The 47,681-nt window shown below is 32.7% G+C and carries 37 protein-coding genes and 1 riboswitch (1 of these 38 only partly in view); of the genes, 27 read left to right on the forward strand and 10 right to left on the reverse strand.

All coding sequences use genetic code 11. The features are described from left to right. The 3 genes from COE53_RS04550 to COE53_RS04560 all read right to left on the reverse strand — a co-directional run. A protein-coding gene (locus tag COE53_RS04550; RefSeq protein ID WP_069032905.1) for a dienelactone hydrolase family protein crosses the window boundary here: on the reverse strand, positions 1-167 show its start. 460 nt of this gene lie to the left of the window's left edge; only the first 167 of its 627 coding nucleotides appear in the window; it begins with the start codon at positions 165-167; the stop codon falls past the left edge of the window. A 73-nt stretch (positions 168-240) separates the two neighbouring features. After that, positions 241-1,497, reverse strand: a complete 1,257-nt coding sequence (locus tag COE53_RS04555) for a cytochrome P450 (protein WP_084006796.1) — start codon at positions 1,495-1,497, stop codon at positions 241-243. A gap of 14 nt (positions 1,498-1,511) precedes the next feature. Further along, on the reverse strand, positions 1,512-2,744 hold the full coding sequence (locus COE53_RS04560; RefSeq protein WP_069032906.1) for an HD domain-containing protein: 1,233 nt from the start codon (positions 2,742-2,744) through the stop codon (positions 1,512-1,514). Between the two features lie 270 nt (positions 2,745-3,014). Then, a riboswitch (purine riboswitch) is annotated at positions 3,015-3,116 on the reverse strand. Between the two features lie 371 nt (positions 3,117-3,487). Between COE53_RS04560 and COE53_RS04565 the strand changes: the two genes are divergently transcribed. The 3 genes from COE53_RS04565 (at position 3,488) to COE53_RS04575 (ending at position 7,079) form a co-directional block, all read left to right on the forward strand. After that, a complete protein-coding gene (locus COE53_RS04565) occupies positions 3,488-5,467 on the forward strand; it encodes an acetoacetate--CoA ligase (protein WP_069032907.1) in 1,980 nt (659 codons plus the stop codon). Between the two features lie 175 nt (positions 5,468-5,642). Further along, complete coding sequence (locus COE53_RS04570) at positions 5,643-5,873, forward strand: hypothetical protein (protein ID WP_069032908.1); 231 nt, start codon at positions 5,643-5,645, stop codon at positions 5,871-5,873. A 207-nt stretch (positions 5,874-6,080) separates the two neighbouring features. Next, positions 6,081-7,079, forward strand: coding sequence for a DNA/RNA non-specific endonuclease (locus tag COE53_RS04575; protein WP_254664557.1), 999 nt, complete (start codon positions 6,081-6,083; stop codon positions 7,077-7,079). 174 nt (positions 7,080-7,253) lie between these two features. Here COE53_RS04575 and COE53_RS04580 read toward each other — a convergent pair whose 3' ends face one another. Next, on the reverse strand, positions 7,254-7,466 hold the full coding sequence (locus tag COE53_RS04580) for a hypothetical protein (RefSeq protein ID WP_069032910.1): 213 nt from the start codon (positions 7,464-7,466) through the stop codon (positions 7,254-7,256). A 195-nt stretch (positions 7,467-7,661) separates the two neighbouring features. Between COE53_RS04580 and COE53_RS04585 the strand changes: the two genes are divergently transcribed. Then, on the forward strand, positions 7,662-7,943 hold the full coding sequence (locus COE53_RS04585; RefSeq protein ID WP_069032911.1) for a DUF3892 domain-containing protein: 282 nt from the start codon (positions 7,662-7,664) through the stop codon (positions 7,941-7,943). Positions 7,944-8,062: 119 nt separating this feature from the next. After that, entirely contained in the window at positions 8,063-9,076 is a 1,014-nt protein-coding gene (locus COE53_RS04590; protein WP_069032912.1) for an alpha/beta hydrolase, read from the forward strand. A gap of 43 nt (positions 9,077-9,119) precedes the next feature. Here the strand turns inward: COE53_RS04590 and COE53_RS04595 are convergent, their stop codons facing one another. After that, positions 9,120-10,580 carry a BglG family transcription antiterminator gene (locus COE53_RS04595; protein WP_069032913.1) on the reverse strand — a complete coding sequence of 487 codons (1,461 nt, stop codon included), beginning with the start codon at positions 10,578-10,580 and terminating at the stop codon, positions 9,120-9,122. Between the two features lie 253 nt (positions 10,581-10,833). Between COE53_RS04595 and COE53_RS04600 the strand changes: the two genes are divergently transcribed. Together COE53_RS04600 and COE53_RS04605 are read left to right on the forward strand one after the other, a co-directional pair. Then, positions 10,834-11,547, forward strand: a complete 714-nt coding sequence (locus tag COE53_RS04600; RefSeq protein ID WP_069032914.1) for a WxL domain-containing protein — start codon at positions 10,834-10,836, stop codon at positions 11,545-11,547. Between the two features lie 126 nt (positions 11,548-11,673). Next, positions 11,674-12,714 carry a WxLIP family cell surface protein gene (locus COE53_RS04605; protein WP_069032915.1) on the forward strand — a complete coding sequence of 347 codons (1,041 nt, stop codon included), beginning with the start codon at positions 11,674-11,676 and terminating at the stop codon, positions 12,712-12,714. A gap of 116 nt (positions 12,715-12,830) precedes the next feature. Here the strand turns inward: COE53_RS04605 and COE53_RS04610 are convergent, their stop codons facing one another. Next, entirely contained in the window at positions 12,831-13,733 is a 903-nt protein-coding gene (locus COE53_RS04610) for a LysR family transcriptional regulator (RefSeq protein ID WP_069032916.1), read from the reverse strand. 322 nt (positions 13,734-14,055) lie between these two features. Between COE53_RS04610 and COE53_RS04615 the strand changes: the two genes are divergently transcribed. The 4 genes from COE53_RS04615 to COE53_RS04630 all read left to right on the forward strand — a co-directional run bounded on the left by COE53_RS04615 (position 14,056) and on the right by COE53_RS04630 (position 28,919). After that, positions 14,056-15,312 carry a helix-turn-helix domain-containing protein gene (locus COE53_RS04615; RefSeq protein ID WP_069032917.1) on the forward strand — a complete coding sequence of 419 codons (1,257 nt, stop codon included), beginning with the start codon at positions 14,056-14,058 and terminating at the stop codon, positions 15,310-15,312. Between the two features lie 335 nt (positions 15,313-15,647). Then, the gene (locus COE53_RS04620; RefSeq protein ID WP_098947509.1) at positions 15,648-19,814 is read left to right on the forward strand and encodes a S8 family serine peptidase; all 4,167 of its coding nucleotides are present in this window, start codon (positions 15,648-15,650) and stop codon (positions 19,812-19,814) included. A gap of 416 nt (positions 19,815-20,230) precedes the next feature. After that, complete coding sequence (locus tag COE53_RS04625) at positions 20,231-24,364, forward strand: S8 family serine peptidase (protein WP_098947510.1); 4,134 nt, start codon at positions 20,231-20,233, stop codon at positions 24,362-24,364. 415 nt (positions 24,365-24,779) lie between these two features. Further along, a complete protein-coding gene (locus COE53_RS04630) occupies positions 24,780-28,919 on the forward strand; it encodes a S8 family serine peptidase (RefSeq protein WP_069032920.1) in 4,140 nt (1,379 codons plus the stop codon). 205 nt (positions 28,920-29,124) lie between these two features. Here COE53_RS04630 and COE53_RS04635 read toward each other — a convergent pair whose 3' ends face one another. Then, entirely contained in the window at positions 29,125-29,439 is a 315-nt protein-coding gene (locus COE53_RS04635; RefSeq protein ID WP_025671317.1) for a winged helix-turn-helix transcriptional regulator, read from the reverse strand. A gap of 177 nt (positions 29,440-29,616) precedes the next feature. Between COE53_RS04635 and COE53_RS04640 the strand changes: the two genes are divergently transcribed. The 4 genes from COE53_RS04640 to COE53_RS04655 all read left to right on the forward strand — a co-directional run bounded on the left by COE53_RS04640 (position 29,617) and on the right by COE53_RS04655 (position 33,236). After that, complete coding sequence (locus COE53_RS04640) at positions 29,617-30,711, forward strand: FAD-dependent monooxygenase (RefSeq protein ID WP_069032921.1); 1,095 nt, start codon at positions 29,617-29,619, stop codon at positions 30,709-30,711. A gap of 91 nt (positions 30,712-30,802) precedes the next feature. Beyond that, positions 30,803-31,564 (forward strand): GTP cyclohydrolase II, encoded by a 762-nt coding sequence (locus tag COE53_RS04645; protein ID WP_069032922.1) that lies wholly within the window; start codon positions 30,803-30,805, stop codon positions 31,562-31,564. Then, complete coding sequence (gene ribD, locus COE53_RS04650; RefSeq protein WP_091024237.1) at positions 31,557-32,654, forward strand: bifunctional diaminohydroxyphosphoribosylaminopyrimidine deaminase/5-amino-6-(5-phosphoribosylamino)uracil reductase RibD; 1,098 nt, start codon at positions 31,557-31,559, stop codon at positions 32,652-32,654. Before COE53_RS04645 ends, ribD begins: the two co-directional genes overlap by 8 nt. Positions 32,655-32,669: 15 nt before the next feature. Then, on the forward strand, positions 32,670-33,236 hold the full coding sequence (locus COE53_RS04655) for a 5' nucleotidase, NT5C type (RefSeq protein WP_091024239.1): 567 nt from the start codon (positions 32,670-32,672) through the stop codon (positions 33,234-33,236). Between the two features lie 335 nt (positions 33,237-33,571). On the opposite strand, the gene COE53_RS04660 is transcribed toward COE53_RS04655, so the two are convergent. Then, positions 33,572-34,867: a C40 family peptidase gene (locus COE53_RS04660; RefSeq protein WP_098947511.1), complete on the reverse strand. Its 1,296-nt coding sequence runs from the start codon at positions 34,865-34,867 to the stop codon at positions 33,572-33,574. 417 nt (positions 34,868-35,284) lie between these two features. Between COE53_RS04660 and COE53_RS04665 the strand changes: the two genes are divergently transcribed. The 7 genes from COE53_RS04665 (at position 35,285) to COE53_RS04695 (ending at position 41,284) form a co-directional block, all read left to right on the forward strand. Next, positions 35,285-35,578, forward strand: coding sequence for a hypothetical protein (locus COE53_RS04665; protein WP_069033348.1), 294 nt, complete (start codon positions 35,285-35,287; stop codon positions 35,576-35,578). Between the two features lie 182 nt (positions 35,579-35,760). After that, complete coding sequence (locus COE53_RS04670; protein WP_069033347.1) at positions 35,761-36,063, forward strand: hypothetical protein; 303 nt, start codon at positions 35,761-35,763, stop codon at positions 36,061-36,063. Positions 36,064-36,265: 202 nt separating this feature from the next. Continuing rightward, the gene (locus tag COE53_RS04675; RefSeq protein ID WP_069033346.1) at positions 36,266-36,766 is read left to right on the forward strand and encodes a GNAT family N-acetyltransferase; all 501 of its coding nucleotides are present in this window, start codon (positions 36,266-36,268) and stop codon (positions 36,764-36,766) included. Between the two features lie 21 nt (positions 36,767-36,787). After that, a complete protein-coding gene (locus tag COE53_RS04680; protein ID WP_069033345.1) occupies positions 36,788-37,333 on the forward strand; it encodes a 2'-5' RNA ligase family protein in 546 nt (181 codons plus the stop codon). A 304-nt stretch (positions 37,334-37,637) separates the two neighbouring features. Then, a complete protein-coding gene (locus tag COE53_RS04685) occupies positions 37,638-38,723 on the forward strand; it encodes an aromatic ring-hydroxylating oxygenase subunit alpha (RefSeq protein WP_069033344.1) in 1,086 nt (361 codons plus the stop codon). Continuing rightward, positions 38,723-40,165, forward strand: coding sequence for an aldehyde dehydrogenase family protein (locus tag COE53_RS04690; protein ID WP_069033343.1), 1,443 nt, complete (start codon positions 38,723-38,725; stop codon positions 40,163-40,165). Before COE53_RS04685 ends, COE53_RS04690 begins: the two co-directional genes overlap by 1 nt. A 24-nt stretch (positions 40,166-40,189) precedes the next feature. Then, a complete protein-coding gene (locus COE53_RS04695; RefSeq protein WP_069033342.1) occupies positions 40,190-41,284 on the forward strand; it encodes a tartrate dehydrogenase in 1,095 nt (364 codons plus the stop codon). Between the two features lie 217 nt (positions 41,285-41,501). Here the strand turns inward: COE53_RS04695 and COE53_RS04700 are convergent, their stop codons facing one another. After that, complete coding sequence (locus COE53_RS04700; protein WP_069033341.1) at positions 41,502-42,863, reverse strand: sigma-54 interaction domain-containing protein; 1,362 nt, start codon at positions 42,861-42,863, stop codon at positions 41,502-41,504. Positions 42,864-42,998: 135 nt separating this feature from the next. Between COE53_RS04700 and COE53_RS04705 the strand changes: the two genes are divergently transcribed. From COE53_RS04705 to COE53_RS04715, 3 genes are read left to right on the forward strand one after another with little or no spacing between them, the layout of a single operon-like run. Then, positions 42,999-43,187 carry a DUF3311 domain-containing protein gene (locus COE53_RS04705; RefSeq protein WP_069033340.1) on the forward strand — a complete coding sequence of 63 codons (189 nt, stop codon included), beginning with the start codon at positions 42,999-43,001 and terminating at the stop codon, positions 43,185-43,187. After that, on the forward strand, positions 43,184-44,659 hold the full coding sequence (locus tag COE53_RS04710; RefSeq protein WP_069033339.1) for a sodium:solute symporter family protein: 1,476 nt from the start codon (positions 43,184-43,186) through the stop codon (positions 44,657-44,659). The genes COE53_RS04705 and COE53_RS04710 overlap by 4 nt, the downstream gene beginning before the upstream one ends. Positions 44,660-44,663: 4 nt before the next feature. Continuing rightward, positions 44,664-45,248, forward strand: coding sequence for a GDSL-type esterase/lipase family protein (locus tag COE53_RS04715; protein WP_069033338.1), 585 nt, complete (start codon positions 44,664-44,666; stop codon positions 45,246-45,248). A gap of 285 nt (positions 45,249-45,533) precedes the next feature. Here the strand turns inward: COE53_RS04715 and COE53_RS04720 are convergent, their stop codons facing one another. Further along, a complete protein-coding gene (locus tag COE53_RS04720) occupies positions 45,534-45,776 on the reverse strand; it encodes a DUF2584 family protein (protein WP_069033337.1) in 243 nt (80 codons plus the stop codon). A 140-nt stretch (positions 45,777-45,916) separates the two neighbouring features. On the opposite strand from COE53_RS04720, the gene COE53_RS04725 reads away from it, so the two are divergent. Then, on the forward strand, positions 45,917-46,822 hold the full coding sequence (locus tag COE53_RS04725; protein WP_098947512.1) for a phosphotransferase enzyme family protein: 906 nt from the start codon (positions 45,917-45,919) through the stop codon (positions 46,820-46,822). 214 nt (positions 46,823-47,036) lie between these two features. Then, positions 47,037-47,231 carry a hypothetical protein gene (locus tag COE53_RS04730; RefSeq protein ID WP_069033336.1) on the forward strand — a complete coding sequence of 65 codons (195 nt, stop codon included), beginning with the start codon at positions 47,037-47,039 and terminating at the stop codon, positions 47,229-47,231. The last annotated feature ends 450 nt before the right edge of the window (positions 47,232-47,681 follow it).

Below are 47,681 nucleotides of genomic sequence, written 5' to 3' on the forward strand. Positions count from 1 at the left end.
TTTTCATCCCTATAGCAATAGTTCTCTATATTACCTAATAAATTTGGACAGACAACTGTAAATCCCAACTTATTTAAACTGTCGCAAATATCTTTTATATGTTTGTTAATTCCATAAATTTCGTGAACAACTAAAATGGTGGTATTATGAAACTCACAATTATTCAATTTTTAATCACCTCTAACTTAGAAAAAATAGGAATAGAATTTTGTTCTATTCCTATCAAATAACCTAGTAATACTAGATTTTTACTTGCATCTGAATCATTCCAGTGAAAGTAGGGTTTGCAGTCCATTCTGGATTTTCTAAATCATATAATGAATCGATTGTAGGAAAACGTGTTATTACTTCCTTAAGAATCTCCATAATCTCTACACGAGCAAAAGCAGCAGCTATACAAGTATGATAACCTCCACCGAAAGCTACATGACGGAAACCTGTTCTACTTATATCCATTTTGTCAGGATTTGCAAATACTCGCTCATCTCGACCAGCAGAAGCTAAGAAGAAATAAACAGAATCATTTTTCTTGATTTGCTGTCCATGTAACTCAATATCATTTGAAGCATGTCTAACAATATATTGGATTGGCCCTTCTAGTCTCATTGTTTCATCTAATACTTTTGGAAGAAGAGACATATCTTTTTTAAGCATTTCTAGAACATCTTGATTCTTAAATAGAAGATGTAATGTATTACTTAACACAAATTGAGGAATTTTATGTCCACCGAAAATTAAGTGCATTGTTTGAGCAATTAATTGATCATCAGTAAGTTCACCATCTGCACCAGGAGTCTCAGAGATTAATCTACTTAATAAATCATTTTTCTTTTCTTTTCGTCTTTCCGCAATTGCATCTGAAAGGTATGCCCAAATTTCTCTTACACTTCCTCTAACTTGTTCACTAATTTCTTTACTAGGAACATGAGACACAACGAAATCTTGCATAAATAATGCGATATCATCAGACCACTTAATGAATCTGTCAACTTCTTCACCAGGAATTCCTAACATTTTACAAAGTACCATCGCAGGAATAGGGTGTGCGATCTCTTTTACAAAGTCAAATGAACTTATGTTTTTTTCAAGTACTTTATCAACGATTGTAGAAACAATTTTCTGAATTTCAGGAGCAATAAGTTCGATTTCATTAACTAAAAAGGCTCTGTTCATATAACCTTTTAATTGTGAATGAACTGGGCGATCATTATAAACCATCCAAGTCTTAATGATATCGATTATATCTTTAAAATGTTGATCTTCTCCTTCAGCGAGATTACTCATTTTATTCGGAATTACATTACTTGAAATAAATTTATCTCCTAGTAAATTCTTGGACACATCCTCGTACCTAGTTATAAACCAAGATTGCATTTCTTCATGCCAAAAAACAGGTGCATCATTTCGTAATCGTTCATATAATTCGTATCTGTTTTCATAATACTCTTTACTATTTAAACTGAACTGCTCGACAGATTGTTTTACATTTATACTCATGTTATTTCCTCCTGTTATACTACAATTATTTTTTTACTAGATTTACTTACAAAATCTACAATCTCCATATCACTTAAATGACATATTACGTCACAAACAAAACGTGCTCGCTCAGTATGGCTAGACATATTGATTAATTTTTGTAAGATTTCCTTATCTAATTTCAACAAAGAATCCTCACTAATTAAGTTAAAAAGATAATCGTAGGTGAGCTGTATATTATGAGTAATCTTTTTATCTATTTCTCTATTAACACTTCTTTCTAAGAAACATTTCTTTGTAATTTGATTTAATAGAAAAAGTTTTAATTCATTTTCTATTGGAAGATTCAATTTACTATACATTGGTTGTGCATAGTTTATCTTGATCACTAATGAATCTATAAAATCATGAATAATAGATTGTAGTGGATCCGATGTGAACTTACAGTAATTTTGTAAAATTTCCCCAAGTATATTATTTTTAATGTCTTCCATAATCTTTGGAATGAAATAAAGTAATTCAGATCTACTAACTTCAGGGAAAAAAAGGATTGTCTCCTCTAACATCGCGCCTTCAGTAATATATTTGTTAAGTAATTGAGCAAATCTATTTTCTCCATAAAATAGAATTAAATCTTTTAGATCTGAAAGGGAATAAGATAACGTATCTGCTATGTCTACAATCGATTGCTCAATGACATTTTCTTGATATGTCAAAAATAAAGGTTCTAAATAGTCTGTCATATACCCGTAATAGCCTTTGATTAAACCGTTATATTCTTCTCTAATTAAAGGAATATTGGTTTTATATTTCATTAAGGCTGTAATGGTTCTGAATTTAAAATTATCGGAACTAGTTACTAAAATTTTAATGCTCTGTGCATTTGATTCAAATCCACCCATTTTTTTCATCATTTCATCTAGCGCTCGTTCACCGGTATGTCCAAATGGTGGATGACCAATATCATGAGCTAGACTAATAGCCTTTACTAAATCTTTATTTATGGGTGTAATGTTATTCTCTTGAAAATAGTTATTAAGATGTTCCACGATTAAGCCTGAAACATGGCATACGTCAATAGTATGAAACAAACGATTATGGCAATGCTCTGAGTTGGGAATTAACTGTGTTTTTTTTGCTAGTTTTTTTAAATGGGGGGATTCTAAAACTGCATTAAAGTCATGTAAGAACGCAATATTAGCTTCTTGCGTTTGCTTGTCAGATAATCTTAGGTGGTCAAAAGTATGATACATGGCCTTATACATATCAATAAACCCCTTCTATAAACAATAATTTAAGAAAACATTTAAATGACGTAAAAAAACCAAGATAAAGTAGGACGTATTCTCCACTAAAGAGATAAGTCCTACTTTATCTTGGTTCGCAAAAAAGTTGAAATTTTTAAAGGTATATAATGTCCTTCAAATAGGTGAAGAAGAGCGCACTTTTAAATAGTCTAAGGTTATTAGAGTATTTAAAAGGATCTATTCAAAGTGACATAGTTATCCCTTATTAAATTCAGCTTTTTTTACTAAATAAAGTAAAAATTACCTCGTAGTCTAATTCTTAACGGGAATTAGGTAGAGACTCCCAGACCATATCTCTGGGTATATACGAGCTAAAATACATTTATGGTAAATAGTGGTAAAAATGGAAATAATAACCTGCAGGATTATCATTTAATATATTACATTCAATCAAATTAAATATCAACACTATCCCTATGAGGATATAGTATGAAGTTTTTTTGGTTAATTACAGATATTAATAGTTAAATATACCGAATTAAACTGGGCTTTTAGTGAACGATGATTCATTTTCGATATTGACAGTAAATTTAGTGTGTAATAGTATAATAATTAATTTTTAAATATTAAGTATTTTTAGAAAAAAAGATTTAGTTAATACATAATGGAAAGATGATAGTAAGATTTCATCCAAAGGTTTGAGTTATGTGTAGTTACTGTGTCCTTAAAATGAATAGATTGCTAATTTAGGAGGAGTAATAATGAAAGCGATTACTGAAGGTGCTTTATTATGGGAGCCAACTAGGCAGCAAATTGAAAATGCTGGAGTTAGCCATTTTATGAACTGGCTCGAAAATGAAAAAAATCTATTTTTCAATACACAAAGTGAGTTATGGAAATGGTCTGTCGATGAATTAGAGTCCTTTTGGGAAAGCGTTTGGAAATATTGTAATGTAATTTCCCATGCACCATACGATCAAGTTCTTGAAGAGCGAAAAATGCCAGGCGCAAAATGGTTTACCGGCTCTAAAATTAATTATGCAGAACATGTATTTCGAAATGATAAGGGAGACCAACCTGCATTAATTTTTCAATCAGAAATTACTCCAAAAACAGAAATAAGTTGGAAAGAGCTTAAGGAAAAAACAGGTTTGGTCGCAAATTCTTTAAGAAAATTAGGTGTTAAATCTGGGGATAGGGTTGTAGCATATATGCCTAATGTCCCTGAAACGATCATTGCCTTTTTAGCTTGTGCAAGCATTGGAGCGATTTGGTCTAGCTGTTCACCAGATTTTGGAACGAGTAGTGTAATTGACCGATTTAAACAAATCGAACCAACTATTTTATTTGCGGTGGATGGTTATTCTTATAATGGAAAAGTTCAAAATAGGTTATCAAGTGTTGAAGAACTACAGTCTGAATTACCTACATTAAAGAAGACAATTTTAGTACCATATGCGAATTTTGATGAATATAAAATAGAAAACGAAATAGTTTTTTGGAATGAATTATTAGTGGGAAGTAGTGAACTTACTTTTGAAAGTGTTCCTTTTGATCATCCATTATGGATACTATTTTCATCGGGAACAACAGGATTGCCTAAACCAATTGTACAAAGTCAAGGTGGAATATTAGTTGAGCAACTTAAGACCTTAGTAGTCGAACAAGGAATAAATCAAGATGATGTGATTTTTTGGTTTACTACTACTGGTTGGATGATGTGGAATCAATTAGTTGGAGGATTGTTATCTGGCAGTAGGATATTATTGTTTGATGGAAGCCCTTCTTATCCTAGTCTACATGTTTTGTGGGACCTTGCAGAAGAAGTAGGTGTAACATTCTTTGGGACAAGTGCAGGATTCTTAAGTGTGTGTGAGAAGCACGCAATCAAGCTAAAAGATAGACATAGTTTTTCTAAATTAAAGTCTATTTGTTCAACAGGATCCCCACTATCAGTCGAAGGATTTTCTTGGGTATATGAAAATATAAAAGATGACATCTGGCTTGTTTCAACTAGTGGAGGTACTGATGTTTGCACAGCGTTTGTTGGAGGTTCACCGATTCTTCCTGTTTATGCTGGAGAGATTCAAGCTCGTTCATTAGGGGCTCATGTACAATCTTTTGATGATGAGGGAAAATCAGTAATTAATGAAGTGGGGGAATTAGTGATTACATCTCCTATGCCGTCCATGCCGCTTTATTTCTGGGGTGATTCGAATAATGAACGTTATCTAGAAAGTTATTTTGAAGTTTATCCAGGTATTTGGAGGCATGGAGATTGGATTAAAATTGATGAAAAAGGTAGTTGTGTCATTTATGGGAGATCAGATTCAACCATAAATAGACATGGAGTGCGTCTAGGTACAAGCGAAATCTATCGAGTTGTTGAGTCAATTGATGAGATAATGGAAGGTTTAGTGATCGATCTAGAACTACTTGGCCGTCAGTCATTTATGCCATTATTTGTTGTACTTAAACATGGTGTTGTTTTGACAAATGAATTAAAGAGAAAAATAAAAGAAGAAATTAAATATAAAGTTTCACCACGATTTGTCCCTAATGAAATTTATGAAGTTGATCAAATTCCAAAAACATTGAGTGGAAAGAAATTAGAAGTTCCAATTCGTAAAATATTATTAGGTTTTTCTCCTGAAAAAGTAGTCAACCAAGGTTCGATGGCTAATCCAGATTCATTAAAGTTTTTTATCGGGTTGGCACAGGTTTTAAATGGACAAATTTGAAATTAATCTAGAACGTTATCTTCATTATGAGATAGCGTTTTTTTATGCTCTGTTAAGGTAGATTGTTGATTTTCTTATTCAACTAACTGGCAGTTTAGTTGAACAAGGTCTTATTGATTTTTCGGCGAATATTAGTTATGAAGAGTATATAATTGAAGACAACAGGGTGGTTATTTTGAAACAAAAAACTAATTACACAGCATTTTATCTTCTTTTAGCATCAATTATTGTTGGTGCACAATTTAGAGAAGATTTTAAAGGAATTCCAGAAATAATATCATTTGTAAGTTTTACTTTAATTTATCTTTATATCTTTTTTCTAAATCGCAAGACTTTAACACTGTTAATTTTGTGTGTTGTTTCATACATAGCTTTTGCTACTAATTATACATTTTTCCATTTTTGAGTTTCAAAACCTTATACAACTAAAGCATGCTTTAGTTGAACAACTTGATCGGCTGAAAAAGTCGATTTTTTTTATGGAACTAACTGGCAGGATAATTTCATAATGATTCAGAACCAACGATAGATAAATTCCAACAATAGATCAAAATATGTTATCGTTTAAATATGATTTTTCTAGAGTAGAAAAATGAGAAAGGTGTGCAGAAGTGTGAACAAAAGAATATTTTTGAATTTATTTACTGTGACTTTACTATTTGTATTTGTGGGTTGCGGAAAAATCACTGAACAGACTTCGTCAGAAAAAGTGCAATCGAAAGCGAGCACGGCTTCTAAGACTGTTGAAACCAATAAGAGTACATCTGACGGAGACACAGAAAAACCAACGAGTGATAGTGAACCTAACAAAAGTGTTCCTGCATCTAGCACTTCAAAGGCAACAGGTACAACGGGTGGATTTGATTACAGCAAATATACCCTAATTGTAGTAAACGGTGGGGATATGTCAGGAGATAGACAGCCGAATGTTAAAGTAGATGTTGGATTTGGAGAGCGAGAATATTGGGCGTATACAAATGAATACGGTCAGCTAATACGTGTTGAAGCGAAAAAGATAACACTTCAAAATTCGAATACTGATCATGTTTTGTCATCAGGTAGATACTACGCTGATGAAGCAAATGTTCCTGGTACAGAGAGTCCGACCTTGGATAAAGGGCATGTGATTGCTGACTCACTTGGGGGAGTCTCAAACGCATATAACATTACACCTCAGAACAGTAATCTCAATAGGCACGGTGATCAAGCTTACATGGAAAAAGTGATTCGAGATGCAAGAGGTTGTACTGATTTCGTAGCAGTAATTCGATATCCAAATACTAAGACGCAAATTCCTAGCCATTATAAATTCACATACAAAATTCAGGGTAGATACATTACAGATGAATTTGACAATGTAAACCCAGATGAAGTGAACAAAAATTTAAGGAAAACGACAGGTAAGAGCAGTACTCCACCGAAGACAGTCAATGTACCTGCAAACAACACGAAAAATAGTAATGAAGATATTAGTAAAGTGGATACCAATCATAACGGAAGTGTTACGATTGCTGAAGCCAAAGCTGCTGGCTTTAAAATGCCAATTACGCGCGATTCTTGGCTCTATAAATATATGGATGATCGAGATGGAGACGGCTTAGTAGGCGAATAAATGGCGTCAATAATAAGCGTTATCAATTCTATTATGCCATTTGCATAAACAAATGATTCACAAAAGAATGTATCAAAAACATAGTTGCCTCATTAAAACAATACCCCTTTAAGTATGCTTAGTTATGTCAGATTTTATTTAAAGGGGTATTATTCCAACCAATGAAAGTTAAAGTTAACATTCTTGATTGATAATTTTACCTTGTTCAGTCAGTTTAACAAGAGCCGCATATCCGGTCCCTTTTTTTATGACAGTCGCCATCCCTTCACTAACAAGTATATTTAATGTTTTTAGGTCGTCTTTGTTTAATTTTGTATATCGGTAATAACCATCGCCAATTTTGTGAATTAATCTTCCTTCTCTTGTCATTCCTAAAACAGTAGTCATATTTTTCCCTTCTTTCGAAAGTGTTTGGATTTAATGATTACATAATTATCGTATATTGTTTGTGTAAATTTGTCTGTGTATAATTTGTGAAATATCTAACAATCTTATTTAGGATTATTTGTAATAATTGGAAGGATAAACATATTTTCATCTCGACATACTATTTTTGTGTCTAATAAATGGAGGTGTGTTGGTATGTCGTTTCAAAATCGTGGTATCGGACATCCTGAACATCAAGATGATCCAAATAAATTACATATCGTCGCAGTACGAAAAAATGGCGATGGTGATATTACAGATGTAAAATTTCAAAATGGTGAAATAGTCGGGATTGAGCAAGCAATTGCGATGGCAGAACTTGAACAAATTGAAGATGTGAACACAGGTCTAACTCGTGGAGATAATCCACATAAAACACTTCGTTCTTATCCTGATGGTGATCCTACAAATAATTTAAGTAACTTACCTACTTTTTAAAGTCCATACACTAAAAAGGTGCACAAGTCTGTGCACCTTTTTTATTTCTGAGTAATTCATGAGAAAATGGAAAATTTAATATTAGAATACATAAAATACCAGTAAAGTAGGGAGCTAATTTGAAAAAACCTTTTTTATTTCTTTCACTAGTGACTTGTTTGTTAATCGGAAATTATTTAGTTGCTTCAAAAAATACTGTGAAAAGTGAAAGTAATTCTTCCCTTATCTATCAAAATGAGAAACCCGATAAAGCCTCAGAAGCTCTTAGAGCATTAAATATAAAAAAAGCAAAAGAAGGAAGAACGACATCATTAGAGCAAAAACGAATCGAAATTGAAAAACAAATAGTCCCAACTCCTTCAAATATTAAAATTAAGGGAGATAATATTGAAGGAACAAAAGTGGAATGGTTAATTCCGGATGGATCTTCAGAAGATAAGATTGTTTTTTATGTACATGGCGGAGGTTGGTCTAGAGGTGGGCTAGGTTTTTCAAGGAATTTAGGAACAATCTTAGCTAGAGAGACAGGTTTTAGGGTACTAACGATACAGTATAGACTTTCACCTGAAAATCCATATCCAGCAGCTTTAACCGATGTTGAAAAAGTTTATAATTATTTAGGAAAAAATTATGGTCCCAATTCTAAAGTTGTTATCGTTGGGGATAGTGCTGGTGGTAATTTAGCATTTGCTTTGTTAAATAAAATAAAATCTTCAAATGGAAACGATCCAACAGCTGTTGTAGGGATTTCTCCAGCGACTGACTTAACGAAAGAAAGCCAATTATACACTTCAGATTTTGATAGTATTCATGCAAGTTATCATGGAAATGATATCAATATTGTTGATACATACGTAGGGAATAATAATCGGAAAAATCCTTTAATCTCACCACTTTATGGTGATTTAAAAGGTTTACCTCCAATGCTTATTCATGTCGGGGCAAGGGAAGAGTTAATCGATGATATTTTAGCATATGCGGCTAAAGCAAATTCTCAAGGCGTAGAGGTTACATGTAAAGTTTGGAGAGGAATGTTTCATGATTTTCAGTTAATGGACAAGGCTTCGAGTATCAGTAAGCAAGCGAACGCTGAAATTGCACAGTTTATTAAACGATACTTGGGGAATAGATAGTGAAAATACAAAAAAAGTAAGGTTTACTTTGGCCTTACTTTTTTTATGTCGAGTTTGAATTTAAGAAATTTGAAATTTGATCAATATCTCTTTGTGTAAGAACAGGGTCAATTGTAATGATTGGGTGAATGATTTCCCCTTCAAGCAAGAAATCAGAAATAATAAATTCAATGTTTAGTTCATTTATAATTGTTGATTCAAACTCACCTAATTTAGGAAGAATAAAATCAATTTTATGTCCAAAAGCAGTAACCAATTTCGTTTCAATATAACGATGAACCCCTGGACCATTACTTGTTAATAATAAAACCTTCTTCCTTGATGATGAGAACTTGATTTTAGAAGCTTGAACATTTAATGCAACTTTCGCAATTTTATCTCTAGTAATTTCAGGGTGTGAAAATTTTTTCGTCCAGATTTGTAAGGCTTTTGATACATTTTTAAATAGGTCTGAATACTGATTTTTAACATAACGGTCCATTGAATAGGATGGTTCTTTTTTATCGATTGAGTATAAAATGAACGAGTATCTTTGGAATTGGTCATGTAATGTGTAAAGAAACTCCTCGTCTTCATCTAACGATATACCTGTTTTTTCCTTCAATAGTTCTACTAAGTGATAGAGTTCCTTAAAATACCTTGTTTCTTGATTTTGATATAAATAAAGAAATTCATTTTTTTCCATGTTGTCAAAACTATAATATGGAAGGGTTGATATTAATAATGAAAACGCAATTCGTTCATTCATACAAATATGTTGTATATATTGATGTTCTAAATGATTACAAATTTCATTAGCAATTTTAAAAAAATTTGATTCTAAAATCTTGTTGATTGATTGATCAGTTAATTCAAGTTGCATTTTTTTATCGATTCTATATAACATCGTTCCAAGTAAATAGACGTACTTATTGGCAGTAGAAGGATATAGAAATAATTTAAACTTTTCAGTTGTGTCCAGTACAACTTTTTTTATATCTTGAAATGAGAATGCTTCAAATGGCCATTCTTGATCATCCGAATAAGCCGATAAAGCATCTAGTATATCACCACACAATAGCCGAATTTCAAATTCTCTTCCTACAATTTCTAGCGGGCCACGTTTTAAAGTTAAATGGTAGGCACCCAATAATTCCTCAACTCGATCAAGTACTGAATAGACAGCTGGTTGCTGTGTATAAAGCGCATTTGCTAATTCTGCAATACTTTTAATTTGAGTAAATTGTATTAGCATAATAGCTTGAAAACTCAATGAATTTTTTACGTAAAGTGAACGAATTTCATTAATCGATGAAGAAATCGGTTTATTAATATAAATTCCTTTACCTTTTATTGTTTCAATTTGCCATCCTTTTGGTAGATGTGTGTTAATTGCCTGTAAATCATTTCGAATTGTTTTTTCAGTACAAAGTAACTCATTTGCTAATTCTTCTGTTTTAAACCACTTATCTTGTTTACTTAAAATATTAATTATTTGTAATTTCCGTTTAGTTGATTTATCCATTCAAAATCTCCAAAATTTTGTCCAATTTATTACTATTATTGCTTTTAATGTTCCGTCTTAATTCAGAAAGTTTATTTCATCTATTGGAAAACACCTTTTAATGCGATTTTTAGAGTTAAATGTGAATTTTTATTGAAGACAGGATATTATTTTTACCTAAATCAAAGGTAAAAAACATCATGGGAAACACTTTGCTCCAGCGATATAATGACATTGTTGAAACAAAAAAATAATTTTTAAGGAGTAAAGTGAAATGAAATTTACAAAAGTCGCGCTTTTTAGTGTAATAGGGATGTCATCATTAGTTGGAGCTGCTCACTCAACTTTTGCGGAGGTATCGTCCGTTGGTAATTCAAAAGGGTCGATTACATTTGTTGCTGGAACAGGCCCAGTTACACCTGTTGATCCTACAAACCCAATTGAACCATTAGAACCATCAGGTCCTACTGATCCAACAGATCCACCAACTGGAAATGCTGGTTCATTAACATTAGATTATGTTTCATCCGTTGATTTCGGAGTAAATGAGATTTCAAATAAAACAGAAGTTTATTCAGCTAAATCCAAAAAGCCATTTATTCAAGTTTCGGATCGCCGTGGTACTGGTGCTGGATGGTCTGTAACTGCTAAAGCAAGTAAATTTACAAATGGAACAGCAGATTCTCTACCTGGTGCAATCATTACATTTAAAAATGGTTCCGTTATATCTTTAAGTACAAGTGGATCTCCGGTAGCAACTGAAACAATTGCCTTAAATACAGACGGAAGTACAGCATCACCTGTTGTTTCCGCAACTCCAGGTAATGGTTTTGGTACATGGGTAACTCGTTGGCTTGGGCCAAATCCAGAAGTGAATGATGGGGCATTAAATGATAATGTCACTTTGACGATACCAGCAGGATCAGCAACGATTGGTAATCATGAGGCAACTATTACATGGACATTAACGGATGCTCCGGGTTTATAGTAGTTAAATTGAAAAATAACAATTAATGGAATGAATTTTATATTTTTTGAATCTATCAGATGAAACTTTTTTATATGTCTTATAGTGAAAAGATATAAAGTTTCTATTCTAAAGGGGGAAGACAAAATGGATCATTTACGGCAAAAATTATTGCTAATTTTTTCTGCTATTCTGTTAACTTTATCGTTCATCCCTCTAGCTGTAAAAGCAGAAAATACTATCGATTTTTCTGTAAAAGCAATCATTCCAACAAATCAAATTGATCATCTGAAATCATATTTTGATTTAAAAATGTCTCCAGGACAAAAACAGGATCTTAAAATTGAGGTCTTTAATAATAGTAAAAAAGAAGAAACAATCCAAGGGAATATTACTTTTGCAACGACAAATGATAATGGACTGATTGATTACTCTGAATCGAATAGTAAGGATGCAGATAAAACTTTAAAGTATCCATTAACTAGCTTAATAAAAGAACCTCAAAAAGAAGTTGTTATTCCACCAGGTAAATCAAAGGTAGTGTCATTTTCGATTACAATGCCGAAATATGAATATAATGGAGTTATTTTAGGAGCAGCCCACTTTAAGAAAAAGATCGATGAAACTGAAAAAAGTTCTAAAAGTGAGAGCATTAATATAAAAAATGAGTACGCATATGTGGTTGGAATAAAATTATCGGAAAACACAAAGGAAGTCGAGCCTGATCTACATTTACTTGATATTAAACCTAAATTAGTAAATTATCGTACAACAATTGCCCCAACAATCCAAAACAGCGAATCCTCCATTGTGAAGGATATGAGCATAGATGCGCAAATCTTTAAAAAAGGTTCCAATAAAGTTTTATATAGTTCGAAAAAAACTAAGATGAGCATGGCCCCTAATTCAAATTTTGATTACGCAATCGATTTAGAAAATAATCCAATTGAACCCGGAACTTACCGATTAAAGATGAAAGCGATCATCGGAACTCAAGTATGGGAATGGGATGAGTTATTCACGATTGGAAAAGAAGCAACAGATTTGAATAATAAAGCAGTTGAAATAAAAAATAATCATTATTGGTTTTATATCGGAGGCGGATTATTACTTTTAATAGGGATCATTTGTTTAATTGTTTTTCTAAAAAGAAAGAAGGAAAAGGTCCCATCGAATAATAATGAATGATTTTTTGAAATAGTAAATTGTATTAATCCGATGCCTTAAGAGATTACTCTTAAAGTGATTGATATATTGATAAATTAAAAAGGCTCATTTCTACATTGAAATGTTGCCTTTTTTTATTAATATGAAATGATTTCATTTCTCAAGAAATTGATAAATTGTTTTTCAACCTTTGATAATATTTTCTTTTTTGAAGTGATTACTCCAAGTTCTGAGTTTATCGGTTCATAATTAATGATATCGATTTCAACAAGTTCGCCATTTAATACATATGGATGGTTTTTTATAGAAAAATTTGGTCCCCAAGTTATAGCACTACCATTTAAAATTACTCGTAATAACTCTTCTAGATGGTTGGAAGAAAATAAAATATCTAATTTTCCTATATTATGTTGGAAGTTATTTGTAAACCATCTTATATAATCACCGTTATATAGGACGAATTTTTGCTGAAGTATTTCTTCAGGTGTTATTTTTTTAGAAATGGCAAAAGGAGAATCTTTTTTTGCATATACTTTCATCTTTCCATTTACTAATTCTTCGTAATGAAACTCTTCTAATTCTTTCGCAATGCCTTCATAAAGGCAGATGATTCCTATATCTATTTGATTTTTTTTAACGATTTCAATTGTACGTTCAGTAGTGCTTTCTAAAATGTTTATATGCAAATTTGAATGTTGGCTTTTAAATTCCACTAACGGCGTTAATAAGTAATTAATAAATGCAGGCACCATTGAAACGCTAAGTTCACTAATCTGGGTATCCTTACTTTTCTGTGCTATTTCTTTTATTTCTGTATATTTTAAGAGGATTTCTTGTGATTTTTCTACTATTTTTACCCCGTCTTCTGTTAAGCTAGCTCCTAATCTAGAGCGAGTGAAGATTTTTATTCCTAGCTCTTCTTCTATTTTGGTGATCGCTTGACTGATACCTGACTGACTTACATGAAGATTTTCTGCGGCGATTGAAATCGAACCTGTTTTAGCGACTTCTACTAAAATCTCTAGTTTTTCTAGATGCATTATATTGACCACCTTTATCTTTCATTCAAGAAACAAAACTATTTCAATATAGGGTTTTTATTTCGGTTTTTATATTACAAATCGTGAAGATATATTTAAAAAATGTAAATTTACTTAATCATTTTGCAATTATAGAATTGGGTTTAACTAAAAGTATAATCTAATTTTTCAACTTGAGTCTAATTTAATTGAAAAATAATACTTTCTAATGTTGAAGCAAAACATACAATTTTTCAAGCGCTTTCTAAAATTTAGAAAAATTTACATTAAATGATACATTTTTGTTCAATTTGAACGTTACCTAATATAGAGGAGGCTGATCATGCTAGTAGGGGAAATCATCAAATATTATCGAGAGAAAAAGGGAATTAGTCAATCTACATTAGGTGAAGGAATTTGTGGTAAAGCGTATATTAGTAGGTTTGAAAGTGGAAAAGTTACATTGTCTCCTGAAATTATCTACAAATTAGCTAATAAGTTAGAAATTGATATAAATAAAGAAATTGAATCTTTATATCTTATTGAAAAGCACTTAAATGATTGGAATCAGGCAATCATTATGCAAAGAACAACACAAATTGAAGGAATTAAAATAGAGTTAGATCAAAATCCGTTTATTATGGCTTCTAAACATGCGGCAAACTATATGCTATTAACTGGGAGGTATTATCTTTACAAAAATTTGTTTAAAGAAGCAAAAAATATAATTGAGAATGTAGAAAAAGAGTTTCAAACGTTATCTAATTATGAAAAAAACCTTCTTCTACACATTAAAGGAATATACTGTATCAGTACATTTAGAACTGCCCAAGGTGAAGACAGTCAAACTGCTGTGAATTTATTAAAACAAATTAATATAGCAGAGTATAATAATGAGGAATATTACTACCACTTAGCGCTAGCATACCATCATGTAAAGGCAAAAGTATCTGCTTTTACATATGCCAAAAAAGCTCTTCAATTTTTTAATCGAACATATAATCATGTGAGTGCTATGAATGCTCAAATTTTAATGCTAATGCAATTCGATAGTAAAAGTGATATTGATTTTTTAGACCTAGTTGAAAACTATAAGAATTTAATACACAATTGCTCGATATTAGGTGCTCAAGAAAGTAAAAACAATATTTTATATAATCTAGGAGAAGAGTTTTATAAAAGAGGGAAATATGAACAAGCTGTTAGTTATTTTGAACAAGCTTTTTTACTAACTGATAAATCTTCAATAAAATATATAAGACGTTTATATCATTTTATTGAAGCATGTTTAGATGGAAAGTTATTGAATAAGGAAACTATTTTAGAAAAAATAGAAACAGGTACGAAATTAGCAAAAAAACAATGCCCAATATATTTCAATCTTTATAAACTATTAGCATTGAAATGTAAAAAAAATCAAAGTCAATTTTATCAATTTTTAGCTGAAGTAGTCGTTCCACAGATTATAGCAACTAATAATACTTCATTTTTTGAGCAATATGGAAAGATGTTATACAATCACTATGTCGAGCAAAAGGAATATGAAAAAGCGATTGAAATAGACCAAAGCTTTAAATTGATGATTCAGGTGTTAAATTAAAAGTCTTTAGATAACGAGATCTCGTTATCTAAGGCTTTTTTTATTATCTAGGAAATTGAAATTTATCATAAATATTAAATTTTGCTCTCAATGTTTATAAACATTAGACAAGAAGTTTGTCGAAACTCGCTAAAATTGTTCTATAAACCCAGTAATAAAGGCTCGCTATAACCCGATTGATAAAGAAATGAAAATTCTCAATAATGAAGTTAAATAAATAGACAAATTGTTTGTTTATTTTTGGGGAAATAGTACAGAGTTTTATCAAAGAAAGTCTAATTTTGTACTTCAATGTAGAAATCTACCTTGTCGTAAATTTACTAGGAGGAAGAGAAATGGGGAAAAAGACAGAGAAAAAGTTTTTAAAAAGCTTTACCGTTTTAGCTTTAACATCGAGCTTTATTCTAGGCTCGCTTGGACAAGTAACATCTAGTACGAAAGCAGCAAGTCCAAGTAAAGCAGAAGATATTTTAGCAAATTTATCTTCTGAGCAAAGAGCGGCTCTTGAACAGCTTTCAACAAATGAACAAACAGGTCTTCAAATTTCTTCAGATATTAATTTAAACTCTTCAGAACAAACAAGTGTTATTGTTGAGTTTGCAAATAAACCTGCTAAAGTTGCTCAAATTGAAGCGAGTGTAGAAGGTAAATCATTAACTACATCTGAAGCAGCAAACTTAGTCGATCAAGATCATGAGACATTTGCTAAAGATGTTGGTCAAGTATTAGAAAGTGGCAAAACTAAAAAAGTAGATTATACGATTAATCGTTCATATAAGAATGCCTTTAATGGTGTTTCGATGAGTCTACCGGCAAACCAAATTAAAAATCTATTAAAATCAAAAGCTGTTAAAGCAGTATGGAGTAACCGAACTTTTTCAATTGATCCTCCTAAGGAAAATGATCAATTAAAAGCGGATGAAGCAAATGTTTCAAACTATACACCGTATGACGGATTAGATCGTTTACATGCAGAAGGATATACAGGTAAAGGAATTAAAGTTGGAATTTTAGATACAGGTATTGATTATAACCACCCAGACTTGAAAGATGCCTTTAAAGGTGGATATGATTTTGTTGATAATGATAATGATCCAATGGAAACAACATACGCTGATTGGGTGAAAGCAGGTAAACCTGGCACTGCTAATGGAGCTGATTACTATACAGAACATGGAACGCATGTTGCCGGAATCATTGGTGGCCGTGGTGTAGCCAATAGTGAGTATAAAACTGTTGGAGCAGCTCCAGAATCAGAAATTTATTCTTACAGAGTACTTGGACCAGGTGGTAGTGGAACAACTGATGCAATCATGGCCGGAATCGATCGTGCTGTAAAAGACGGTATGAATGTCATTAACATGTCTTTAGGTGCAACGTTAAATGATCCTCTATTTGCGACTTCAATTGCGGTAAATAACGCAGTTTTAAGTGGAGTTACTACAGTCATTGCGGCAGGAAATAGCGGGGATCAAATGTATACTGTAGGTGCACCAGGTGCTGCAGCATTAGCTTTAACAGTCGGTGCCTCATCCATTGCACTTGATATTTATCAATATGCAGGCATTCAAGATGGTAAAAACTACACATTAAGACAGTTAGCAAGAAATTATAAAGATGATTTAACGACATTAAAAGGTAAAACATATCAGCTTGTTGATGTTGGATTAGCTAACTCATGGGACTTTACTGGAAAAGATCTGAACGGTAAGATTGCGTTCATTAAACGTGGATCAATTGCATTAATTGATAAAATCAAAAATGCAAAAGTAGCTGGTGCAGTCGGCGTAATAATGTATAACGATGAAACAAATAAGGCAGAAGGTCCAATTCAATCATTTCTTGGTGAATCAGTCGATGCGATCCCAGCTTTCTCTGTCACAAATGATGAAGGAAATACGATTTTAGCAGCAATTCAAGCTGGTAAAACAGACTTTACATTTGGTGATTTTACGAAATTAAAAACAGCTTCAGATGAATTAGCACAATTCAGTTCTAGAGGTCCAACTCGAGTGAACTATGACATTAAACCTGAAGTAACTGCTCCTGGAGTATCAATTCTTTCGACAGTACCATTCTATGTCAACGATAAAACAGTTGATGGATCAAAACCGGAAGATTACAAATACGCATATGAACGTTTATCAGGTACTTCAATGGCAACACCATATGTAGCAGGAGTATCGGCATTATTACTTCAATCAAATAAAGATTTAAAACCTGAAGATATCAAATCAATTTTAATGAATACTGCAGATCCACTTTCAAAGGCTTATAGTGTATTTGAAGAAGGTAGCGGACGAGTAGATGCTTATGAAGCAATCCACTCTAATGTTGAATTAGAAGTAGTTGATAAAACACCTACGATTATTGATGGAAAACAAAAATCAATTCAAGAATTAACAGGTGGAATGAGCTTTGGTTCATTTGGATTTGATGATCAGGATATCGCTGATTCACGTACTGTTACTTTAAAGAACCGTAGCGAAAAAGGAAAAACATTTAGTGTAGATGTGAAATTCCAAACTGGGTTAAGAGGATCAAAAGACGCAGCTCAAAATAATGTAACGTTATCCGGTCCGACATCTGTAAAATTAAATGGAATTAGCCAAAAATCAATCAAGTTCGATTTAAATATTCCAAAAACAGCTGAAAAAGGCACATATGAAGGATATATTATTTTCACAAATACAGGGGATCCTACAGAAACGTATCAAATACCGTTTGGTGGACGTGTAGTATATGAAGGCATTGATTCAGTAGACGCATTACCAATGTATTCATCCGATACAGCTTGGCCGGAAAATGCGTGGCCTTTCGAATCATTTTCATTCTCATTAAAATCACATATGAAAACATTAGATATCATTTTACAAGACCCTACAACTGGTGAAGACCTAGGATTAGTAGGTTCGTTGTCTCCGATTACATTGAATGAAAATCAAACTTATTATGTTTCAAGAGGATTTACTGGAACATATTATCCATTTACTGGTGATTCAGCAAAACCGATTAGCTATCAACCAGAAATTGCTCAACCAGGACGCTATAAAATTAAGTTGGTTGGATCAAATGAACAAGGAAAAACATTTACAAAATCAGCTGATTTCATCTATGACCTAGGTGCACCAACTATGACTTCTAGCTTTGATTCATTGGATCAAAAAGTTATTGAAACGAATGATAGTCAATTTGATTCAAATGGACAATTCTTATACAATTTTAACATTAACTTAAATGATCCTGAAACAGGAGAAGCTAGTAAACTAGGTTTTCCAGTTGATCAATCAAACAACTCAGTTGTAACATTCTTTAATAGTCCATGGCCAAAAAATCCTGTTCAAACTGATAAAAATGGAAATTACACTGATCAACTTGTAGTTAGAAAACAGTCTGCACCTTTACAAGTTCAGTTTTATGGAATGGATTATGCAAGAAACTTTACTGGAAATGCTTTTAATATGTTAAGAGTTGTTTTTGTGGATCACAATTTACCTTATTACTATTTAAAGGCAAATAAACAAATTGTAACAACAGGAGATACAGTAAATTATAGTGTTCGTTCAAATAATATTAAAAATTTAAAAACAAGTAAAATTACAATACCGGTGGATCCTAACCTTGCTTCAATTGAAAATGTAGTTGTGAATGATGCAGTAAAGCAATATGGAGATGCAAAGGTGTCAGTATCTACAGCACAATCAGGAAGTTACTTAAACTATACAATTACGTTCACTTATTTAGGTAATAAAGTATTACCAGAAGACTTACAATTATTTAATTTCGACCTTAAAACGGCTAAAAAATTTACAGATGGTGTTTATGGAGGATCTGCTTTCAATTGGTATACAATGACAGCCTCTACGACTGATCAATCAGATGTAGTGACTAATAATGTCTACTCTTACATGGAAAGTATTAAATACAAACCAACATACTCAAGATTAGATGGAACAATACGAGTTGAAGGTGCAAATGACCCAACAACAGGTCAGCTAAATTATGCGCTTAATCAAAGTGCAATCGGTGCGAAAGTAACCGTTACTTCTTATGATGGAAAAACAAGTGTTAGTGCGCCGAGTTTCAATAAGAGCGGGCAATATATCATTGATGGCCTAAAAGCTGAAGCAAATCCTTATACGGTAACAGTTGATGTACCAGGTCATTTCACTATGAAAAGACAACTTGTTTTATCTAATAATGTACGTGGGGAAATCGTAGGAAAGAGATTAGCTTGGAATTTACCAACTGCCGCAGCTGGTGATGTAAATAAAGATAATGTGATCGATATTCTAGACGCATTAGCAGTCCAAACATATTGGGGAACAAATAAAGCAACTGCAGATTTTAACTTTGATAAAGTAGTAGATAAAAAGGATATGGATTACATTGTTAAAAACTTTGGATTAAAAAATCCGACAGTTTCAAATGCGCCAAAAGCAAAAACGGCTTATAAAGGCATTACGTTGGATGATGTATTAACTCAATTAGGTTTACAATAAACAAAGGTTGAAGAGAAGCTAAATATAGGCTTCTCTTTTTCTATTAAGATATGTCTAGATGAATTGTTTTCTGCTGGATTAGCTAAAAAATCTTGAGATCAATCAAGAAAATATGTGAAAAATTTATGCAAAGCTAATCTATAAAAATATAAGAAAAACTTATCAAATTAACAGAAGTTTATAAACTTTTTATTCGAATTTTGTCGAATTGTGTATAAAAACGGAGTGAACATTGAATTAATCGATTAAATTTAACCCGATTGAGTATTTTTAGAATATTTTTAATAATTAAATATAAGAAGTGCTAATGAAGAGCGATGAAGGAATATAAAGACTACTAGTATTTTAGATTCAAAATTCCTCTACCATTACATACTTCAACTTTAGAAATATACTAAAAATGGGGGAAAAGTAAGATGAAAAGACCGGGTAAGAGTAAACTTGTAAAAAGTCTTTCTGTTGCAGCATTATCATCTAGTTTTATTTTAGGATCATTAGGTCATGTAACAAATGTAACTAAAGCTGAGAATGCTTCAACAGCAGAATCAATTTTAGCTAATTTAACTTCACAACAAAGACAAGCATTACAAAAGCTTACAGCAACTGATCAAACTGGCCTTTTTCTAGATTCAGATATTAATTTAAATAGCGAAAAGCCTGTTTCAGTTATCGTTTCATTTAAGCAAAAACCACAAAAAATCGCCGTATTAGAAGCAGCTTTAAAGGGACAAGCTTTATCTGATGCAAAAGCAGCAAGTAATGCGAATGCAGATCATACGACTTTTAAAGAAGATTTAAGTTCTTTATTTAAATCAAAATCGGATGGTTCTTATAAAATTAAACGTGAATATAAACATGCATTTAATGGTGTTGCCTTGGAAGTGCCTGCAAACAAACTAAACGAACTTATGAAATCAACAGCTGTACAAGCGATTTATAGCGATGTAACTGTAAAATCAGAACTTCCAGTTGAAGGAAAAGATTCGTCTACAACTTCATCAGGTAAGGGAATGGCTGATGAGCGATCTTACCTAAAAATTGATAAATTACATCAAGAAGGATACACAGGTAAAGGAGTAAAAGTTGCGGTAATAGATACAGGCGTTGATTATAATCATCCAGACATTAAAGATGCATATAAAGGTGGATATGATTTCGTAGATAATGACAATGATCCGATGGAAACAACTTATGCTGATTATGTAAAAGCTGGTAAACCATATGGGGATTCAGGGGCTGGAAATTATGTAACAGAACACGGAACACACGTATCTGGAACAATTGTTGGACAAGGTAAAAATGAAAGCGAAGATGCTACAACAGGTATTGCGCCAGACGCTGATTTATACGTATATCGTGTACTAGGACCAGGTGGAAGTGGAACGACAGATAATATCATCGCGGGTATTGATCAAGCAGTTGCAGATGGTATGGATGTTATGAATCTATCATTAGGTGCAAATTATAATGACCCTCTACTTGGCGAAAGTATTGCGATTAATAATGCAGTATTAAATGGTGTAACTGCAGTAGTTGCTGCTGGAAATGCAGGGAATAAGATGTATACGTTAGGTTCTCCAGGTACGGCAGCTTTAGCGTTAACAGTTGGAGCAAGTGATGTTCCAATTTCTACGATGTCTGCGAAAGGTAACATTGATGATGTATCGACTAATTTACGCTTAATGGCAAGTGGCTATGGAGACGATATTTCAAAATTTAAGGGACAAACTTTACCAGTTGTAGATGTGAATCTAGGAGAAGCATACTATGGAAAAGATGTAAAAGGCAAAATTGTCCTAATGTCCCGTGGAACTTATACAATGGATTCTAAAATTGCTGTAGCTAAATCGCAAGGTGCTGCTGCAGTTCTGATGTACAATGATAATCCAACAGAAGGATTTATCCCAACTTACTTTGGAGAAGGTGCTAACTTCATTCCATCTTTCTCATTATCAAATGCAGAAGGACTTGCATTAAAACAAAAGCTACAAACAGGATCTGTTAACTTTACGTTTACAGACATTGGAGAAGCAAAAACTCAAGGGGATACATTGGCAGATTTCAGTTCTAGGGGACCTGCAAGATTAACATACGATATTAAGCCAGAAATTACAGCTCCAGGCGTGAGTGTATTATCGACAGTGCCAGGCTTTGTTAATAACCCAGTTAATCCAAATGATTATAAAAACGCATATCAGCGCATGTCAGGAACATCGATGGCTACTCCATTTACTACTGGTGTGGCAGCCTTATTAAAACAAGCTAACCATAATTTACAACCAGAAGATATAAAAGCGATTTTAATGAATACAGCTGATTCATTAAGCAAACCATATAGCGTGTTTGAGCAAGGTGCAGGACGAATTGATCCATACAATGCAATTCATTCAACAATCGAAATCAAAGTCCAAGAAAAAACACCAATGATTGTTAATGGAAGAGAAAAACAAATCAGTGAGGAAACAGGAGCACTTAGCTTCGGTAATGTAGCATTCGATAACAATGATTACTCTGATTCACGCACTGTTACATTAATGAATAGAGGAGAAAAAACGAAAACATTTGATGTAAAAGTAAGTTTCCAATCGGGTCTTCGAGGCTCAAAGGATGCAGCAGCAAATGGAGTAACTGTACAAGCACCTTCATCAGTTACCTTAAAAGGGATTAGTCAAAAGAAAACAAATATTACATTGAATATTCCAAAGACAGCGGAAAAGGGAATCTATGAAGGATATGTAACTTATACAAACAAAGACAATCCATCTGAATCATATCGAATTCCTTTTGGTGTACATTATGTAGAAAAAGGATTCAATTCGTTTAACCTTACTCGTCAGTCAATGTCAACTGATAGAAATACTTTAGCAAGTCCATTATTTTATCCATATTTAACGGCTAAATTTACATTGAAATCTCATATGAGAAGCATTGATGTTGTATTTACTGACGCGGTTACAGGCCAGGACTTAGGTATTACAAATTCATTCGATGGTGTTGCTTATGATGAAGGAGTAGAATACACAATTGCAGCTTCTGTTGGAGCGTATTATCCATTTACTGGTGACCCAAATAATCCAGTTAGTTCAAAACCTGTTCTACCAAAAGAAGGATTATACAAAGTAAAACTAATTGGGTATGATGATGCTGGTAAAGCATATACAATTTCACAAGATCTTTTAGTCGATAATACAATGCCAAATAAATTTGATGTAAAAGTTGATGGAGAAAAAGAAGGAAATCCATTTATCGAATATAAGGTAGACCAAAAGTCCGTCCCGTTTACTGCTTCGATTAATGATAAGTCAATTGAGTTAATGAAAGCAGCAGGTATGAAAGCAGATCAATCCCAAAACACAATAGGATATTTCTATAATAGTCCATGGTTAAGTGGAACTCTTAAATTAGATGAAAATGGAAATGCTCAAGATGAAATCGAAATGGATCCAACCCAATCAATGTTATCATTCCGATTCATCGGTGGAGACCAAGCAACGAATATCTATGGTGATAAGCAATATCTTTTTGTTAAAGAAGGAACTCCGTATGTTTACGGTCAACCAAGTGGCAAAACAAGATCAAACAGAGTAATTGCACATCCAGGTGATACAAATACGATCACACTTACTGCTAATAATGTGAACAAATTAAAACAAGCAGGCTTTAGCTTTACAACGAATACTGCTGATACAAATATCGTAAATATTGCATTAACTCCTGAGGCACAAAAGCTTGGTGGACAAATGAACGTTACAACGACTAATCCAACAAGTGCAACTGTTAAATCAGATATCAATATTACATTTGACGGTTCTAAAGAGGTATCTGGAGATCTTCCAATGGTTGATGTAACGATTAAAATTCCAAAACTAGCAGATCCGATTCCTAGCTCTAGCTTTAACTATGTAACTTCGACATTTACAAGTATAGATAATACAGTGACTCAGCCATTTACTTATATTGCACCAATTGCAATTCTACCAAATATCTCAAGTGTGATTAGTTATATTCACCCAGAAAGCTTCCAAAATGCTGATGGTACTATGAAGCTAATTGATTTCACAAAAATAGGAGCGAATGTAACGATTGTAGATAGTAAAGGAAAATCATATCATGCAATAATGGATAAAAGAGGACAATTTTATGTATCAGGATTACCTGTTACTAGTGATGAATTTACTGTAATTACTGATATTCCAGGTCACTTTACAACATCTGGTACGTTTGACAATGTATACAGTATAATGGATGGTTTCATGTATGGTGTTAGTAAGAGAATCGGAACAGAAAGCGTTGATGTTGCAACTGCAGGTGATGTCAATAAAGATAATGTCATTGATATAAACGATGCATTAGCAATTGAAACATACTGGGGAACAAACAAACGTTCAGCTGATATCAACTTTGACGGAACAGTTGATGCAAAAGATTTTGCTTATGTAGAAAAGAATTTCTTAAAACAAAACCCAGCTGTAGAAAATGCACCTAAACCAGTGAAGCGTTATAAAGGCAAAGAACTAGCAGATATTAAGAGTGAGTTAGGTATTCAATAAGCAAGTAAGTTTTTAGTAGAGTAAGAAATTTATAGAATAGTGAATAAAGGTTGTCTCATTAGTCAGCGTACTTTTGAGGCAGCCTTTTTATTGTTTAAGGTTCAAATATAAAAAAATTTCTAAATCTATTAAACTAAAAAGGTCATTAAAGCTATGAAAGTATAATAATGTGCCAAGTTTTTGTGGTGTTTTTAGTAGAAACTTGTCGAAAAAGAACCTAAAATTGTAAAAAGCATTGATTTTATTGACAGTTAATAACCCAATTGTAAATTATTAGAATATTCTAGATAATTAGTTTGCAAAGGAAAGATTTAATGAAGAGTGATATCGAATATAAAAACAAATCATTTTAGATTCATATTTCCTCTCACATTAAAAACTTTATTTTGATAACTAGAATATTTGGGGGAAGAGTATGTTAAAAAGAACGGGTAATAGTAAACTAGTAAAAGGCTTATCTGTAGCAGTTTTATCATCTAGTTTTGTATTAGGTTCATTAGGTCATGTATCTAATATAACGAAAGCTGAAAATGCTTCAACAGCAGAATCAATTTTAGCTAAATTAACTCCACAGCAAAGAGAAGCATTGCAGAAGCTTTCATCTACTGATCAATCAGGACTTTTTCTAGATTCAAGTGTGAACATAAATAGTCCGGAAACTGTTTCTGTTATTGTTTCATTTAAACAAAAGCCACAAAAAATTGCTGTATTAGAAGCAGCTTTAAAGGGTGAAGCTTTATCAGAGGAAAAAGCGAAAATTAATGCAAATGCTGATCATTCAATGTTTAAAGAAGATTTGAGCTCTTTATTTAAAACAAAAGCTGATGGCGACTATAAAATTAAACGAGAATATAAACATGCTTTTAACGGGGTAGCTTTGGAAGTCCCTGCTAATAAGCTACAAAAACTAATGAAATCAACAGCAGTACAAGCTATTTATAGTGACGCAACAGTTAAGTCAGAACTTCCAGTTGAAGGAAAGGAAGCAACATCGAATTCAACTGGTAAAGGAATGGCAGACGAGCGTACTTATCTTAAAATTGATAAATTACATCAAGAAGGTTATACAGGTAAAGGAGTAAAGGTAGCTGTTCTTGATACTGGTATTGATTACAACCACCCTGACATTAAAGAAGCATTTAAAGGTGGATACGATTTCGTTGATAATGATAATGATCCGATGGAAACAAGCTATGCTGATTGGGTAAAGGCTGGTAAGCCAGGAGGAACTTCAGGTGCAGCAAGTTATGTAACGGAACATGGAACGCATGTATCTGGAACAATTGTGGGTCAAGGGAAAAATGAAAGTGAGTACGCGACAACTGGTATTGCTCCAGACGCTGACCTTTATGTATATCGTGTATTAGGACCGGGTGGAAGTGGTACAACTGAAAATATCATTGCAGGAATTGACCAAGCAGTTGCTGACGGAATGGATGTTATGAACCTTTCATTAGGTGCAAATTACAATGATCCACTACTTGCTGAGAGTATTGCGATTAATAATGCCGTACTAAGTGGCGTAACAGCAGTAGTTGCTGCTGGTAATACAGGGAATAAAATGTATACATTAGGATCCCCAGGAACTGCAGCTTTAGCGTTAACAGTCGGAGCTAGTGATGTACCAATTACAACAATGTCTGCTAAAGGTTCAATGGATAACGTATCTGCTAATTTACAATTAATGGCAAATGGTTATGGAGATGACATTACAAAACTAAAAGGACAAACTTTACCGGTAGTAGATGTAAATCTAGGAGAAGCATACACTGGTAAAGATGTTAAAGGCAAAATTGTTTTAATGAGCCGTGGTACTTATACATTGGATTCTAAAATTGCTGTAGCTAAATCACAAGGTGCAGTTGCGGTTTTAATGTACAATGATAATCCAACTGAAGGATTTATTCCAAGCTACTTAGGTGAAGGTGTAAATTTCATCCCATCATTTAGTTTATCAAATGCTGAGGGTCTTGCATTAAAACAAAAATTACAATCAGGCTCAGCTAATTTTACGATCTCAGATATGAGTGAAGTAAAAACGCAAGGAGATACTATAGCAGACTTTAGTTCAAGAGGACCTGCTAGATTAACATACGATATTAAGCCAGAAATCACTGCACCAGGTGTGAGTGTGCTATCAACTGTACCTGGATTTATTAATAATCCTGATAATCCGACAGATTACAAAAATGCGTATCAACGTATGTCAGGTACATCAATGGCTACTCCATTTACGACTGGTGTTGCAGCCTTATTAAAACAAGCTAACCATAGCTTACAACCAGAAGATATAAAAGCGATTTTAATGAATTCAGCAGATTCATTAAGCAAGCCATACAGTGTGTTTGAACAAGGTGCGGGACGAATTGATCCGTATAATGCAATCCATTCATCAATTGAAATTAAAGTACAAGAAAAAACGCCAATGATCGTTAATGGAAAAGAAAAACAAATTAATGAAGATACAGGAGCGCTAAGCTTTGGGAATGTAGCTTTTGATGGAAAAGATTATTCAGATTCGCGTTCTGTCACATTAATGAACAGAGGCGAAAAGACGAAAACATTTGATGTAAAAGTTAATTTCCAATCGAATCTACGCGGTTCAAAAGATGCAGTAGCAAACGGTGTAACAGTACAGTCCCCAGCATCAGTTACGTTAAAAGGAATTAGCCAAAAGAAAACAAATATTACATTAAATATTCCTAAAACAGCTGAAAAAGGAATTTATGAAGGATATGTAGTTTATACAAATAAAGATAATCCATCTGAAACATATCGAGTCCCATTTGGTGTACATTTTGTAGAAAAAGGATTCCAAGACTTAAGTATTACTCGTCAAGCTATGACGACTGATCGAAATAATTTAAATAGTCCATTATTTAATCCTTTTTTAAGCGCTAAATTCTCATTAAAGTCGCATATGAGATATATCGATGTAGTTTTAACTGATGCAGTAACTGGTCAGGATTTAGGTATTATGAATACATTCGACGGTGTTTCATTTGACGAAGGTGTACAATACACAATTTCAGCTGGACAAGGCGTCTACTATCCATTTACAAATGATGTAAATAATCCAATTAGTTCAAAAGCAGCTTTAGCAAAAGAAGGATTATACAAAGTAAAACTAATCGGCTATGATGATGCAGGAAATTCATATACGATCTCACAAGATTTATTAGTTGATACGACAATGCCAAATCAATTCGATATACACGTAGAAGGTGAAAAAGAAGGAAGTCCATTTATTGAGTATAAAGAAGATCAAAAGTCAATTCCGTATACTGCTAAAATCACTGATAAGTCAGTTGAGATCATGAATGCAGCGGGCATAAAAGCAGACCAATCTACGAATACAATTGGTTATTTCTATAATAGTCCTTTTATGGGTGGAAAACTTGAATTAGACGAAAATGGAAATGCTGCCAAAGATGAAATTGAAATGGTACCAAGTCTTGCAACGTCATCACTTCGATTCATTGGAGGAGACTTAGCATCAAATGCATTTGGTGATAAACAGTATTACTTCGTAAAAGAAGGAACGCAATATGTTTACGGCCAACCAAATGCTAAAACTAGATTAAATAAACTTATTACACATCCTGGCGAGACAAATACAATTACACTTACTGCTAATAATGTAAGCAAATTAAAACAAGCGCTATATAGTTTTACGACGAATATTGCTGATACAAATATCGTGGGTATTACATTAAATCCTGCAGCGGCGAAACTTGGTGGACAATTAAATGTGACAACGACAAATCCATCTAGTACAACTGTTAAATCTGACGTTAATGTAACGTTTGATGGTTCAAAAGAAGTATCAGGTGATCTACCAATGGTTGACGTGACGATTAAAATACCAGATATGAAGGATGTATATACTACTTCTAGCTTTAGAACAGTTACATCAACTTTTACAAGTGTTGATAATGTAATAACGAAACCATTTACTTATATTGCACCAATCTCTATTTTGCCAAGTTTCTCAAGCGTAATTAGTTATATTCACCCTGAAAGCTTCCAAAATGCGGATGGAACTCTGAAAAAAGCAGATTATACAAAAATCGGTGCAAATGTAACAATTGTAGATAGTAAAGGAAAATCTTACACAGGTACAATGGATAGCATTGGACAGTTCTATATTACTGGCTTACCGGTTACGAAGGACGAATTTACAGTAATCACAGATATTCCTGGTCACTTTAATACGTACGGTAAATTTGACAGAGTTTACAACACGATGGATGGTTTTATGTACGGAATTGGTAAGAGAATCGGTACAGAAACTGTAGACAAAGCAACTGCAGGAGATATTAATAAAGATAATGTAATCGATCTTAATGACGCGTTAGCAATTGAGACATACTGGGGTACTAACAAACGTTCAGCTGACATCAACTTTGATGGAACAGTTGATGCAAAGGACTTTGCATTTGTAGAAAAGAACTATTTAATGCAAAACCCAGCTGTAGATAATGCGCCAAAACCAGTGAAGAATTCAAAAGGTAAGACAATTGATACGATTAAAAGTGAATTAGGCATTCAATAAACGAGCAAGTTTTGAGTAAAGTAAGAAATTTATTTAACTGTTAATAAGGGTTGTCTCATTAGTCAAAGTACTTTTGAGGCAGCCTTTTTATTGTAATAAAAAAGGGATGTCTCATAGTTAAAATTCCAACTGATGAGACATCACCTTTATTTGTATTTGAATGCTAAAAAATTATTAAAAGGCGAAGCAAAAACAAAAACCATTATTAATCGATCGTTGTCCAATCTTGCGACCATTTCATTAATTCCTTAATTACTGGTTCTAAAGCCAGTCCTTTTTCTGTCAAAGAATATTCGATTCGAACTGGAGTTTCTGGGTAAACATCTCGTTTTACAATACCTGCTTGTTCTAAATCCTTTAGTCTTTCTGAAAGGACGCGCCCACTAATTGGCAAAGTTGATTCGATTGTACAAAATCGTTGTGATCCAGAAAGAAGTTGAAAAATTATAAGAATTGCCCAGCGTTTACTAATTAATTCTACGCTTTTTTCAAACCGAGGGCATAATAAAGAAAAATCCATTTAAAACCACCTCACCTATATCCATATTATAACTAAATTTGTATTAATAACAAGATTACGATACATAAATTTATTACTTGACGTAAGTTTATTACTAAATTAAACTTACTTACATAAAGTAACTAAATAATTTTTTTAGAAAAATAATAAATGTCTATAAATAGGTGGCAAAACAACATGAATATGAATACAGATGTATGTATTGTAGGTGCAGGACCAGGTGGTGCACTATTAGCATATTTACTTGCAAAAAATAATATTTCGACAGTCCTTGTGGAACGACATAGCGGAATTGATAAAGAATTTAGAGGGGAACATCTAAATTCTGATGGTGAACAAATATTAAAAAAACATCATCTTTATGAAAAAGTAAAAGAATACGGACTACTGCTAATGGATCGTGTGGAATATTGGAAACATAATAAAGTAATAAAAAGTATTTTTCCATCACAAGGTTCAAAACATGTTGGTATGCATGTTCCACAAAATCATTTATTAAATGTTATTTTAAACGAAGCAAATAAATATGAAAACTTTAAGCTTTTAATGGGCACACGTGTGTCTAAATTAATAGAAGATCAAGATGGTCGCTATATTGGTGTTAAAGCAATAAGGAATGGTACTGAAGTAACAATTAATAGTTCGATTATAATTGGTGCCGACGGTCGATTTTCAACAATCCGTAAATTAGCAAATATACAAACGGATATTATAAAACATGGATATGATTTACTTTGGGCTAAAGTACCAAGACCAGCAAGTTGGGATCCAACAGTTAGATTAACCTTGATTAATAAACAACAATTGGCTTTGTTTACTCAAGCAGGAGGGTTTATTCAAATTGGATGGAATATAGAAGAAGGTTCTTTTCCAATCTTAAGAAATAAATCTTTCAATCCCTTTGTAAACCAGCTAATCGAAGCATTTCCAGAACTGACTGAAACTGTTCAGGAAAATATAAAATCTTGGAACGATTTTGTATTATTAAATGTTCAAAGTAGCCGTAGCAAAACATGGGTAAAAGACGGCTTAATTATAATGGGAGATGCGGCACATACGATGAGTCCTACTGCTGCACTTGGTGTAAATATTGCAATGAAAGATGCAGATATTTTAGCAGAAATCATTCAAGATGCTATTCGAAACAAAGATACTAGTACAATAGTGTTAAAGAAATTTGAACATGCAAGACGAGAAGAAGTTGAAAGCTTACAAAAGCAACAACTAACACAGGAAAGTACTTTTAAACATCACTTTGATGTGATTAGATAAGAATGCCTTTTAAGTTTAAAAATGGACAAGTAAAAATTAAGAATTTTATTATATCAATATGAAATCGTGTAAGAAAACAGGAGGAAGCCTCATGATCAATGAAAAAGTAGTTTCTCTATTAAAAGAGAAAATTAATGTAATAAAAAATAATGATAAATCAATTTATTTAGTTGGACCAATTAAACTTCCAGTAAATTTAGATGGAGAAACAGTTATTTTTCAATGGTATTGTTGGCTACGCTGTGAGGATATTGAAGGAGATTTTTGTAGCGATGGATCATATAACACTGAAAAAATTATTAGTAAATTAGCTTCATCAAATTTAGCAGAAATGCAACAATCAAGCGTATTAGTTTATGGTGACTTTGAAAATTCAGAGGATGCACTAATTCGAATGCATAGTATTTGTCATACAGGTGATATTTTTGGAAGTAAACGTTGTGATTGTGGATTCCAATTAAAAGAAGCAATGAAAATGATTTCTTCAAATGAATCAGGTGCATTATTTTATTTAGCAAACCATGAAGGAAGAGGAATCGGTTTATTTAGTAAAGCAATGGCATATGTTCTTCAAGAGCAAGGATATGATACTGTTGAGGCAAATGAAGAGCTTGGTTTTGTAGATGATGCACGAAACTATGAAGATGCTATTCGAGTATTAAAAACACTTCGCTCAAAGCAGGTTACTTTAATTACAAACAACCCAAGAAAATTGGATGCCCTTCAAAAATCTGGAGCTAATTTATCTGGAAGAATTCAATTATGGGGAGACAAATCAAAGTATAACGAAAAGTATTTAGAGACTAAAATTGTTCGTTCTGGTCATTTTAAAGGAGGACGTACAAGTGAGTAATCATGAATTTTATATGAATTTAGCTATTCAAAATGCCATAGCTACGAAAGGTCAAACCGACCCCAATCCATTAGTAGGATCTGTAATCGTAAATGATAATCGGATTGTTGGAATTGGTGCTCACCTAAAAGCCGGTGAACCTCATGCTGAAATTAATGCGCTTAGAATGGCAGGCGATAAAGCTGAAGGTGGAACAATTTATGTAACGCTTGAGCCATGCTCTCATCATGGTCGAACTGGTCCATGTGCAGAGGCGATTGTACGTGCAGGCTTGAAAAAAGTTGTTGTTGCTACACTTGACCCAAATCCGCTAGTTGCAGGAAGAGGAGTAAAAATTCTTCAAGATGCGGGAATTGAAGTAACCATCGGAGTTTGCGAAGAGCAATCGATCAAAATGAATGAAGTATTTAACAAATATATTGTTAAAAACATTCCTTTTGTCGTAATGAAATCAGCGTCTACATTAGATGGGAAGATTGCTACCCATTCTTCTGATAGTAAATGGATCACTTCAGCGGAGGCTCGAAATGATGTTCATCAATTAAGAAATGAAATTGGCGCGATTTTAGTTGGCGTTAACACAGTTTTAAAAGATAATCCAGAATTAACTACTAGAATTCCAAACGGTCGTAATCCAGTACGAGTGATTCTCGATTCAACTTTAAAAATTCCTTTAGAATCAAAAGTAGTATCAGATCAGCAAGCTGAAACATGGATATTCACAAGTCAAAAACACTCTGAACAGAAAAGAATAGAGTTAGAAAATTTAGGTGTAAAAGTATTTGTTACGAGCGATCTAAATCGAGTTGATTTAAATGAAATGCTAAAAATTCTAGGTGAACATTCAATCTCTTCTTTATTAGTAGAAGGTGGTGGGGAAGTGAATGCTTCCTTTATGAATCAAAATTTAGTTGATAAAGTGATTGTCTATTTAGCTCCTAAATTAATAGGTGGAAAAAATGCACCTACATTTTTAGAAGGTACTGGGATTGATAAAATGGGACAAGCGATTGAACTTGAAGAAATCGAATTAACGAAAATTGGTCCTGATTATAAATTCATAGGCTATCCAAAATATACTACTTCATGAGGAAGGACTTTTAGAATGAAATTCGGTTTCGATATTGACGATACTTTAATTGATTTAAGACAACATGCTTTTCACATTTATAATAAAAAATTAAATAAAAACATCCCTATAGAAGCTTACAATGAATTAAAAACTGTTGAAATTCATGAACCTTTTGGCTTAACGGCAGAAGAAGGAAGCAAAATGTGGAAGAGTAATCTAGAAGAGACATACTTTACGACTTGTCCTCCATTTCCATATGCAGTTGAAACATTACAAGAATTAGAAAAGCAGGGACACGAAATTTATTATGTGACAGCAAGAAATAAAGAATATGGTGAACGAACAAAAGAATGGTTAATAAAAAACGGATTTCCAGTTCATCAAGATCGATTCTATTGTGGAATGAAAGATTTAGAAAAAATTCATATAATAAAAGAATTAGGTTTAGATTACTATTTTGATGATAAACCAGAAATATTGAACACACTCTCAGAATTAACTTTAAAGGCATACGTGAAAGATACTTCATATAATCGAGGATTGGACATCCCACGTATTACTTGCTGGTCAGAATTAAAAGAGATCATTGAGAGTAATTAATAAAAAAACACCTGTGAAAGGTGTTTTTTTGTGTGGTGAAAAATGAGTAGTAATTATCATCGTTTTGCAATTATACTTACTCATGAACCCGCCATGAGGAAGTAAAAATCAACATATTGGGATTATAGTTACTCATGAACCTGCTATGAGGAAGTAAAAATCAACATATTGGGATTATAGTTACTCATGAACCCGCTATAAGTAAGTAAAAGTCAATAATTTGCAAATATAGTTACTCATGAACCCACTAAGAGAAAGTTAGATTAAGTTTTACGTCGACAAGCTAAAAAAAAACACCCATGATAGGTGTTTTTCAAGTAAGATGTTTGCAAAACTTATTTAAATCTTTTAAATCCTAAAAAATGTTGGTTCCAATATGAATTGTTTATTTTAGAAATAGTTACTCCTGAACTACTGCTTGCATGGATAAACTCATTATTATTAATCACGATACCCATGTGGGACGGTCCATAAGTATAAGTGTTTTCGAAAAAGATTAAATCCCCAGGTTGAAAGTCATCTACGGATTTTAAATTTGAATTATTGTACCAATAACCTGCAACGTTTGTTCTAGGAAGTGACATTCCAGATTCTTTGAATACATAAGAGATAAACCCACTGCAGTCAAATCCAGTTGGAGTTTCTCCACCCCAAACATATGGTACACCTGAATACTTTTTTGATATGGTGATTAAAGTTTGTACATCAAATGATTGAATGTTATTTGAATCAACCTGATTTGAATTCACATTGTTTGAATCAGTCTTATTTGGATCTGTCTGATTTGAACCTGTTTCTTTTCCAACATAAGATGCACTAATATACCCAGTTGTCCCATTATATTTTACCTTATACCAACCATTAGCTAATGAGATTATATCTAGTCTTTGATTTTTATTCACACTACCTAAAATCTGATAAGAAGTTCCAGCCCCAGATCTTATGTGGACGCCATTACCAGTTGAAATGTAGTTTCCTGAACTGACTACTTGATTATTATTACTATTATTCGGCTCGGTTACTTTTCCAACATAAGATGCACTTATATATCCTGTTGTTCCATTAAATTTTACTTTATACCAACCATTAGACAATGAGATTACATCTAGTCTTTGATTTTTATTCACACTACCTAGAATCTGATAAGAAGTTCCAGCACCAGATCTTATGCGGACACCATTACCAGTAGAAATGTAGTTCCCCGAACTGACCACTTGATTAATATTAGTATTATTCGATTCGATTACTTTTCCAACATAAGATGCACTAATATATCCTGTTGATCCATTAAATTTTATTTTATACCAACCATTAGATAATGAAATTACATCTAATTTTTGATTTTTATTCACACTACCTAAAATTTGATAAGAAGTCCCAGCTCCAGATCTTACACGGACACCATTGCCGATTGATTTATATGTACTTATATTATTATTTGAATAAAGTTTACTAGATTGCAGAGTTTTCTTGGAATCAATAGAGGCTGCAGCTGCAGTAGTGTTATATGGAATTTGAATTGTTAATGTTGATGCAAGTCCAACTAATGCCATTGAGTTTAATGCTCTTTTTTTATTTCTTTCTCCTTTCAAATTTAACTTTATTAAGGTACTTGCTGATTTCGATTTCATTACTAACCTTCCCTCTAACCAATAACTGAAATAACAAAGAAAAATCCCTTACCTCATTTGATAGTAAGGGCAAATCTTAGATTACATGAATTTGGTAATTAAAATATTTACAATGTGAGATCACATTTAGTTTAAATTCTAACATAATAACATGGGTGGCTTCACTTATTTAGTGTAAAATTTTTCCGAAAAAGTAAAATTAAATCAAAATTTAACAAAAAAAACAAAAAAGAAACATTGCATTCTCATTATTCAACGACGTGAAAAAACTGTAATAGTTTTTTTATTTCAGTAAATACCTATAAGATTATTGCTTTATGAAAGTTTTGTTAATTAAACTAATAATATAGATAATACAAGCGTAAAAAAGTCTATTAAAATCTTAATCCAACCCTTTAATCGGAGGTGCTAGCCATAGTGACAAAGCTTGAGTTTGATATTCATAACATACTCATTACAAAACATACGGATTATAAAGGCTATAAAATTAGATTTTCGATCGATCAACAGCATTATGTCCTTTTAGTCGGTAAAACAAATATATTATTTCCTTTGTCTCTAATTCATACTTTTAATGACAAAGGTACATGTAAGCTTTGCAATAAACTAGTTTTACCATCAAATATTAGTCAACAAGTTTGTCCAACATTATTTAATAGAAGAAAAGAATTATTAACTTATTTCCAAGAACATTATTCTGAACAATTTTAAACAGACTTAAAATGGCTTTTGACAATCATCGACCAAAGTAAAATAATAAATTAATAAAGAAATCGTGATAAAAAACTACTTTTTGGGTAGTTTTTATTTTTTTATGAAAATATTTAACGATAATGAGTCATAAAAATAGCATTTCGTCATATATTTTGTTGAAAACGGAGGTGCTATTACACATGGTGATTCAAGACTTAGATATTCAAAACGTAATAATTAGTAAGCTTGGAGGATACGACGGTTATAAAATAAGCTTTTCAGTTAATCATCAAAGCTACATATTATTAGCCGGAAAACAACAAACGATTTTCCCTTTGTCTATTAAACATGCATTTATTGAAAAGGAAAAGTGTCAGTTTTGCAATAAACTTGTATTTAAATCTGCAATCAGCCAGCAAATTTGTTTAAATCTCCTTCTTAAAAAAAGCGATTTATTATCGTATTTTCAGCAAAAATATCCAGAACCATTTGAGCAAAAATAGGTTTTAAAGAAAACTGTCGAGGAAAAACCACTAAAAAGGTGGTTTTTTGTTTATAAAATGAGTACATATTAGTATTTAACCCTCCATGAATTCAAAATAGTTGATTAAGAATCGTAATAAATTAGTTAAAAAAACAATGTGGAAATACGATAATAATTGTTGTACTATTCTTGTAATTCTATTTTTATTGGGGGATATTTTCATGTCTAATTCTTTATTGACGACAAATACTATTTCTTTACAATTTTATAATGATCAATATGATGATCAATTAAAAAACTATTTTCTAGCTGATGAGCATCTAAAGTTCACTGGTCTGCCTATTGATAATATAGAGAAATGTGTAATAGAGGCTGATCGTCATGCGATTTTAATTTTGAGTAACAATGATGTTGCAGGATTTTTTGTTTTGCATGGTTGGGAAGGAGTTAGACAATATAGTGATAATACAAATGCAATTCTATTAAGGGCTTATTCTGTTGATACAAATTTTCAAGGAAAAGGGATTGCAAAACACTCTTTAAATTTATTGCCTTCTTTTGTAAAAGCGAATTTCCCTGAACGAGATGAAATCATTTTGGGCGTGAATCATAAAAATACTGCTGCACAGCATGTTTATTTAAAAAGCGGATTTATTGATAGCGGAAAGAGAGTAATGGGGAGAAAAGGTGAGCTCTTTATTATGCATATGGATCTAGTATAAGTATAGAAAGAGGGAAGATTGATGTACGGAGTTGTCGCGTTATTTGATGCAGAAACCGAACAAATTATTAAAGATATTTGGTCAGAGTTAAGAGAGAAATCGATTTCTTTCTATGCGGATGAAGTAGTAGATCGTAAACCGCATATTACTTTAGCAAGTTATCATAGTTTAGATAGAAAAAACTTCTTTGATCAATTTGATAAATTTTATGAGAATATGCCGGAGATAAATATTACGCTTAATTCAGTTGGTTCATTTCTAAATACTGGGACATTGTTTTTTTCACCAATTGTTTCAAGAGAGTTGATTGATTTTCATGAAGATTATCATACTTATTTTAAACAATTTAATGATAATCCAAATTCTATGTATTTGCCTGGTAAGTGGGTACCACATTGTACATTAGCTAATAGATTGTCACCGAACAAACTAGTAGAAGCGTATAATTATTGTTTACATCGAAATGATACATTGGCTGGGAAGTTACAAAAGGTTGCTATTATTGAATTGGTTAATAAAAATAATGTACCTATAATATATTCAAAGTATTTAAATCCGATAAATTAAGTTGAAAAACTCGTAAATCATTGCGAGTTTTTTAATTTTAAGGAAACTTGTTAATATAATTCAAGTATTAGATCAAGATAATGCACATTGTAAGTAATTGAATTTATTAATTGCTCTTATCCAACTCAAAAAGTGAACTGAAAATAACTCAATCGAGTTGTATTCAGTTCACTTTTTTTATTAATTTGAGTCGTTAAGACTCAATAAATGTTGATTTATTGGAGTTCTTTAATCCTGGCACGGTTATTGCAAGGTAAAAGATATAGGGGAAAAAATTAGGGAAATGTGAGGGGAGTTTTTGTAAATGACTTTTAATAAAGTACAAAATGCAACAACTGAAATCTTCGAAAGAACTTTAACGTATGATTTATACACTGATCCAAAGGTTTTAGAACAAGAACAAGAAAAAATCTTTTCAAAGACTTGGCAATTAGTTGGGCATGTTAGTCAGTTAGAAAATATTGGAGATTTCTTCACTGCCGAGGTAGCGGGTGAACCGATTATTGTAACTCGCGACAAGAATGAGGTTATTCAAGCTTTTTATAATGTATGTCCTCATCGAGCAACTAAACTAGAGAAAAATGAAAGTGGAAATAAAAAAATTCTACAATGTGGTTACCATGGATGGACTTTTCATTTAGATGGTAAATTAAATAAAGCTCCTAACTTTAGAGGGGAAGATTTAGCTTGTGTATCAAATGCTTGTTTACGATCTGTAAGGATGGAAATTGCTGAGTCATTTATTTTCGTTAATTTAGATGATCAAGCTACATCGTTAATTGAAACATATGGAGACTTTTTTGAAAAGCTAAGTAAATTTCCTTTTTTAAGTGAATTAAAAAGAACGAGCAGTAAATCGAGAATTATTAAAGCAAACTGGAAAGCATTCATTGATAATTATTTAGAGTGTGATCATTGTCATGTAGCGCATCCTAGCTTTGTTGCTACGCTAGATATGAAAGACTATCAAATTATTACATGTCAAAATTATTCTGTTCAAGGATCGGTCGTAAAAGCAAATAAGAAAATGGGATCATTAGATTTTAATGAAGTAGAAATGCAAGGTGGTACTTTCTATTGGTTATGGCCAAATTTAATGATGACCATTTATCCTGGCCCAGGAAATATTGCTACGATCCAAATGATTCCTATCGACCATGAAACAACACTTGGAGTCTATACTTACTACTTTAGAGATGAAAATTTAACACAAGAAGAAAAAGACTTAGTTGAATTTGCAGAAGTGGTTCGAAATGAAGATGTTGAACTAGTTGAATTAGAACAAGTTGGATTCCGTTCACGAGCATTTAATAAAGGCTTTTATTCATCGTCAGAGAAAGCAATTGTACAGTTCCATGAAACGGTCCTAAGAGCTTTGGAGGAAGAATGATGATAAACAAAGTGAGTCCGATAAAAAAGCATTTATTTATTAATGGAGAAGAGGTACAAACAAAAGAGTATTCAAACCTCTATTCCCCTTACACTAGAGAAGTAATTTCAGAGATTGCTGTTGCAACTAAAGAACAAACAGAACAGGCTATTGAAGCAGCATATCAGTCGAAAGACGAGTTTGCTAGAATGCCTGCATTTTTGAGAGCACAAATTCTTGAAAATGTCGTACAGTTATTAAAAGAAAATTTTAATGAAGCAGCGGAAATTATTACAAGGGAAACTGCTAAACCAATTACATTTTCATTGGGAGAAGTAACCCGAACAATTGAAACATATAAATTTGCAGCAGAGGAAGCAAAGCGAATACATGGAGAAACAATTCCGTTTGATGCTGCGTCTGGTGGTATAGGAAGAGTAGGATATACAGTAAGAAATCCGATTGGTGTAATTGGAGCGATTACTCCATTTAACTTTCCTATGAATCTAGTGGCTCATAAAGTTGGTCCAGCGATTGCGTCTGGAAATACGGTGGTTTTAAAACCGGCATCTCAAACGCCGCTTTCGGCACTATTTATAGCTAAGCTATTCAAACAAGCTGGCTTACCGGATGGTGTATTAAACGTTGTAACGGGTCCTGGCCGTACGGTTGGCGACACGATTGTTGAAGATGGTCGAGTAAACATGATTACATTTACTGGTAGTACTAGTGTTGGGATTAACATAAGGAATAAAGCAAAGTTAAAGAAAACAACGCTTGAACTTGGATCAAACGCTGCCGTCATTATTGATAAAAATATTAATATTGATAAAATTATTGATCGATGTATAATGGGTGCTTTTTCAAATCAAGGTCAAGTATGTATTTCTTTACAGAGAATTTTTGTTCATGAAGAGATTTACGAAGAGTTTACTAATAAATTTGTAGAGGCAGCTAAACAATTAAAACTTGGTAATCCGTTCGACCATGAAACATATCTTTCTTCATTAATAACTCCGGATGAATTAGATCGAACGTTAAGCTGGATTGAAGAAGCTAAACAAAGCAATGCAACTATTCTAGCAGGTGGTAAAGCACAAGGAAATATACTAGAGCCAACAATTATTGCTAATTGTACACCTAGTTTAAAGGTTTCTTGTCAGGAAGTATTCGCTCCAATTGTAACGGTTACTAAGGTGAAATCAATCCGTGAAGCCATCTCCCATGTAAACAATTCACACTATGGGCTACAGGCTGGAATCTATACGGATAGCGTATCGAATGCACTACTTGCTTCAAACGAGCTCCATGTAGGTGCGGTAATCATTAATGATGTTCCAACGTTCCGAGTGGATAATATGCCTTATGGTGGTGTGAAGGAAAGCGGAACTGGAAGAGAAGGGATAAAGTTTGCAGTTGAAGAAATGACAGAGATGAAGCTAATTGTCTGGAATCAAAACTGAATTAAGTAAGGTAGGAGATATGGTATGAAAACACATAAAATAGCAGTTATTCCAGGGGATGGAATAGGGCCGGAAGTAATTAATGAAGGCGTGAAAGTTTTAAATAAAATAGCTAGTCTCGATCATACTTTTCAATTTGAATTTACGTCTTTCCCTTGGGGCTGTGAGTACTATGCGCGATACGGAAAAATGATGGATGATGATGGGATTGAAAGATTAAAAGAATTTGAAGCAATTTATTTAGGAGCTGTTGGATTTCCTGGTGTACCTGATCATATCTCATTGTGGGACTTGCTATTAAAAATTCGTAAGAGCTTCGATCAATACGTGAATATACGTCCTATAACTTTATTAAAAGGAGCACCGTGCCCTCTCGTTAATTTCAATTCTGAAGATATAAATATGTTATTTATCCGAGAGAATACAGAAGGTGAATATGCAGGTGCAGGAGATTGGCTATATAGAGGAAAAGAGAATGAAGTAGTTTTACAAAATAGCGTCTTTTCACGTAAAGGTACTGAACGAATCATTCGATATGCATTCGAAGTAGCCCTAAAACAAGGAAAAACATTAACAAGCATAAGTAAAGGTAATGCTCTAAATTACTCAATGGTATTTTGGGATCAACTATTTGAAGAAGTGGGCAAAGAATATCCTTCAGTAAAAACATATTCTTATCTTGTTGATGCAGCTGCTATGCTCATGATTAAAGATCCAAAACGATTTGAGGTAGTAGTGACTTCTAATTTATTTGGTGATATTTTAACAGATCTAGGTGCGGCTATTGCAGGAGGTTTGGGACTTGCAGCTGGAGCAAACATAAATCCTGAGAGAGTATATCCATCAATGTTTGAACCAATTCATGGTTCAGCTCCAGATATAGCTGGAAAACAGTTATCAAATCCACTTGCAGCAATTTGGTCAGCTAGCCAGTTGCTCGATCATTTAGGGTATGAACAATATGGTAAGGTAATTCTTACCGCAATTGAACAATTATTAATTGAAAAAAATGTCTTAACGCCTGATCTAGGGGGTTCATCTTCCACTTCAGAAGTAGGGGATTGTATTGTTGAATTGATAGCTTCTAATATGAATGTTTTACAGACTCAAAAAAATTAATTATTTTAGACTGTTGATACGCTCGCTTTCTTCGTTGCTTCGCCTGTTCAGCGCAGTGCTCATTACCGTCAAAGGTAACTCCACTCCTCACCTGGCTTCGCGGCTCGAAAGACAAGCGCTCGCAATCAGTCTGAAAAGCAAGTTTTTAGTACTTTGTCTACACAAAAAAAGGGAAATACTATAGAAGTATCTCCCTTTTAGTTTAATCAGTCAAAATCTATTCGTTTTTACAATACTTTTGGATTAATTTGTTTGCTTTTGTTTGACTTAAACCAAGATCCTTTGCAACTTTTCGAGAGCTCTTATGAATCCTGTAAGATTCGATAATCATTTTTTTCTCAGTTTCTTCCAAAATATTTTCCAATGAATTATCCTCTTGGATTGTAACTGGATGATTTTCAGGAATTAATTGCGACGGCAAATCAGACAATCGTATGACTGATTCGCTAGTAATAACAAGTCTTTCAATAATATTTTCAAGTTGTCTGATATTACCTGGCCATTGAAAAGCTTCAAAAGTATTTTTTACATTTGTTGAGAATGTGCGGTTCACTTTGTATTTATGATTGAATTTAGTTAAGAAATGATCAGCTAATATAGGAATATCTTTTTTTCTATTTCTAAGTGGAGGAATTTGAATATCAATTACATTTAATCGGTAAAATAGATCTTCTCTAAACTGTTTTGATTTTACCATTTCTAATAGATTACGGTTCGTCGCCGTAATAATACGAACGTCAACCTTTTTTAATTCTCTGCCACCTACTGAAAAAAAGCTACGATCTTGTAATACTTGGAGTAATTTTGCTTGGAATTTCAAAGAAATTTCTCCGATTTCGTCTAAAAAAATTGTTCCCTTATTTGCAGTTTCGAGTAAGCCAATTTTTCCATTCTTTAAGGCTCCTGTGAATGCGCCCGTTGCATAGCCAAATAGTTCAGATTCCAATAAATCTTCTGGAATGGCAGCACAATTAATGGCGAGAAAAGGACCGGCATTCCGATTACTTAAATCATGAATATATTTTGCTAGTACACCTTTTCCTGTTCCCGATTCACCTTGAATTAAAATATTTGTATCAACAGGAGCAATCTTTTTACAAAATTCAATGATATTTGTCATTTCTTCGTCAATTGTTAAAAATCCATTTGAATTAAAATGTTTGCTCGAATCAAGCATTTCATAAGTGTTATTATGAATTATAGAAATATAATTCTTTTCGCGAGATGTAATAAAAATGAAATCTAATTTTTTATTAATAGGATTGAAAATTGGAATGGCAGTTGTTACTAATTCTTTACCAGTATGTGTAGTCTGATTGATTGTAACGGTATTATTTTTCTCTAAAACTATTGGAATAATTGAAGGGGTCCAATACCCTTTTTCCAAAAAAATGTCATTATGTTTTCCTATAATTTCGTTCTGTCGTAAACCGTAATGTTGCTCGCACATTTTATTAACATAAATGATTTCAAGATTTCGGTTTAAAATATAAATTTCATCTGAAGAATAGTTTAAAATATTTAGCAACACTTCTTTATCAAATTCTAGTATTTCTGAAAGATTAGAATAACTTTTCATCATTTATGCTCCTTTATTAAGCGCTTACAATAAGAGAGTAAGATTTTACTATTTTATAAAACGAGTTTAACATAAGTCTATAAAATATTAACAGAATTTTTTAAATAATCAACTTAAAGACAAGGAGGAAACGGAATGAAATATTTAGCAATTTTTTTAACTATTTTTGCTTTCATAGGATCATTAAGTGTTGTGAATCGAGTGGAGCCTTACATATTAGGATTACCATTTATTGTATTTTGGTCTGCGAGTTGGTTAGTAATCACATCTGTTTGCCTTTTTATTAGTAATGCAATATTAGAGAAACAGGAGGAAAATCAATGAGCATTCTATTAATTGGAATTACGTTTCTAATAGCTCTTTATTTAGGTATCCGTGCCCGAAGAGGAAGAGAAATGAATATGGAATCATGGGTAGTCGGGGATCGGAATTTTGGTAGTATTGTCATGTTCGTCCTTATGGCAGGTGAAATGTTTACAACGTTTATTTTCTTAGGAGCTAGTAGTGCATCTTATTCGATGGGTGGTCCAGTAATCTATATTTTCTGTGCTGTTACTTATATTATTCCATTTTGGATCTTACCTCACATTTGGCGCTATGCAAAAAAACATAATTTATTAACACAGCCAGATTTCTTTGTTAAAAAATATAATAGTAAATCATTAGGACTACTTGTTGCACTAGTTGGAGTTGTTTCAATTGTTCCATATATGGTCCTCCAACTAAATGGAATAAAAATAATAGTATCTGAAGCTTCCTACGGCGCTATTTCTCCAAATTTAGCAGTGTGGATTGGTGTAATTGTTGTAACAATCTTTGTTTATATTTCAGGAATTCATGGTTCAGCATTTACAGCTATATTAAAAGATATTTTGATGCTCATAACAATTTTGTTTTTAGGGATTTATTTACCTTTCCATTTTTACGGTGGTGTAGAACCGATGTTTAGAACATTAGATGCCGCTAAACCCGGGTTCCTATTATTACCTAAGTCTGGCTATAGTATCTCATGGTATGTATCAGTTTGTTTAATTATTGCGCTCGGTCAATATATGTGGCCGCATGTTTTCGGAGCAAGTCTATCATCAAAGGACTCACAAACATTACGTAAAAATGCGGCACTTATACCTCTTTATCAAATTTTGATGGTTTTTATTCTTTTTATTGGTTTTACTGCACTTTTACAAATGCCACATATACCAGATGGACGTACTGATTTAGTTTTATTCGAAATTGCTAAAGCAACACTTCCGCCTTGGTTTATTGGTGTAATTGGCTCGGCTGGTTTACTAGCAGCTTTAGTTCCTAGTTCGTTGTTATTATTAACTGCCTCAACCTTACTTTCTAAAAATATTTATAAAGCAATAAAACCGGAAACAAGCGATGCAAAGTTAGCAGGACTTACAAGAATTTTAGTCCCGATCATTGCTTTAATCGCATTATTTTTTACATTTTATGGTGGAAAGACAATGCTTTCTCTTTTATTAATGGCATATAGCTTCGTCTTACAATTATTCCCTGCACTAATTGTTACGTTCTTTAAACGTAATCCAGTTACAAAAATAGGTGCAGTTGCAGGGATACTATCTGGACTAGTTACAGTAGCATACGTAACAATAAAAAATACAACTTTTGGAACAATATTCCCTCATGCTCCTCAATTTTTGAAAGATTTTGATTCAGGATTTATTGCATTCACGATTAATATTGTCTTTATGTTTGGAGTTAGTGGAATAACTTATTTAATAAAAATAAGACCAAGGGTGAGACAAGAAACTATAAAGGAACAATGGTGAGAAGATGAAGATTATATGTATCGGTGATAGCCTTACAGAAGGCTTAGGAATCTCGAAAGTTGATGCATGGCCAACTATTCTTCAAAATGAATTATCAGTCGAGGTTATTAATAAAGGGATTTCAGGAGATACAAGTACTGGAATGCTGTCACGATTTTACCATGATGTCATATTAAATAATCCATCACACGTTATTATTTGTGCAGGTGGAAATGATTTGTGGTGGGATGTTGAAATAAACTATATACTTTCAAATATTTATTCGATGGTAAAGCAAGCAATGCACAATGGTATTCAACCTATTTTAGCAATCCATCCACCAATCCATATAGATCATATCAATCATGAAGAAGTGTGGGAACCGATTGCTGGTTTTGATACATTTGTGTTGAAGGCACAAGAGTTAGCTAATCGAATCGAGAAAATGGTAAAAGTGAATCAATTTAATCTCATTGATTTTCGAATTCCATTTCAACAACATAAGAATCTAAACTCGGAGTTTTTTGAAGGTACTGATGGCGTTCATCCAAATGAACTTGGTCATAATGCTTTAGCAAAACAGGCATATCAATCGATTATCGAGTTATGATGGTTTAAGGCCTAAAAAGAACGGATAGCTAAGGCTATCCGTTTCAGACTGTTGACAAACGCTCGCTTTCTTCGTTGCTTCGCCTGTCTGTGGTGCTCATTACCGTCAAAGGTAACTCCGCTCCTCACCAGGCTTCGCGCCTCGAAAGTCAAGCGCTTGCAATCAGTCTGAAAATCAGATTTTTAGGACTTTGTCTACACACTAGAACGGATAGCTAAGCTATCCGTTTTTTATTTTGGAAAAGAAGCAATAGGCTTGGGGCTCTAATAAAATTTCTTCAACATCTTAGTTCACTGTATCAATTGCTTTTAGTTCATAAACCATATAAGTATTCTTATTCCGCCATTCAATGCTTTGAATAACAGCTACTCCAAAAGGTTTTTCATCATTCTTTCGGGAGACATTGATTGGTGTATCAATAGGAAATAAATGGTACCCGTTAAGTTCTAAAGAGAATAGATTGTTTTCTTGTCTAACGGCGTGATCGTTCGTTACAATTAACCAATTAAATTCAAATGGCATACTCATATTTTGAAAACTCCTTAAATTGAATAGATATAATATTTAATATAGAAAGAATTAAACACTTAAAAATATCTTAATATATTTTGGTTGTGAACACAAAAAGGGGATTGTATGAAAGTCTATAAGAGAGATGGGGACTATCAATGAATAAGAAGCGTAGTAATCAATTCCGTTTAAGCGGTGGGCTTCAAAATGATGTTTTTTTTGATGAAGAATATAATAAGGTGGTTAGAAAGTCTAAATTAGGAAGAACAAAAGAAATGGTGTTACAGGAAATTCAGTTTATAAATTTTTTACATATGCAAGGAGTAAATGTCCCAAGAGTGGATCATAATCTAGGAAAAGAAGATGAAAGAGTCATAACTTATTTTGATTATATTAATGGCGAACAAATTGATGTTACAAATCCTAATCATTGGAACATACAACTGTTTGAACAATGGGGTAAAGAATTGGGGAAGATGCACTCTTTAGTCAAGAAGTATAAATTAAGTGAAGTACATCGTCCTGTATGGTCACCTAATCGTGTTGATGTTTTTGGGATTAGAGATCAGTTAGTTCCTACTATGAAAGAGATTTATGATAAACACATGGAAAAGCTATTACAATTTCAAGTGAAATCCGATACATTTGGGCTTATTCATAATGATTTTCATCAAGGGAATATAATTCTAGTTGGTAATACGCCCTTTATAATCGATTTTGATGATTGTGCATTTAATTGGTTCGCACAGGATATTGCTACAGCTTTTTATCATGCATATTGGCAACAGAACTCTTTTAACCAAATGAATGAACAGTTTATTAAGACTTTTTTGACGCGCTTTTTTAAAGGATATAAACTAGAAAACTTACTTCATAATGACATAGTAAAACAAATCCCAGTTTTTCTTAAATTGAGAGAAATATTTTTGTACCATTTATTTGTTCAAAAATGGGATTTGAATCGATTAGAGGAATGGCAAAAATATACACTTATTGATTTAGAAAATAAGATTAATAATGATCTACCATATGCAAATATCACAGATTTTTCGATATATCAATAAAGGAAGCACAACCAGGATTTTTAATGTAGTTTTATACTTTTTATAAAAGCTAAAAACATAGGGTAGCTCTAGTTATTATAGACTGGCTATCCTTTTAATTTTTTAAAACTTTTACAAATACTCAAAAACGTGTGGTCATTGATTAGGTAATTCGACTATATAATAGAATAAAATAATTTTTTGTAGTTGCTTTTTTTGGAAGGGGCTGATGTTTATGCGAAGAAATAAGAATGCGGCTCTTATTGTAATTTTATGGTTATGCATGGTGCTTTTTATAGTTGTTAATGCAATACGTCATATTCGAGTATATATGGTTTACAGTTCAGGCTTAATGCCTTTTATTGTTTGTGGAATGATTATCTTTGCGATTATTATCCTTTATGTAAGAGGGGCCAAACAGCGGAGATAGACATAATGATCTAAAATTACTCTTGTGACGAGTGGTATTTTAATATGTAACCATTGAATAGAAGAGAATAAAAAGGCTTTACTTTTAATGAGGAAAAAGAATTTAAGATTAAAGTAAGCTTATGGGGGTTCCATTGGTCACAGAGGGTGACATATGGTAGCCCTTTTTTTATTTGAACAGTTTTAAGATCTGAAAGTTGTTAATAGTGGGCTATCTTAGCAAATTATCCTCACTTCTATAGATAATTAGCGGGTTCTATCAATTTTTTATTCAATATAGAAAGATTAATAGCAAATTGGCAGTTTTCTATTTTTGAAGGTACCTGTTTTTATAAGTTTTAGGTTAAAGTACCCTTACTAGTATAGTTATTATTTTATTTTAATTGCGGTTCCTTGTAATTTAATTGCAGATTAGCTAATTTTAATTAGAATTATGTATCTACGTCAATAA

The organism is Bacillus sp. AFS029533, from assembly GCF_002585125.1.
GTDB lineage: Bacteria > Bacillota > Bacilli > Bacillales > Bacillaceae_G > Gottfriedia > Gottfriedia luciferensis_B.

Coding starts and splice junctions, on each gene's coding strand:
- COE53_RS04720 (WP_069033337.1), bottom strand. CDS start 45,776: ATGAGTATGCCATTTGAATTTAATTGGTTAATTGTAACGAACGATCAC.
- COE53_RS04580 (WP_069032910.1), bottom strand. CDS start 7,466: ATGACTACTGTTTTAGGAATGACAAGAGAAGGAAGATTAATTCACAAA.
- COE53_RS04700 (WP_069033341.1), bottom strand. CDS start 42,863: ATGAAAAGTTATTCTAATCTTTCAGAAATACTAGAATTTGATAAAGAA.
- COE53_RS04730 (WP_069033336.1), top strand. CDS start 47,037: ATGCGAAGAAATAAGAATGCGGCTCTTATTGTAATTTTATGGTTATGC.
- COE53_RS04625 (WP_098947510.1), top strand. CDS start 20,231: ATGAAAAGACCGGGTAAGAGTAAACTTGTAAAAAGTCTTTCTGTTGCA.
- COE53_RS04675 (WP_069033346.1), top strand. CDS start 36,266: ATGTCTAATTCTTTATTGACGACAAATACTATTTCTTTACAATTTTAT.
- COE53_RS04555 (WP_084006796.1), bottom strand. CDS start 1,497: ATGAGTATAAATGTAAAACAATCTGTCGAGCAGTTCAGTTTAAATAGT.
- COE53_RS04660 (WP_098947511.1), bottom strand. CDS start 34,867: ATGAAATCGAAATCAGCAAGTACCTTAATAAAGTTAAATTTGAAAGGA.
- COE53_RS04690 (WP_069033343.1), top strand. CDS start 38,723: ATGATAAACAAAGTGAGTCCGATAAAAAAGCATTTATTTATTAATGGA.
- COE53_RS04635 (WP_025671317.1), bottom strand. CDS start 29,439: ATGGATTTTTCTTTATTATGCCCTCGGTTTGAAAAAAGCGTAGAATTA.
- COE53_RS04705 (WP_069033340.1), top strand. CDS start 42,999: ATGAAATATTTAGCAATTTTTTTAACTATTTTTGCTTTCATAGGATCA.
- COE53_RS04605 (WP_069032915.1), top strand. CDS start 11,674: ATGGATCATTTACGGCAAAAATTATTGCTAATTTTTTCTGCTATTCTG.
- COE53_RS04630 (WP_069032920.1), top strand. CDS start 24,780: ATGTTAAAAAGAACGGGTAATAGTAAACTAGTAAAAGGCTTATCTGTA.
- COE53_RS04645 (WP_069032922.1), top strand. CDS start 30,803: ATGATCAATGAAAAAGTAGTTTCTCTATTAAAAGAGAAAATTAATGTA.
- COE53_RS04610 (WP_069032916.1), bottom strand. CDS start 13,733: ATGCATCTAGAAAAACTAGAGATTTTAGTAGAAGTCGCTAAAACAGGT.
- COE53_RS04565 (WP_069032907.1), top strand. CDS start 3,488: ATGAAAGCGATTACTGAAGGTGCTTTATTATGGGAGCCAACTAGGCAG.
- COE53_RS04725 (WP_098947512.1), top strand. CDS start 45,917: ATGAATAAGAAGCGTAGTAATCAATTCCGTTTAAGCGGTGGGCTTCAA.
- COE53_RS04620 (WP_098947509.1), top strand. CDS start 15,648: ATGGGGAAAAAGACAGAGAAAAAGTTTTTAAAAAGCTTTACCGTTTTA.
- COE53_RS04585 (WP_069032911.1), top strand. CDS start 7,662: ATGTCGTTTCAAAATCGTGGTATCGGACATCCTGAACATCAAGATGAT.
- COE53_RS04670 (WP_069033347.1), top strand. CDS start 35,761: ATGGTGATTCAAGACTTAGATATTCAAAACGTAATAATTAGTAAGCTT.
- COE53_RS04595 (WP_069032913.1), bottom strand. CDS start 10,580: ATGGATAAATCAACTAAACGGAAATTACAAATAATTAATATTTTAAGT.
- COE53_RS04615 (WP_069032917.1), top strand. CDS start 14,056: ATGCTAGTAGGGGAAATCATCAAATATTATCGAGAGAAAAAGGGAATT.
- COE53_RS04695 (WP_069033342.1), top strand. CDS start 40,190: ATGAAAACACATAAAATAGCAGTTATTCCAGGGGATGGAATAGGGCCG.
- COE53_RS04600 (WP_069032914.1), top strand. CDS start 10,834: ATGAAATTTACAAAAGTCGCGCTTTTTAGTGTAATAGGGATGTCATCA.
- COE53_RS04710 (WP_069033339.1), top strand. CDS start 43,184: ATGAGCATTCTATTAATTGGAATTACGTTTCTAATAGCTCTTTATTTA.
- COE53_RS04640 (WP_069032921.1), top strand. CDS start 29,617: ATGAATATGAATACAGATGTATGTATTGTAGGTGCAGGACCAGGTGGT.
- COE53_RS04680 (WP_069033345.1), top strand. CDS start 36,788: ATGTACGGAGTTGTCGCGTTATTTGATGCAGAAACCGAACAAATTATT.
- COE53_RS04560 (WP_069032906.1), bottom strand. CDS start 2,744: ATGTATAAGGCCATGTATCATACTTTTGACCACCTAAGATTATCTGAC.
- COE53_RS04655 (WP_091024239.1), top strand. CDS start 32,670: ATGAAATTCGGTTTCGATATTGACGATACTTTAATTGATTTAAGACAA.
- COE53_RS04715 (WP_069033338.1), top strand. CDS start 44,664: ATGAAGATTATATGTATCGGTGATAGCCTTACAGAAGGCTTAGGAATC.
- COE53_RS04685 (WP_069033344.1), top strand. CDS start 37,638: ATGACTTTTAATAAAGTACAAAATGCAACAACTGAAATCTTCGAAAGA.